63 protein-coding genes and 1 pseudogene (2 of these 64 only partly in view) are annotated in these 57494 nt (G+C 40.7%); 1 reads left to right on the top strand and 63 read right to left on the bottom strand.

Annotated elements, in window-relative coordinates; translation table 11 throughout:
* The 58 genes and pseudogenes from flhA to ACOT8F_RS01725 all read right to left on the bottom strand — a co-directional run.
* On the bottom strand, positions 1-1816 hold the 5' portion of the coding sequence (flhA, locus tag ACOT8F_RS02010) for a flagellar biosynthesis protein FlhA (protein WP_421649873.1). The gene continues 221 nt to the left of window position 1, outside the view; only the first 1816 of its 2037 coding nucleotides appear in the window; its start codon is at positions 1814-1816; its stop codon lies off the left edge, out of view.
* Between the two features lie 26 nt (positions 1817-1842).
* Positions 1843-2925, bottom strand: coding sequence for a flagellar biosynthesis protein FlhB (gene flhB / locus ACOT8F_RS02005; protein ID WP_421649872.1), 1083 nt, complete (start codon positions 2923-2925; stop codon positions 1843-1845).
* Complete coding sequence (gene fliR, locus ACOT8F_RS02000) at positions 2912-3700, bottom strand: flagellar biosynthetic protein FliR (RefSeq protein ID WP_421649871.1); 789 nt, start codon at positions 3698-3700, stop codon at positions 2912-2914. Before fliR ends, flhB begins: the two co-directional genes overlap by 14 nt.
* 3 nt (positions 3701-3703) lie before the next feature.
* Positions 3704-3973, bottom strand: a complete 270-nt coding sequence (fliQ, locus tag ACOT8F_RS01995; protein WP_421649870.1) for a flagellar biosynthesis protein FliQ — start codon at positions 3971-3973, stop codon at positions 3704-3706.
* 12 nt (positions 3974-3985) lie between these two features.
* Positions 3986-4651, bottom strand: coding sequence for a flagellar type III secretion system pore protein FliP (fliP, locus tag ACOT8F_RS01990; protein ID WP_421649869.1), 666 nt, complete (start codon positions 4649-4651; stop codon positions 3986-3988).
* Positions 4651-5316, bottom strand: coding sequence for a flagellar biosynthetic protein FliO (locus ACOT8F_RS01985; RefSeq protein ID WP_421649868.1), 666 nt, complete (start codon positions 5314-5316; stop codon positions 4651-4653). Before ACOT8F_RS01985 ends, fliP begins: the two co-directional genes overlap by 1 nt.
* A gap of 12 nt (positions 5317-5328) precedes the next feature.
* Positions 5329-5691 carry a response regulator gene (locus ACOT8F_RS01980; RefSeq protein ID WP_421649867.1) on the bottom strand — a complete coding sequence of 121 codons (363 nt, stop codon included), beginning with the start codon at positions 5689-5691 and terminating at the stop codon, positions 5329-5331.
* Positions 5692-5706: 15 nt separating this feature from the next.
* Positions 5707-6858 (bottom strand): annotated as a pseudogene (gene fliY / locus ACOT8F_RS01975) (flagellar motor switch phosphatase FliY).
* On the bottom strand, positions 6848-7846 hold the full coding sequence (gene fliM, locus ACOT8F_RS01970; protein WP_421649866.1) for a flagellar motor switch protein FliM: 999 nt from the start codon (positions 7844-7846) through the stop codon (positions 6848-6850). The pseudogene fliY and the gene fliM overlap by 11 nt, the downstream one beginning before the upstream one ends.
* 37 nt (positions 7847-7883) lie before the next feature.
* Positions 7884-8309, bottom strand: coding sequence for a flagellar basal body-associated protein FliL (gene fliL, locus ACOT8F_RS01965; protein WP_421649865.1), 426 nt, complete (start codon positions 8307-8309; stop codon positions 7884-7886).
* Positions 8302-8523, bottom strand: coding sequence for a flagellar FlbD family protein (locus tag ACOT8F_RS01960; protein WP_421649864.1), 222 nt, complete (start codon positions 8521-8523; stop codon positions 8302-8304). The genes fliL and ACOT8F_RS01960 overlap by 8 nt, the downstream gene beginning before the upstream one ends.
* A gap of 47 nt (positions 8524-8570) precedes the next feature.
* Entirely contained in the window at positions 8571-9458 is an 888-nt protein-coding gene (gene flgG, locus ACOT8F_RS01955) for a flagellar basal body rod protein FlgG (protein WP_421649863.1), read from the bottom strand.
* An 89-nt stretch (positions 9459-9547) separates the two neighbouring features.
* A complete protein-coding gene (locus ACOT8F_RS01950; RefSeq protein ID WP_421649862.1) occupies positions 9548-9910 on the bottom strand; it encodes a TIGR02530 family flagellar biosynthesis protein in 363 nt (120 codons plus the stop codon).
* A 14-nt stretch (positions 9911-9924) separates the two neighbouring features.
* Positions 9925-10380 (bottom strand): flagellar hook assembly protein FlgD, encoded by a 456-nt coding sequence (flgD, locus tag ACOT8F_RS01945; RefSeq protein WP_421649861.1) that lies wholly within the window; start codon positions 10378-10380, stop codon positions 9925-9927.
* Positions 10381-10382: 2 nt separating this feature from the next.
* Positions 10383-11702 (bottom strand): flagellar hook-length control protein FliK, encoded by a 1320-nt coding sequence (locus tag ACOT8F_RS01940; protein ID WP_421649860.1) that lies wholly within the window; start codon positions 11700-11702, stop codon positions 10383-10385.
* A gap of 14 nt (positions 11703-11716) precedes the next feature.
* Entirely contained in the window at positions 11717-12322 is a 606-nt protein-coding gene (locus tag ACOT8F_RS01935; protein WP_421649859.1) for a MotE family protein, read from the bottom strand.
* 10 nt (positions 12323-12332) lie between these two features.
* Positions 12333-12776 (bottom strand): flagellar export protein FliJ, encoded by a 444-nt coding sequence (fliJ, locus tag ACOT8F_RS01930; RefSeq protein WP_421649858.1) that lies wholly within the window; start codon positions 12774-12776, stop codon positions 12333-12335.
* On the bottom strand, positions 12776-14101 hold the full coding sequence (gene fliI, locus ACOT8F_RS01925; RefSeq protein WP_421649857.1) for a flagellar protein export ATPase FliI: 1326 nt from the start codon (positions 14099-14101) through the stop codon (positions 12776-12778). The genes fliJ and fliI overlap by 1 nt, the downstream gene beginning before the upstream one ends.
* 3 nt (positions 14102-14104) lie before the next feature.
* Positions 14105-14857: a flagellar assembly protein FliH gene (fliH, locus tag ACOT8F_RS01920; protein ID WP_421649856.1), complete on the bottom strand. Its 753-nt coding sequence runs from the start codon at positions 14855-14857 to the stop codon at positions 14105-14107.
* Positions 14850-15875 carry a flagellar motor switch protein FliG gene (fliG, locus tag ACOT8F_RS01915; protein ID WP_421649855.1) on the bottom strand — a complete coding sequence of 342 codons (1026 nt, stop codon included), beginning with the start codon at positions 15873-15875 and terminating at the stop codon, positions 14850-14852. Before fliG ends, fliH begins: the two co-directional genes overlap by 8 nt.
* Positions 15876-15881: 6 nt before the next feature.
* The gene (gene fliF / locus ACOT8F_RS01910; protein WP_421649854.1) at positions 15882-17474 is read right to left on the bottom strand and encodes a flagellar basal-body MS-ring/collar protein FliF; all 1593 of its coding nucleotides are present in this window, start codon (positions 17472-17474) and stop codon (positions 15882-15884) included.
* Between the two features lie 70 nt (positions 17475-17544).
* Positions 17545-17850, bottom strand: a complete 306-nt coding sequence (gene fliE, locus ACOT8F_RS01905; protein ID WP_421649853.1) for a flagellar hook-basal body complex protein FliE — start codon at positions 17848-17850, stop codon at positions 17545-17547.
* 10 nt (positions 17851-17860) lie between these two features.
* Complete coding sequence (gene flgC, locus ACOT8F_RS01900) at positions 17861-18307, bottom strand: flagellar basal body rod protein FlgC (RefSeq protein ID WP_421649852.1); 447 nt, start codon at positions 18305-18307, stop codon at positions 17861-17863.
* 1 nt (position 18308) lies between these two features.
* Complete coding sequence (flgB, locus tag ACOT8F_RS01895) at positions 18309-18701, bottom strand: flagellar basal body rod protein FlgB (RefSeq protein ID WP_421649851.1); 393 nt, start codon at positions 18699-18701, stop codon at positions 18309-18311.
* A gap of 227 nt (positions 18702-18928) precedes the next feature.
* Positions 18929-19708: a GTP-sensing pleiotropic transcriptional regulator CodY gene (gene codY, locus ACOT8F_RS01890; RefSeq protein ID WP_421649850.1), complete on the bottom strand. Its 780-nt coding sequence runs from the start codon at positions 19706-19708 to the stop codon at positions 18929-18931.
* Between the two features lie 30 nt (positions 19709-19738).
* Positions 19739-21133: an ATP-dependent protease ATPase subunit HslU gene (gene hslU, locus ACOT8F_RS01885; RefSeq protein WP_421649849.1), complete on the bottom strand. Its 1395-nt coding sequence runs from the start codon at positions 21131-21133 to the stop codon at positions 19739-19741.
* A gap of 17 nt (positions 21134-21150) precedes the next feature.
* Entirely contained in the window at positions 21151-21705 is a 555-nt protein-coding gene (gene hslV, locus ACOT8F_RS01880; protein ID WP_421649848.1) for an ATP-dependent protease subunit HslV, read from the bottom strand.
* A gap of 20 nt (positions 21706-21725) precedes the next feature.
* Entirely contained in the window at positions 21726-22628 is a 903-nt protein-coding gene (xerC, locus tag ACOT8F_RS01875; protein ID WP_421649847.1) for a tyrosine recombinase XerC, read from the bottom strand.
* 62 nt (positions 22629-22690) lie between these two features.
* A complete protein-coding gene (gene trmFO / locus ACOT8F_RS01870) occupies positions 22691-23998 on the bottom strand; it encodes an FADH(2)-oxidizing methylenetetrahydrofolate--tRNA-(uracil(54)-C(5))-methyltransferase TrmFO (protein ID WP_421649846.1) in 1308 nt (435 codons plus the stop codon).
* Between the two features lie 220 nt (positions 23999-24218).
* Positions 24219-26294, bottom strand: a complete 2076-nt coding sequence (topA, locus tag ACOT8F_RS01865) for a type I DNA topoisomerase (protein ID WP_421649845.1) — start codon at positions 26292-26294, stop codon at positions 24219-24221.
* A 286-nt stretch (positions 26295-26580) separates the two neighbouring features.
* Positions 26581-27516, bottom strand: coding sequence for a DNA-processing protein DprA (dprA, locus tag ACOT8F_RS01860; protein ID WP_421649844.1), 936 nt, complete (start codon positions 27514-27516; stop codon positions 26581-26583).
* Positions 27517-27665: 149 nt separating this feature from the next.
* The gene (sucD, locus tag ACOT8F_RS01855; RefSeq protein WP_421649843.1) at positions 27666-28568 is read right to left on the bottom strand and encodes a succinate--CoA ligase subunit alpha; all 903 of its coding nucleotides are present in this window, start codon (positions 28566-28568) and stop codon (positions 27666-27668) included.
* 18 nt (positions 28569-28586) lie between these two features.
* The gene (gene sucC, locus ACOT8F_RS01850; protein ID WP_421649842.1) at positions 28587-29747 is read right to left on the bottom strand and encodes an ADP-forming succinate--CoA ligase subunit beta; all 1161 of its coding nucleotides are present in this window, start codon (positions 29745-29747) and stop codon (positions 28587-28589) included.
* A gap of 239 nt (positions 29748-29986) precedes the next feature.
* Entirely contained in the window at positions 29987-30265 is a 279-nt protein-coding gene (locus ACOT8F_RS01845; RefSeq protein ID WP_421649841.1) for an EscU/YscU/HrcU family type III secretion system export apparatus switch protein, read from the bottom strand.
* Positions 30262-31857: a hypothetical protein gene (locus ACOT8F_RS01840; RefSeq protein ID WP_421649840.1), complete on the bottom strand. Its 1596-nt coding sequence runs from the start codon at positions 31855-31857 to the stop codon at positions 30262-30264. Before ACOT8F_RS01840 ends, ACOT8F_RS01845 begins: the two co-directional genes overlap by 4 nt.
* Before the next feature lie 6 nt (positions 31858-31863).
* Complete coding sequence (gene rnhB, locus ACOT8F_RS01835) at positions 31864-32655, bottom strand: ribonuclease HII (protein ID WP_421649839.1); 792 nt, start codon at positions 32653-32655, stop codon at positions 31864-31866.
* A 134-nt stretch (positions 32656-32789) separates the two neighbouring features.
* The gene (ylqF, locus tag ACOT8F_RS01830; protein ID WP_421649838.1) at positions 32790-33650 is read right to left on the bottom strand and encodes a ribosome biogenesis GTPase YlqF; all 861 of its coding nucleotides are present in this window, start codon (positions 33648-33650) and stop codon (positions 32790-32792) included.
* A 305-nt stretch (positions 33651-33955) separates the two neighbouring features.
* Positions 33956-34300: a 50S ribosomal protein L19 gene (rplS, locus tag ACOT8F_RS01825; protein ID WP_421650030.1), complete on the bottom strand. Its 345-nt coding sequence runs from the start codon at positions 34298-34300 to the stop codon at positions 33956-33958.
* Between the two features lie 144 nt (positions 34301-34444).
* A complete protein-coding gene (gene trmD, locus ACOT8F_RS01820) occupies positions 34445-35182 on the bottom strand; it encodes a tRNA (guanosine(37)-N1)-methyltransferase TrmD (RefSeq protein ID WP_421649837.1) in 738 nt (245 codons plus the stop codon).
* Positions 35179-35703, bottom strand: a complete 525-nt coding sequence (gene rimM, locus ACOT8F_RS01815; RefSeq protein ID WP_421649836.1) for a ribosome maturation factor RimM — start codon at positions 35701-35703, stop codon at positions 35179-35181. The genes trmD and rimM overlap by 4 nt, the downstream gene beginning before the upstream one ends.
* 10 nt (positions 35704-35713) lie before the next feature.
* The gene (locus ACOT8F_RS01810) at positions 35714-36094 is read right to left on the bottom strand and encodes a YlqD family protein (protein ID WP_421649835.1); all 381 of its coding nucleotides are present in this window, start codon (positions 36092-36094) and stop codon (positions 35714-35716) included.
* A 436-nt stretch (positions 36095-36530) separates the two neighbouring features.
* Positions 36531-36761, bottom strand: coding sequence for a KH domain-containing protein (locus ACOT8F_RS01805; protein WP_421650029.1), 231 nt, complete (start codon positions 36759-36761; stop codon positions 36531-36533).
* A 14-nt stretch (positions 36762-36775) separates the two neighbouring features.
* Positions 36776-37048 carry a 30S ribosomal protein S16 gene (rpsP, locus tag ACOT8F_RS01800; protein ID WP_421649834.1) on the bottom strand — a complete coding sequence of 91 codons (273 nt, stop codon included), beginning with the start codon at positions 37046-37048 and terminating at the stop codon, positions 36776-36778.
* Between the two features lie 91 nt (positions 37049-37139).
* A complete protein-coding gene (ffh, locus tag ACOT8F_RS01795) occupies positions 37140-38483 on the bottom strand; it encodes a signal recognition particle protein (protein ID WP_421649833.1) in 1344 nt (447 codons plus the stop codon).
* A 14-nt stretch (positions 38484-38497) separates the two neighbouring features.
* Complete coding sequence (locus ACOT8F_RS01790) at positions 38498-38830, bottom strand: putative DNA-binding protein (RefSeq protein WP_421649832.1); 333 nt, start codon at positions 38828-38830, stop codon at positions 38498-38500.
* A 147-nt stretch (positions 38831-38977) separates the two neighbouring features.
* Positions 38978-39961, bottom strand: coding sequence for a signal recognition particle-docking protein FtsY (ftsY, locus tag ACOT8F_RS01785; RefSeq protein ID WP_421649831.1), 984 nt, complete (start codon positions 39959-39961; stop codon positions 38978-38980).
* 18 nt (positions 39962-39979) lie between these two features.
* Positions 39980-43543, bottom strand: coding sequence for a chromosome segregation protein SMC (gene smc / locus ACOT8F_RS01780; protein WP_421649830.1), 3564 nt, complete (start codon positions 43541-43543; stop codon positions 39980-39982).
* 552 nt (positions 43544-44095) lie between these two features.
* Complete coding sequence (gene rnc / locus ACOT8F_RS01775; RefSeq protein WP_421649829.1) at positions 44096-44836, bottom strand: ribonuclease III; 741 nt, start codon at positions 44834-44836, stop codon at positions 44096-44098.
* Between the two features lie 99 nt (positions 44837-44935).
* Positions 44936-45169, bottom strand: a complete 234-nt coding sequence (locus ACOT8F_RS01770) for an acyl carrier protein (RefSeq protein WP_421649828.1) — start codon at positions 45167-45169, stop codon at positions 44936-44938.
* A gap of 82 nt (positions 45170-45251) precedes the next feature.
* A complete protein-coding gene (fabG, locus tag ACOT8F_RS01765) occupies positions 45252-45992 on the bottom strand; it encodes a 3-oxoacyl-[acyl-carrier-protein] reductase (RefSeq protein WP_421649827.1) in 741 nt (246 codons plus the stop codon).
* Positions 45993-45995: 3 nt separating this feature from the next.
* Positions 45996-46937 carry an ACP S-malonyltransferase gene (gene fabD / locus ACOT8F_RS01760; protein WP_421649826.1) on the bottom strand — a complete coding sequence of 314 codons (942 nt, stop codon included), beginning with the start codon at positions 46935-46937 and terminating at the stop codon, positions 45996-45998.
* Between the two features lie 16 nt (positions 46938-46953).
* Positions 46954-47958 carry a phosphate acyltransferase PlsX gene (gene plsX, locus ACOT8F_RS01755; RefSeq protein WP_421649825.1) on the bottom strand — a complete coding sequence of 335 codons (1005 nt, stop codon included), beginning with the start codon at positions 47956-47958 and terminating at the stop codon, positions 46954-46956.
* A 61-nt stretch (positions 47959-48019) separates the two neighbouring features.
* Positions 48020-48577: a transcription factor FapR gene (fapR, locus tag ACOT8F_RS01750; protein ID WP_421649824.1), complete on the bottom strand. Its 558-nt coding sequence runs from the start codon at positions 48575-48577 to the stop codon at positions 48020-48022.
* Between the two features lie 92 nt (positions 48578-48669).
* Complete coding sequence (recG, locus tag ACOT8F_RS01745; protein ID WP_421650028.1) at positions 48670-50718, bottom strand: ATP-dependent DNA helicase RecG; 2049 nt, start codon at positions 50716-50718, stop codon at positions 48670-48672.
* Positions 50708-51598 (bottom strand): L-serine ammonia-lyase, iron-sulfur-dependent, subunit alpha, encoded by an 891-nt coding sequence (sdaAA, locus tag ACOT8F_RS01740; RefSeq protein WP_421649823.1) that lies wholly within the window; start codon positions 51596-51598, stop codon positions 50708-50710. The genes recG and sdaAA overlap by 11 nt, the downstream gene beginning before the upstream one ends.
* A gap of 26 nt (positions 51599-51624) precedes the next feature.
* Entirely contained in the window at positions 51625-52287 is a 663-nt protein-coding gene (gene sdaAB / locus ACOT8F_RS01735; protein ID WP_421649822.1) for an L-serine ammonia-lyase, iron-sulfur-dependent subunit beta, read from the bottom strand.
* 223 nt (positions 52288-52510) lie between these two features.
* On the bottom strand, positions 52511-54175 hold the full coding sequence (locus ACOT8F_RS01730) for a DAK2 domain-containing protein (protein ID WP_421649821.1): 1665 nt from the start codon (positions 54173-54175) through the stop codon (positions 52511-52513).
* A 16-nt stretch (positions 54176-54191) separates the two neighbouring features.
* A complete protein-coding gene (locus tag ACOT8F_RS01725; protein WP_421649820.1) occupies positions 54192-54554 on the bottom strand; it encodes an Asp23/Gls24 family envelope stress response protein in 363 nt (120 codons plus the stop codon).
* A gap of 344 nt (positions 54555-54898) precedes the next feature.
* On the opposite strand from ACOT8F_RS01725, the gene rpmB reads away from it, so the two are divergent.
* A complete protein-coding gene (gene rpmB / locus ACOT8F_RS01720; RefSeq protein ID WP_224842369.1) occupies positions 54899-55087 on the top strand; it encodes a 50S ribosomal protein L28 in 189 nt (62 codons plus the stop codon).
* Between the two features lie 163 nt (positions 55088-55250).
* Here rpmB and spoVM read toward each other — a convergent pair whose 3' ends face one another.
* From spoVM to pknB, 5 genes are all read right to left on the bottom strand, one after another.
* Positions 55251-55331: a stage V sporulation protein SpoVM gene (gene spoVM, locus ACOT8F_RS01715; RefSeq protein WP_101565213.1), complete on the bottom strand. Its 81-nt coding sequence runs from the start codon at positions 55329-55331 to the stop codon at positions 55251-55253.
* Positions 55332-55424: 93 nt separating this feature from the next.
* Positions 55425-56084 carry a thiamine diphosphokinase gene (locus ACOT8F_RS01710; RefSeq protein ID WP_421649819.1) on the bottom strand — a complete coding sequence of 220 codons (660 nt, stop codon included), beginning with the start codon at positions 56082-56084 and terminating at the stop codon, positions 55425-55427.
* A gap of 102 nt (positions 56085-56186) precedes the next feature.
* Positions 56187-56357 (bottom strand): hypothetical protein, encoded by a 171-nt coding sequence (locus ACOT8F_RS01705; RefSeq protein ID WP_421649818.1) that lies wholly within the window; start codon positions 56355-56357, stop codon positions 56187-56189.
* Positions 56358-56578: 221 nt separating this feature from the next.
* On the bottom strand, positions 56579-57463 hold the full coding sequence (gene rsgA, locus ACOT8F_RS01700) for a ribosome small subunit-dependent GTPase A (RefSeq protein WP_421649817.1): 885 nt from the start codon (positions 57461-57463) through the stop codon (positions 56579-56581).
* Positions 57464-57483: 20 nt separating this feature from the next.
* Positions 57484-57494: the end of a Stk1 family PASTA domain-containing Ser/Thr kinase gene (gene pknB, locus ACOT8F_RS01695; RefSeq protein ID WP_421649816.1), read on the bottom strand. 1960 nt of this gene lie beyond the right edge of the window; 11 of the gene's 1971 nt are visible here — the last part of the coding sequence; the start codon falls outside the window, past its right edge; it ends in the stop codon at positions 57484-57486.

Below are 57494 nucleotides of genomic sequence, written 5' to 3'. Positions count from 1 at the left end.
GCGAAAGAAAGTTACCGTGCTCTGTCTGCTGCACACCTTCTGCGACAGCTTTTTCAACTCTTCCAGATAGAGTAATAACCTTCATCGTTTGCCCGCCTGATGAAAATTGGCTCGTAATTTGCTTCGCCAGTGACTGACGGACATACTCTGCCAGGATATCAGGGTCAGATGTCATTTTTCCATAATCGGCAAGCGTTTCAAAAATGATAGGCAGATTTCTTATCGAAACCTTCTCTTTCAAAAGCTTAGCCAGCACTTTTTGAATATCACCGATGGATAAAGGAGATGGTGTCACCTCTTCTATTAAAATCGGATAAGATTCTTTTAGATGATCAACCAGCTGCTTTGTTTCCTGTCTTCCGAGCAATTCATGAGCATTTGATTTAATCATTTCAGTAATCTGGGTGGATACGACAGAAGGCGGATCCACTACTGTGTACCCAAACAGTTCTGCCTGATCTTTCATATCTTCAGTGATCCACTTGGCAGGAAGTCCGAAAGACGGCTCAATTGTATCAATTCCTTCAATGGAATCATCTTCAACACCCGGAGCCATCGCTAAATAATGATCCAGCAGCAGTTCTCCTCTTGCTGCTTCATTCCCTTTAATTTTCAGCCTGTATTCATTTGGCTGAAGCTGAATGTTATCCCTTATCCGAACGACAGGAATAACAAGTCCGAGTTCTATAGCAAGCTGCCTGCGGATCATGACAATCCGATCAAGCAGATCCCCTCCCTGGTTCGTATCCGCAAGAGGAATTAATCCATAGCCAAATTCAAACTCAATTGGATCCATATTCAGAAGCTGCACAACGCTTTCTGGACTTTTCAGTTCTTCCGCCTCAATTTCATCCTCCTGCATCACTTCTGCCTGATTCTCTTTTATCCGGTTTCTGGACATGACATAGGCTCCTGCTGCAAGTGCTCCTCCAATGGGCGCTGTAATAAGAAGCCCAATTGGGGTAAATACGCCGAGCAAAAGCATAGTAGCGGCTGCTACATACATCATTTGAGGATAGGCAAAAAGCTGTGACGCAATGTCTTTTCCTAAATTCCCATCAGAAGCCGCTCTCGTTACTACAATACCTGTTGCTGTTGAAATCAGCAGGGCAGGTATTTGACTGACGATTCCGTCACCCACAGAAAGCATTGTGAAATGAGAAGCAGCTGTAGCTATATCCATTCCCTGCTGCAGCATTCCCACAATCAATCCGAATATCAAGTTAATGATAACGATAATAATACCTGCAATAGCGTCCCCTTTTACAAATTTGCTGGCCCCGTCCATTGCCCCGTAAAAGTCAGATTCCCTGGCAACCTTTTCCCGGCGATGCCTTGCTTCGTGCTCTGATATCATCCCGGCATTCAAATCAGCATCAATGCTCATTTGCTTGCCCGGCATCGCATCAAGAGTAAAGCGTGCAGCAACTTCGGATACACGCTCTGCACCTTTTGTTATAACAACAAACTGAATAATAATAAGGATTAAGAAAACGACAAATCCAACGAGGACATTCCCTCCGACTACAAATGTTCCGAACGTTTCAACAACTTTTCCCGCTTCTCCATTAGATAGAATGGAACGAGTTGTGGAAACATTCAAACCCAGGCGGAAAAGAGTGAGCAGCAAAAGAAGAGATGGAAAAATAGAAAACTCCAGAGGCTCCCGCATATTCATGGAAGTCAGAAGAACAAGAAGTGCCAATGAAATATTGGATATGATGAGTAAACTTAATAACCATGACGGAAAAGGGATAATCAGCATGGCTACTATCAAAATGACACTTAGCAGAACAGATAAATCTCTGGCTGACATGCGGATTCCTCACTTTCAATGAATTGCTAGATTTTCTTTTTAAGACGGTAAACATACGCTAAAATTTCAGCAACAGCTTTAAAGAATTCTTCTGGGACTGCTTTTCCAATCTCTACCTGATCGTAAAGAGCACGTGCAAGCGGCCTGTTTTCAACCATTGCCACTTCATTCGCCTTGGCTGTTTCTTTGATTTTTTGAGCGACAAAATCAACGCCTTTTGCCACCACATAGGGAGCATCCATTTTATCTTCATCATATTTTAAGGCGATGGCAAAGTGAGTAGGATTTGTAATAATGACATCTGCCTGCGGGACTTCCTGCATCATCCGCCGCATAGCCATTTCTCTTTGCCTTTGTTTAATTTTTGATTTAATCAGCGGGTCGCCCTCTGACTTTTTATATTCATCTTTAATATCCTGTTTAGACATTCTGATATTTTTTTCGAAATCAAATTTCTGATAAAAGTAATCAAGCAGAGCTAAAAAGAGGAGAGCAATTGAGGCACTGAGCCCCATTTGCAGAGTAAGCCCCCCTAAAAATCCTACTGATTGTTCAACAGTTAAATGCGGAAGCCTCAAAATGCCATCAAGCTTAGACCAGATCACCGCAAATGTGACGCCGCCGATAACCCCGATTTTAAGCAGAGATTTGCATAGTTCCACAAGCGCTCTGATGGAATAAATCCGTTTGAATCCTTGTAAAGAATTAATCTTATCAAGCTTAGGCTGAATCGATTCAGTTGAAAAAAGCACCCCAACCTGCAGAAAGTTACCGAGAACACCTGCAGCTACAGCAACGATTAATACCGGGACAAGCAGCATTCCCGCTTCATAGGATATTTTTACCATCAGCATTTGAAGATTGTTCTCCGTTAAATCCATGAGCATGTAGTTCTGAAATACAGCTCTCATCATTCCTTTAGTATGCTGTGCCATATAAGGCCCAAGCATCATCAGACAGAGAAAGACGGCAATCAGATTGATTGCTGTATTCACGTCTGCACTCTTGGCAACCTGCCCTTTTTTTCTAGCTTCCTGGCGCTTTTTAGGAGTTGCCTTTTCCGTTTTTTCTCCTGCGAAAAACTGAAGGTCTAACCTAACCTGCTCCACGGGTCCCACCTCCGAGCATTTCCATTAAAGTCTTCATCATCTGTGTCATCGTTTCAAAAAGTCCATTGATGAGCATAAACATTGCTCCCATTACGACGATAAGAATAATAAATCCTACTCCAAGTTTTAGAGGAAGCCCGATAACAAAAACATTCATTTGGGGTACAGTTCTTGCTACAATTCCTAAAGCAACATCCACTATAAACAAAGAACCGACAACAGGTATCGCCATTTGAAAGGCAATCAGGAACATAGAGCTGAATGATTTAAGCAGAAACAGGAGAATTTGATGCCTGTCAAACGGAAGAGATACCTGATCTGCCGGAATAAATTGAAAACTATAATAAACACCATCCAGCAGCATATGATGGGCATTAACGCTAAGCATAAATAAAAGGGCAAAAGTATATAAAAATTGACCCGTAAGAGGACTCTGAGCCCCTGTCATAGGATCAATTACATTTGCAATACCAAAACCAAGCTGAAAGTCTATGAAGCTGCCAGCAATTTGTATAGCAGACAGGATCATGTACGCAATAAATCCAATAAATAAGCCTGTCAGCATTTCTTTAATCAATATCCCAAAATACAAGCCATTGATTTCCAAAACTTTAGGATGAAGTGTTAAAAAAATAATCCAGGACAGAAAGAAGGAAAATCCGATCTTATGAAACACAGGTATATTTTTATATGAATACACAGGCAATATGAGAAAGAAAGAAGTAATTCTCACAAAGATTAATAAAAAGAAAGGATAATGGGTGATTATATTCATCTCTTACCCTACGAACCTATTTAAATTCCCTAAAATCTGAGCTGCATAAGAAATAAGGGTTGAAAGCATCCATGGACCAAAAAAGATCAGTCCAACCATTACTGCGACTATTTTTGGCACAAAAGCAAGAGTTTGTTCCTGAATTTGAGTGGTTGCCTGAAAAATGCTGACTATAAGACCAATAACAAGAGCCAGGATCAATAGAGGGCCGCATACCATCAAGGTTGTATAAACTGCTTTTTCAGCTATAGATATGACGAATTCTGAACTCATTATTTCCCCTCCTTAAAAGCTTTGCAGCAAAGATTTCACAACAAGATACCAGCCGTCGACCATAACAAACAGCAGAATTTTAAATGGCAATGAAATCATCACTGGCGGCAGCATCATCATCCCCATCGACATTAAAACACTTGCAACAACCATATCAATGACCAGAAATGGAATAAAAATCATAAAACCAATCTGAAAAGCGGTTTTTATTTCGCTAATGGCATAAGCAGGGACGAGTGCTGATAATGGAATTTTATCAACAGATTTCGGTTTATCGATCTTTGCATATCCGAGGAAAAGTTCCAGGTCTTTTTGTCTTGTATGCTTGCTCATAAACTCTTTAAAAGGTTTTTCTGCATTTGTGTATGCTTCGTTAATGCTTATTTTTTCATTGATAAGCGGTGTTAAAGCTTTCTGATTCACTTCGGTAAAGGTCGGATTCATGATAAAGAATGTCATAAACAGCGCTAGCCCCATCAGTACTTGATTGGGCGGCATTTGCTGGGTGCCTAAAGAAGTTCTTACAAAGGATAAGACAATAACAATCCGGGTAAAGCATGTCATTAAAATTAATATGCTTGGCGCCAGTGACAGGACTGTCAATACAAGCAATAATTGAACAGATGTGCTGACATTTTGAGGTGCACTGTTTCCAAACAACTGGACAAATTCGTTCATTATAGGCCTTTCCCCTTCTTTTTAAGAACCTCCGTTTTATCCTTCCGTTCCTGTTTCATTTGTTCAATCTGCTTTTTCAATGAAACAGCAAATGAAGAATGAGATGCTTGCTGTTCGGGTTTTTGAAGGCTTGTAAATCTTTTTAGAACATTTTTCATATCTGGAAGCTGACTTTCTTTTTCTCCGTGCATCTCCATGATTTTTGCAACTTCCTCTTGGTCGCTGATTTCTTTTATCAGCTGGATGTTTTCCCCAACACCTACGACAAGGATCCTTTCACCAACTTTAACAAGCTGAATGGAACGGTTTGTTCCTAGGCTTGTCCCGCCCATATTTTCCAAATAATGAACCGAATGAACCAGGCGGTTCTTTCGGTTAATCCATTTAAGAAGAAAGTAGATCAAGGCAACGACTAGAAGTGTAGCAAATATCATTTTCACAAAATCCATAAAAGTCAGGCTGGCAGATTGGCTGTTATCGCTTCCGCTATTATCAGTAACTTTCGTGTCTTTGCTATTTGTCCCAGCAGGCTTCCCGTTATCGTTCATCCATTCCTGTACACTTTTATCGCCTTCTTTCGCCGCAGCTCTTTCTGGGCTGCTTACAATTAAGAAACTTGTAATGATAGCGAAAAGAAGGCTTAATATTAGATATTTTCTAAACAATGTGAGCACCCTTTAGCTTAATGTTTTTTGAATCGCTTCAAGGACACGATCAGCCTGAAATGGTTTAACAATAAAATCTTTTGCGCCTGCTTGAATGGCATCGATTACCATAGCTTGCTGTCCCATTGCTGAACACATAATAACTTTTGAATTCGGGTTAAGTTTTTTGATTTCTTTCAATGCACTGATTCCATCCATTTCGGGCATTGTGATATCCATTGTGACAAGATCAGGCTGATGCTCTTTATATTTTTCAACAGCCTGCATGCCGTCTGCTGCTTCAGCCACTACATTATAGCCATTTTTTGTGAGGATATCTTTAATCATCATTCTCATAAATGCTGCATCATCAACGATAAGAATTTTGTGTGCCATTTGACTTCACTCCAGTTAATTTATTTTTGAAAGACGATCTCTTTGGCTGATAATGTCAGTGACCCTCACTCCAAAGTTTTCATCGATAACAACAACTTCACCTTTAGCAACTATTTTTTGATTAATTAAAATATCAACCGGTTCACCGGCCAGCTTATCCAGTTCTATGATCGACCCTGCTGAAAGCTCAAGGATTTCTTTAACAGATCGTCTGGTTCTTCCGAGTTCAACTGTTACTTGAAGAGGAATGTCCATCAGCATATCCAGATTATTGTTTTCTTGTGCGTAATAGGCTTGAGGTTCAAAGGAAGTAAACTCTGCTGGCTTTACTTCAAATGGCGTTTGTTTAGCAGGTTCAGTTCTCTTTTTTTCGGGTTGAACAGCTGGCATTGCTCTCACTGCCGGTTCTTAATACATGTTTCTTTCAGGCTCGTATGGAGCTTGTGTCTTCTCTTCTCGGACAGGTGCTTCAACTGCCGCAGCCTGTTCTTTCGGATTCATTAATTCATCAATTAATTCTTTGGCAAAATGAATAGGCAAAAGCTGCATGATATTAGAATCAATTAGGCTTCCTACCTTCAGCTGAAAAGAGACTTTGATTAATAAATCTTCTCTCTCAAGCGTTTCGGTTCCCTCTCCCTCTTTTAAATCAAGAAGTTCCAAACGGGGAGGAGATATATCTACTTTTTTATTAAAGACAGTTGACATGGAAGTCGCAGCTGAACCCATCATCTGATTCATGGCTTCCTGAACTGCACTCAGCTGAATTTCACCCATGCTTTCATCAGGGCTCGAACCATCTCCGCCTATCATTAAGTCTGCAATGATGGCTGCATCACTTTGCTGGATAACCAGCATATTGCTTCCGGTAAATCCTTCTGTATATGTCACTTCAATGGCAACATATGGCTGCGGAAATTCCTTAGTAAGGTCCTTTTTAGAAATAACGGCAACTTTAGGAGTTGTAATCTCTACTTTTTGATTCAGCAATGTTGATAGGGCTGTCGCTGAACTGCCAAAGGAAATGTTTCCTATTTCTCCAATCGCATCTTGCTCCATATCATCCAAATATTGCTGAATTTCCGTATCAGGTTTATGTGAATCATCACTTGTTCCTTTTAATAATGCATCTATTTCATCCTGTGATAACATTTCGTTACTCACCATCTTCATCACCCCTATAGTAGTGGTCAATGATTTGCACCGCTAATTTTTTATTGAGTTTACCAGGCTGTCCGATAAATTTAGCTTTTTCACCGATTTTGACCACCAGCGGATCCTTTATTGTTTGGTCCATTTGTATTACATCGCCTATTTGTAATTCCATAAATTCACTAAACGTAATTTCTGAGCTGCCGAGTTCTGCGAGCACTGGAATTTTTGCCAATTTAATTCGATCCTCCAGAGCCTGTATTTCTTCAGGGTTAGGCTCCTTGCGGTCTGATTGCATCCAGTAGTGGACCGATAATTTAGGCATAATCGGCTCCAGTACTACATGCGGTATACATAAATTGATCATCCCGCTTGTTTCTCCAACTTGTGTGTTAAGAGAAATAACAATGACGGTTTCGTTTGGTGAAACCATTTGAATAAATTGCGGATTTACTTCAAATTCACTCATCATCGGTTCTATTTCTTCAATGGAGCTCCATGCTTCCTGATAGCTGTCTAACGATTTTTCAAATAAGTTAGACATAATTTTTGTTTCAATTTCAGTTAAACTCTCTTTTTTGTTAACTCCTGTTCCAATACCTCCCATAACCCTGTCCATCATGGCATAAGCTATATTCGGATTTACTTCCATTACAACCCTTCCTTCAAGCGGCATTACTTCAAAAATGTTGAGTACCGTCATTTTAGGAATGGACCTGATAAACTCTTCATAAGGAAGCTGGTCAACTGAAGCAACTGAAATTTGAATATAGGTTCTTAGCTGAGCTGAAAAAAAGGTCGTAAGCAGCCTTGCGAAATTCTCATGTATTCTAGTAAGGCTTCGAATCTGGTCCTTCGAAAAGCGAAGGGCTCTTTTAAAATCATAAACTCTGACTTTTCGTTCTGTATCTTCCTTTTTTAATTCCTCTGCATCCATTTCACCTGTTGAAATGGCTGACAGCAGGGCATCTATTTCACTTTGGGATAATATTTCCCCCGACACTGTTCTCACCTCTCTAAACCATGTGACTGTTAGAAGGTTATTGCATGATAAAGGAAGTCACATAAACCTTTTCAACTTTGCCATCCTTCATCAATCCATTTGTTCGCTGTTTGATCAGCGCTTTTAAATGATCCATCCCTTTTTTGCCTTCCAGCTGTCCCACTTTCATATTGGAAAGCTCAGATATCACAAGATCATTAACCTGAAATAGTCTTTTGTCCAGCTCTTCTTTGCCTTTTTTCGAATTTGTCTGAAGCTTTAAGGCGATTCGGACAATATTCTCATTCTCGACATTCGTTGTAATTTCCGGGACATCAACTGACATTTGAATAACCTGGTCAATTGTCGGAGGCCCGCCTTCGTTTTGGTTAAAAACATTCATAAATACTAAAAGTGCAGTAATTCCAATTAATGTGACAGACGTTATGATAACCAGCATTACAGTAATCAGTTTTTTATTCATCTTTAAATGCCTCCAGATGCTGAGATGGTGCAAGAGGCTGGATTTTGCTGAAGAATTCTTCAACAAGGATCCGGACTTCTGACTCTTTTTCTCTCACTACATATTTATTTCCGTTGGTTAAGGTGATCGTAGTATCAGGAAAGGATTCTACTATTTCAATATAAAGGGCATTTAACAGAAACTGTTTTCCATTTAATCTTGTAACGTTAATCACTTTTTTAGTAAGGGGGAGGCATCATCAGCCTGCCCCCAGCCCCCATTCTATCGTTTTAAGTTTACTAGTTCCTGAAGAATTTCATCAGAGGTTGTAATGATTTTCGTGTTGGCCTGGAAACCGCGCTGAGCAACAATCATTTCAGTGAATTCTTCTGAGAGGTCTACGTTCGACATTTCCAGGGAGCCTGATTGAATTGAACCATTTCCTGACAGTCCTGCAACATCTAATATCGGAGTACCTGAATTTGATGTGTCTTTAAAAAGATTAGCTCCTGCTTTTTCAAGGCCTCCAGCATTAGGGAATTTCGCTAATTCAATTACACCGGCATACTTTAAAGTTCCTGTATTATCCACATAACTTACTGAGCCGTCTTGGCCTATACTCATGCTTTTAGCATCTGTAGGAATTTTAATCGGGCTTTTCGTACTTCCGGATACTCCAGATAAATTTCCTCCAGTATGTGTATAAGTTAAAGGAGTAGTTGAACCGGTCGGGTTTGCATAACCCACTAGATACAGTCCTTCAGAGTTTACAAGATATCCGTCTTTATCCATGTAGAAATTCCCCGCTCTAGTATAGGCAGTATTATTAAAGCTTGCATGGGATGCATCACTTTGGGCAACTTGGAAAAACCCATCTCCCGAGATTGCAAGGTCTAAAGTTCTGCCTGTTGTTTGCAAACTTCCGCCATTTTGAATCGTATCAATTGTGGCTAATTGTGAACCTAAACCAACCTGGCGAGGGTTTGTCCCGCCTTTTGTTCCTCCCGGTGCACTTGCTCCTGAGATTGACTGGCTGTAAAGATCCTGAAAAACAACTCTTCCCTTTTTAAAACCGTAAGTGTTAACATTCGCAATATTGTTGCCGATAACGTCAAGCTTTGTTTGGAAGTTTTTCATTCCGCCTATACCAGAGTACATTGAACGAAGCATGTTATTTTTCTCCTCCTGAGTTAAGTGGCTGCTTCTGTCATTCCACAGCCTAGGCTTCCTTTTAAGGTCCAGCCTTTTAATTTAACTTATTAATCAATAATAATTGTTCCGTTTATGTTAGTGAAAATCTGTGAAGTTGCCTCTTTTCGATCTAATGCCGTAATGACGGTATCATTTTTGGCACTGATGATCAGGGCAGCTTCATTTGAAAGGATCAGTGTTTCATCCATACCTTTTTGCTTAGCTTCAAGCACTTTATCTTTAATTAGCGCCCATTTATCATCATTAAAAGTAATGTTTCTGTCTTTCAGTCTTTTTTCTGCATGTTTGCTGATTTTAAGGCTGGATTCTTTCTCAAGAATCTGCTGAAAACTTGCTGCCGGCTTGCTTGTTTTTTTTGCAGCAGTAAGGGTTAATGGATGATGCTGGAGTTGGTGTATACGATAATCCATTTGCTCACTCCTTATTATCCATTCTGAGGATTTGTCATTTTGGTTATTTGATCGCTTGTGATCGTTCTTCCGTCGGCTAATTCAAATTCTGCATTGTTTCCTTTGCGTGTTATTGATTTAACAATGCTTGATGCTTCTTTATTTTCTGAAACACCATTGTCATTTGTTTCTGAATATGTGTAATTCACATCTTTACCAAGTAAATTGTTGTATTTGAGCAGTACATCACTCGTCTCTGCAGTAACAAGCTGCTGCATTGTGCTGTTCATGTTTGTCATTTGCTCAAGGGATGAAAAAGTCGCCATTTGGGCAATGTAATCTTTATCCTGCATCGGGTTTAATGGGTCTTGATTTTGCAGCTGTACCATCAAAATTTTGAGGAAATCATCTTTCCCTAAAATATCAGTCGGCTGACGCTGTGTTTTCTGCAAATTTGAGATATATAAGTTGGGATCTAAACTGTTCACCATACCTATACTTGCACCTCCACTTCTGATAATTCTTCAATCAGCGAATCTTCAAAGGAATGGGATTCTTTTCTCTCTTGTTCTTTGTTTGGCTGTCTTCCTTGTGGCATACTGCCCCCAGAACCGTCCTTCAAAAAATCCTGCTTTTGATTTCCTGTAAATGATTGAGAAACATCAATCTTATCGATTTGCATCTGCTGGGATGTAAAGCTTTGTTTTAGCTGATGAAGATTTGATTCAATTAAGTCCTTCACTGCACTGTTCATAGCAGTAATTTTGGCTGTAAGCTTTCCATCATGCTGGCTGATTTCTACTTGAATTTGACCAAGCCGTTCAGGGTAAAGTCTGATCATAAGCCGCTGAGTCCCATTAGAATTGGTTACAACGCTTTTAGAAAGCAGCTGCTGAAATTGCTTTAAAAATTCCTGCTCATCCACTTTCCCGGCAGAAGGCTGTGTTTTCACAAATAAATGAAATTGCTCAACCTTGGTTAATGCTTGCTGAGGTACGAAATCCCGCTGTATTTGTTCATTCTGACCAATTTTCTCTGAAGATGTTGGTATAGGCAAAATGAATTTTTGAGTAATAGGCTTTGGATTCTCCTGCTGCATCTTGTTTATCTGAATAGATGGCTGCAAGTTGGTTTTTGCAAATAAATAATTCTCTTTCTTTCCTTGAGGAGAATTTCTTTCCAATAAAGTTAAAATGGCATTATTTACTTGATGACTCTGGTCCGTTTTTTGGATATTATATAATATATTTTTTAGAAGCTGGCCTATTTCTTGCAAACTATGATTTTGAGTGCCTGCATGACTGACAGCAATGCTTATAACTTGTAATATATCCTGACTTATTTTAGGTGAAGCAAGAATTTCTGTTTTTATCGGGTTTTGCATCTTTTCTGTTTTGGCAGGGTTTTGCCCCGTTTCTGTTTTGACGGGATTTTGACTCGTTAGTGAAAATAAAAATTCGGCCAATTTAGTAAAAATAGCTGGATCCAGATGATCGGTCAGCTCCTTAATCTGCTCCAAATCTTCGGACAATGCTATTTCACTGCCGCCGGTGCCTGGATTTTTCAACTTCTTGAGATTATCCATCAGTTCAGTAAGAGCTTTTCCTGAAAGGTTTTGCAGCAAAGAAAATAATTTTGCCAGATCGGCTGCCAGCTGGTCCTGACCTGAGACTGCAGCATTTCCCCTTACAAGTCCTGCACCTTGAAAAAACAGAAGAGAGTTTGCAAACTGCTTATTATTTGAAATACTCTCCTTCCAGCCTTTTGGAGGAGTTTGAATGGATGGACTTATTTGATTGTCAACGCTGATCAAATTTTCACCTCCTTTCATTTTTGGCCTGCCATCAGCTTCGTATATTTAGCTGCATCCTGGGCTGACATTTTTTCAAGAATTCCAGCAATCTGATCATCATTCAATGCTGAAAGGATTTTTACAGCTTCCTTATCACCTAGAACTGGCAGAATTTCAGCTGTTTTTTTACTTGTCATCTTTGTATAAATGGAAGACATGTCTTTTTGCTGTGATTGCTGATCTTTTTTTGCAGCATCATCAAGCTGGTGCTGCAGTTCTAGAACCTGCTGGCTCAGCTGCTGAACTTTAAACTGTTTCAGTGCAGCATCATTTTCCAGCGCTTTTATATCTTGTTTTTGCATACTGATCGTCTTTTTCTGATCAGCAATCTCTATTTGTCTGCTGTCATTGCCATGGCTTTTTGCATCAGATGTCTCTTGCTTTTGTGCACCTGTCTTTTCTGCGCCGGTCATTGCAGAAATAAAAGGGACATTGTTTGAAATCTGTTTAAACGGGCCAGTAACATCAAAGCCTGCAATCGTTAAAATAATAATCGCCAGAACTGCTGTGAAAAAAACCGGAATAACTATAACGAACAAAAACCATTGAAGCTTGCCGTCTTCCTTTTTAGTGTTATCCACATGCGTCACCTTAATTTCCTTTATACATATAGCTTTGAATAGAAAGGTCATCCATAAATCGGTTCTCTGAAGCCTTCAGGTTTTCAGAATACGTTTGATAATGCTTTTCTTTCATTTTTTCGTACTTTTTAACTTCGACATTCTTTTCCATCAGAATGTACTGTTTCTCCTGCATTTGATTTCTGGACAGCATCACAAGTTTTTGAAAATGTTCAATCGTTTTATCCAGATTGATGACAAATTGCTGGATATGTCTCATTTCATTAACAGACATTCCGCCTGAAAGCTTTGTAAGAGCCTTTTCTTCTAAGAGTTCCTTTTTTTTAAGGCATTCATAGAGTTTTTCGGCAGCTTTTTCGAATTCGTTAACAGAATGATTGTAATCAGCCAAAGATTTTTCTTTTTCGTTCTCTTTTATTTCGAGTACTTTTTGAAATCGGTATGCGTAGCTCATTATATCTGACTTTCACCTTTTTCAATTAGATTTCTAAGGGCTGCATAACTCTTCTCCATTGAAGGCTTCTCATCGACCTGCTGTTTCAGATACTGGATGATTTTCGGATAGTAATCGATTGCTTCATCAATTTCTTTTGAAGCACCACGTTTATAAGCCCCTATATTGATCAGATCTTCTGAATTTAAATAGGTTGAGAGATAATTCCTGAGCTGTGCAGCATGATCCCGCTGTTCTTTCGAGACAATCTGGTTCATAACCCGGCTAATGCTCTTCAGTACATTAATGGCAGGAAACTGCCCCTTATTTGCCAAAGCCCGATCAAGAACGATATGTCCATCGAGAATCCCTCTTACTGTGTCAGCAATCGGCTCATTCATATCATCACCGTCAACAAGAACGGTATAAAAGGCGGTGATTGTTCCGTTCTCATTGGTTCCGGTCCGCTCAAGAAGCTTCGGAAGGATAGCGAAAACAGATGGTGTATATCCTTTTGTAGTAGGCGGCTCACCTATTGCAAGCCCTACCTCCCGCTGAGCCATTGCCACCCGCGTTACAGAATCCATCATAAACATGACATTGATCCCTTTATCGCGAAAATATTCAGCAATTGCAGTTGCCGTATAGGCTGCTTTGATTCTCATAAGTGCTGGCTGATCAGAGGTCGCTGCTACTACAACCGATCTTTTTAAACCATCTGGTCCCAGATCTTTTTCAATAAATTCTCTAACTTCCCGTCCTCTTTCACCCACTAGTGCAATGACGTTGAGATCTGCTTTCGTATTTCTTGCAATCATCCCCATCAGAGTGCTTTTACCGACACCGCTTCCTGCGAAAATCCCAACCCTTTGGCCTTTTCCGACTGTCAGCAGGCTGTCAATCACTCTGACCCCGACTTCCATCGGCTCATGAATTGGAGGCCTTTTTAATGGATTTGGCGGTGACTGATCAGAAGGTACATAGGTAAGTCCCTTTGGCAAGCTTGACTCATCAAGCGGATTCCCAAGAGCATCAAGTACTTTCCCTGCCATTCCTGCACCTGCTTTAACACGAAGCGGCTCAGATGTAGCTTCTACAATGCTTCCCGGCGCAATTTCAGAAAGATGTGAAAATGGCATTAAAAGAACGTTCTCATCTCTAAAACCAACCACTTCTGCCGGTATTCTTGTTTGCTTTGAGACGCCTGTCAGAATATAGCACAAATCACCGATCGAGCTTTCAGGTCCTCTTGATTCAATCATCAGGCCGACAACTTTTTTGACTTTACCGAACCGCTTATATGGATCGAGACGTTCAACCTGGTTTAAAAGATCAGCAGCATTCATGACTTATTCATCCTCTCCAAGCATTTCTATCAGCTGTTTTTTAAGCTGTTGAAGCTGTGTATCAATACTTGCATCAATTCTGCCAAAGGAGGTTTCAACAAAGCAGCCGCCTGATATCAATTCTTCATCAGCATAAATATATAAATCACTGTTAGAGGTGAGAAGCTGCTTCAATTCGTCTTTTTGTTGAAGAAGCATACTTAATTGTTCAGGATGAACAAAAAGTTTTATTTCTTTGTATTCTTTTACTTCTTTAATTAACTGTTTAACAAGTACTGTGAAGCTCTCTTTGTTTGAAGCCAATTCTTGTGAAATAATCTTCTCGGCAAGCTTGACTGCAAGATCGACGATCAAACCTTGTGAAGAATCTATTTTTTCAAGATAGTCAAGTTTCGAAAGAGCAGTTGTCTGCCTTGCCTCTTCAAGTTGTGAATGATATTGAAGAAGTCCTTCACGCCTGCCTTGCTCCATACCTTCAGCATAGCCTTCTTGAAATGCCTGTTCTGATAAAGCCTGCATTTCATTTAACCAGTTTTCCTGATCTTGAGCGACGGCATCAGCAAATGCAGCCTGCTGATTTTTCGCTTCTTGTAAGATGGATTCCGCTTCAGTTCTTGCCTTCTCTATTAAACTTGCTGCATAAAATTTAGATTCTTCATCTTCAGGGGGCTCAGGAGTTTTCACCGGAAAGACTTCAATCGGCTTTTTTTCTCCCATTTCTAATGCTGTATTTCTGGACTTGATAATATTAGACAATAATATCATCTCCTCCGCCGCGGGCTATGACGATTTCACCTGCTTCTTCCAGTCTTCGTATTACTGCTACAATACGGGATTGAGATTCTTCAACATCCCTGAGTCTCACAGGTCCCATATATTCCATTTCCTCTTTAAACGTTTCTACCATACGCTGGGACATATTTTTGAAAACGATTTGTTTCACTTCTTCGCTAGCAACCTTGAGAGAATACATCAGGTCATCATTTTCTACTTCTCTGATTACGCGCTGAATAGCACGGTTATCAAGTGTCACAATGTCTTCAAAGACAAACATGCGCTTTTTAATTTCTTCTGCTAATTCAGGATCCTGAATTTCAAGAGCATCCAGAATTGTTTTTTCCGTACTCCGGTCTACACCATTAAGCACTTCAACGACTGCTTCAATCCCGCCTGTCTGGGTATAATCCTGCGTAAGGGTAGATGTGAGCTTCCGTTCCAGAATTTGTTCCACTTCATTGATAATTTCAGGTGAAGTCCGATCCATCATGGCAATCCTTCTGGCTATATCAGCTTGTACTTCCTGAGGAAGCTCTGAAAGAATTTGCCCTGCCTGTACAGCATCCAAGTAAGAAAGAATCAATGCAATTGTTTGAGGATGCTCATTTTGAATAAAATTAAGAATTTGAGAAGGATCCGCTTTTCTCGCAAAATCAAACGGCCTAACTTGCAATGTTGACGTCAGCCTGTTAATAATATTAGCGGCTCTTTCTTCTCCTAGAGCTTTTTCCAAAACTTGCTTGGCGTAAGATATGCCTCCCTGTGAAATGTAATCCTGGGCAATCGCTATATCATGAAATTCTTCAATAATTTCCTCTTTTTTTACAGAATCTACTGATCTGACACCTGAAATTTCCAATGTCAGCCTCTCAATTTCTTCCTCTGAGAGGTGTTTATATACAGAAGCTGAAACGTCCGGGCCCATCGAGATTAATAGAATGGCGGCTTTTTGTTTCCCCGTCAATTTTGTGCTTGTATCTTTTTTCGCCAATACCATTTCCTCCTAATCTTCCGACAGCCAAGTCCGAAGCAATTTGGCAAAATCCTCCGGCTTTTCTTTTGCCATTTTTTCCAGCTGCTTTCTTCTCAAAGTCCCTTCTGTCTCAGTATCTTTATCAAGATCCGGAACAGTCAGCGGAATTTCCTGAACAATCTCTTCTTCGTAATACTCGCTGTTATCTTTATTTCTTCTGCGAAGGAGAAGGATTAATAGAAGAATGATGATAACGACCAGCACTCCGCCTGCAATATAAACCCATAATGGGACACCCTGTGTCTGGGTTGTATTGAGTACTGTTTTGCCAGAGAACGGCTGCACTGAAACGACAATTTTATTTGCAAGATCTGTATTTGTCAGCGGCTGTGCGATCTCTTTTTTATCGATAGATGTTCTTACAATAGTAGAAAGAATTTGTTTTATATCATTTACCCTTCCTTGCGGCAGGGACGAAGCCGAATTTGCATTAGGCGGTTCTACCATAACCTGAATTCCCAAATCTCTTATTTTATAAGGACTTTCAACAATCTGCTTTTTGATTCGGTTAACTTCATAGTTTAATCTTTCCTCAGTCTTATCGTAATTTCCGTCCCCTGAAGCGGAAGAAGACTGATAACCTGGAACATCGCTAGCGCCAGAGCCGTTAACACCGCCTGCTTTTGCGCCTTTTCCGGTGTAGGTTTCATTGATTCGTTCAGCGCTGACAGTAATGCCGGCCATATTCTTCTTATCAACCGGTTCAACCAGATTTTCTTCTCTCTTTTCCTGAGTGAAATCCAGATCAGCCGTTACGGACACAACCACTTTATCCTGTCCCATCATTGTACCGAGCATGCGCTGAACCTGCATTTGAAGATCGCGTTCAATTTTTGTTTTAACATCCTGCTGTGTCGAAAAATCTGATACAAGCGGAGAAGATCCTCCATTTTTATAATCATAATACTGAAAATTCTGATCCATAATGACGATATTATCAGTAGATAAGTTTGGTACACTTTTTGAAACCAAGTGATATAATCCATTCACTTTATTTTGATCAAGCTGATATCCAGGTTTCATTTGCACAACAATCGAAGCGGAACCAGGCTCTGCCTGTTCCCCTACAAAAACGGTATCTTGCGGGATGTTAATCATCACTTTGGCATCCTGTACTCCATCGATACCCTTAATTAAATTAGTCAATTCTGTTTGGGTTGCTTTCAGCTTCAAAACATTAAATTCCTGGTCTGTCATACCAAATCCGGCGTTTTTGCTGAAATAGGAATAATCAATGGACCCTGTATTAGGTATCCCTTGTGCAGCGAGATCTACTTTAAGAGAGTCAGCCATTTCCTGCGGAACATCAATCGTTGTGCCATTGTCTGACAGAGCTGACTTCACTCCCCTCGCATCAAGCGTTTGCTTAATTTGGCCTGCTTCTGCAGGAGAAAGGTTATTGTACAGCGGAACCATATTTGGTGTATTCAGAAAGATTGCCAGCACAGTCACAAGTATAATAAAAAGGAGAGGACCGAATATCAGCAGCCCTTTTTGGCCTTTAGACCTGCTTCTCCAAAACTGAATGGCCCTGTCTCTTACTTCAATAAGTCTTTGTTTCATTCTTTCTTATCCCCCGGTCTAAATAACGATGCGCTCAAGTATGGCTTAAAATGTGCAGCATAGCACTGCATTACATTTGCATGCGCATAATTTCTTGATAAGCTTCAACAGCTTTGTTTCTCAGTTCTACTGCAGACATAAGAGAAACATTTGCTTTTTCTGCCGTTATCATAACATCCTGAAGTTCCACATTTTTTCCTTGAGCAAGGGCTTCCGTCATATTGCCGGATTGAATTTGAGCGTCATTTACATCCATTATTGCCTCTTTAAGCATTTCTCCAAATCCTGATTTGCCTTGCTGCTGAACAGCTCCGGAACTTTGTCCCTGTAGAGCAGCCGGTGTTTGTATTTGAAAAGGCGATATTCCGTTAATCAATTGCCTCACCTTACTTTCCGATTTCTAGAGCTTTCATGAGCATTCCTTTGGAAGCATTAAATACTGTTACATTGGCTTCATATGATCTTGTACTGCTGATAAGATCCACCATCTCTTTTAGCGGATCAACATTTGGCATTGCAGCATAGCCTTGCTGATTAGCATCTGGATTTTCAGGATCATATACCATTTTAAATGGCGTTTGATCTTCTACAATACCAGTTGCTTTAACGCCGCCCATTCCTTCTCCATTGTTCATCGCTTTATCAAGAAAAGAGGAAAAATTCCCATCCAAAGGCTGTGTTTCAACCATTTTCCTTCGATAAGGCTGCCACTTCCCATTGACATATTCCGCTCTTGTCGTATCTGCATTAGCCATATTGGAAGAAACGACATCCATTCGCAAACGCTGTGTGGTCAAAGCTGAAGCAGTTGTATCCAATCCGCCGAAGATCATCTTATTTCCCTCCTCTGATGACAGTTTTCAGTGATTGAAACTGTCCATTCAGCCGATCGATTAATGCATTATAGTAAATTTGATTTTTAGCCATTTCAGACATCTCTGAATCAATATCAACATTGTTTCCATTTTGCTGATAAGAAGAGTTTGTATTAGAAAAAACAAAAGGCTCTCCAGTTCCTCCGGTAAACTCAAAATGCTTTGAATCCGTTCTGTTTGCTTGCAGTTTATCTACTTCACTTGATAGTGCTTCCCTGAAATTCACTTCCTGTGCTTTGAAGTTCGGGGTATCCACATTGGCAATATTGTTAGAAATCACTTTTTGTTTTAAAGAGGAATAATCAACCGCTTTTTCCAGAGATTGCATTGTGCTGTTTGCAAAAATGTTCATCCTTGACCCCCACTAAAGTTCTATGCAAAACGAATCTTATTAGTGTCGAATTATGTTAAATCTCATCTATAATTGTAAAAAATAATAGGCTCAAAGTCTATGAAGTAAGTGTAAAAAAAAGTCGTATTATTTATCTATTTTTTATCCGTGACATATTACCTATTATAAAATTCACCCATAATTTTATAAATAATAAAAAAAGCACTTCCAAAGGAAGTGCTTTTTTGTTAGTTTGATTTTAATTTATCAAGTTCTACTAAGAATTTATTGTTTAATACCTTGATATATGTGCCTTTCATACCAAGAGATCTTGATTCAATGACTCCGGCACTCTCAAGCTTACGAAGAGCATTAACGATAACAGACCGGGTAATTCCTACCCTGTCAGCAATTTTACTTGCAACAAGCAGGCCTTCGTTCCCGTTTAATTCTTCGAAAATATGCTCAATGGCTTCAAGTTCACTATATGAAAGCGAGCTGATTGCCATCTGCACTACCGCTTTGCTTCTTGCTTCAACTTCAATTTCTTCTGCTTTTTCTCGCAGTATTTCCATTCCGACAACTGTTGCACCGTATTCAGCAAGGATTAGATCATCATCTTCAAACTGTTCTTCCAAACGGCCAAGAATCAATGTGCCAAGACGTTCTCCTCCTCCAATAATCGGTACAATGGTTGTAAGGCTGTTTGTGAACAACTCGCGGTTTTCTACCGGGAAAGCTGTATATTCACTTTCTACATCCAAGTTGGATGACGTTTCAAGAATGTTAAACAAGTTCTGAGTATACTCTTCAGGGAATTGTCTGTCTTCCAGCATTTTTTTCATCCGCTCATTTTCAATTTGCTGGTTGATCGCAAACCCAAGCAATTTTCCTCTTCTTGAGACGACAAAGATATTTGCTTCAATAACATCCCTCAGCGTTTCAGCCATCTCTTTAAAGTTAACCGGTTTTCCTGCTGCTTTTTGAAGCATTGCATTAATTTTTCGTGTTTTTTCTAATAAAGCCATTGTGTGTTTCCTCCTATAACTAATCAGTTCTTATAGTATAAATTGACTTAAGTCCTTGTTGGTAGCAATTTTGCCAAGTTTATCATCAACATATTGCGGTGTAATGGTTATTTTATCCATCGTAATGTCAGGTGCCTCGAATGATAAATCTTCTAATAGACGTTCAAGAATAGTATGTAATCTTCTGGCTCCAATGTTATCTGTATCCTGGTTCACCTGAAAAGCTACCTCTGCTATCCTGCGAATAGCATCGTCAGAAAATTCGAGATTTATACCTTCTGTTTCAAGGAGGGCCTGATATTGTTTTAAAAGCGCATTATCGGGTTCAACTAAAATCCTGACAAAATCCTCAGTGCTTAGTTTTGTAAGCTCAACGCGAATCGGAAATCTTCCCTGCAATTCCGGAATTAAATCAGACGGTTTTGCCATATGAAATGCACCAGCTGCGATAAATAGCACATGGTCTGTTCTGACACTGCCGTACTTTGTAACAACAGTGGAACCTTCTACGATCGGGAGGATATCTCTTTGTACTCCTTCTCTTGAAACATCGGCGCTGCCGCCGCTATTCTTTTTAGCCACTTTGTCTATTTCGTCTACAAAGATAATGCCGGTCTGCTCAGCGCGGAAAACAGCCTCCTGCGTTACATCTTCCATATCAATCAGCTTTTGGGCTTCTTCATTTGTTAGCACTTTTCTTGCTTCTCTTACAGTAAGCTTTCGTTTTTTCTTCTTTTTAGGCATTAATCCGCCTAGCGCATCCTGCATGTTCATGCCCATCTGTTCCATACCCGAGCCTTGTAGCATATCAAACATGGATGGCTGCTGCTCTTCCACTTCCACTGTTACGTAATGATCTTCCAGTTCTCCAAGTGCAAGCTTTTGAGCAATGCGTTTTCGGTCTTCCTCTATAGATGGTTCTTCTTCTTTAGGTTCATCCTGTTCCTGATTTTGGGCTCCGCCAAAAAGCATTTCAAGAGGATTTTTATAGCTTTGAGTCTTCTTTCTGCCTGGTACAAGCAATTCAACAAGGCGTCTGTTGGCATTTTCCTCTGCAGTGCCTTTTACCTCATTCATTTTTTCCTCTTTCACCAGTCTTACAGAGGTTTCTGCTAAATCACGCACCATTGATTCTACATCACGGCCTACATAGCCCATTTCAGTGAACTTTGTTGCTTCCACTTTTACGAAAGGAGCGCCTGCAAGTTTAGCCATTCTTCTGGCGATTTCCGTTTTACCGACACCTGTAGGGCCAATCATTAAAATATTTTTGGGTACAACTTCATCTTTTAATGATCCCTCAAGAAGCGTTCTGCGATAACGGTTTCTTAAAGCAACTGCAACAGCCTTTTTGGCATCAGTCTGACCTACTATATATTGATCAAGCCGCTCAACTATTTGGCGCGGAGTTAATTGAGTATTCATATGGCACCTTCCTTTCTTTACAGCTCTTCAACAATAATATTTGAATTGGTATATACACAGATCTCTCCAGCTATCTCCAGAGCTGCTCTGGCAATTTCCTTAGCGGAAAGCTGCTCACCGCTGTATTTTTTAAGGGCTCTGCCGGCTGACAAGGCATAATTGCCTCCGGAACCAATAGCAAGAATCCCATCATCCGGCTCAATAACTTCTCCTGTACCGGAAACGAGCAGCAAATGCTCTTTATTCATCACAATCAGCATGGCTTCAAGCCTTCTCAGCACTTTGTCACTGCGCCATTCCTTAGCAAGTTCAACTGCTGCACGCTGAAGGTTGCCATTGTATTCCTCAAGCCTTCCTTCAAACATTTCAAAAAGAGTAAATGCATCAGCTACCGAACCAGCAAAGCCAGCTACAACCTTGCCATTGAAAATTTTTCTTACTTTTTTAGCTGTATGCTTCATAACAACAGCATTTCCGAAAGTTACCTGGCCGTCTCCAGCCATCGCAAAGCCATCTTTATGCTGGATGGCAAATATCGTAGTAGCATGAAATTGAGCTTGTGTCTCGGACATATATTTTCTCTCCTTCTAATTTATGCTCGAGGATGGTGGGACATATAGGTTTTTCTAAGCTGCTCCTTTGACACGTGTGTATAAACCTGCGTCGAGGATAGGTGTTCATGTCCCAGCAGCTCCTGTACACTTCTCAGATCAGCACCTTCGTTCAGAAGATGTGTAGCAAATGTATGGCGAAACATGTGAGGATGAAGCTTTAGGGTAAGAGACGACTGTTTGATTAGCTCATTTAAGATATGTCTAATGCCTCTTGCTGTAAGAGGGCCTCCCCTATGGTTTACAAAAACAGCACCATGTTCAAGGGATGAACGCTCCATTAATCTTTTTCTTCCATCACCTAAATATACTTCCAAAGCATCCTGTGCATAACTGCCAAAAGGAACATAACGCTGCTTTGAGCCTTTGCCTGTTAAAAGTAGCGTGCCCATATACAGATCAACATCAGAAAGCTTCAGACCGCAGCATTCACTTACCCTCATGCCTGTTGCATAAAGCATTTCAAGAAGCGCCTGATTTCTTTGGCCCAAAGGCGTTTCCACATTTGCCTGCTCAAAAAGGGTACTGATATCCTCCGGAAATAAAAACTTAGGAATTCGATATTCCTTTTTTGGAAGCGAAACAAGTGCAAAAGGATTTTCGTTTAAAAGTTTTTCCCTGTTAAGGAATTTGTAGAAACTTCTTATAGAAGAAATTTTCCTTGAAATTGTTTTTCTGGCAAAATGTTTTTTATGTAATTTCGTTAAGTACAATCGAGTATCCTGATACGTTACATTCTCAAACCCCTGTATTCCTTCTTCCATTAAAAAAGCTGCTAAATCCTCAATGTCAGCAACATAATTCACAATAGTATATTGTGAGTAATTTTTTTCAATTTGTAAATAATCTACGAACAAATTTAAATAATTCTTAACATTTTCCATTTCAACACCTCACAAGGGCTACTAAATGGTATCACACCTTCAGCAGCCCTTGCAAATTATTTCTATAGTTTTTTCGAAATTTTTTGAATTGTTTCCAACGCTCTATTAGCGTATGCTTCATAACGTTCCTTTTTGCTTTTAATCCGTTCTGGAAGCTCTGCAAAGATACCGAAATTGGCATTCATAGGCTGGAAGTTATCTGGATTGGCTGATGTGATATATCGCGCCATGCTTCCCATCGCTGTTTCTGCTGGAAGAGTTACCAGTTCCTTGCCAAGCAAGTAATGTGCTGCGTTGATCCCTGCAAGCAGACCGGAAGCAGCTGATTCAACATATCCTTCAACACCAGTCATTTGTCCAGCGAAAAATAGATCCTTGCGTTCTTTGTATTGATAAGTTGGAAAAAGGAGCCTTGGTGAGTTTACAAATGTATTCCGGTGCATAACCCCGTACCGGACGATTTCAGCATTTTCAAGTCCAGGGATCAATTTAATCACTTCTTTTTGAGCTCCCCATTTTAAATGAGTTTGAAAACCTACAATATTATAAAGCGTTCCTGCGGCATCATCTTGTCTTAATTGAACAACTGCAAAAGGACGTTTCCCTGTTTTAGGATCTTCAAGTCCAACTGGCTTCATTGGTCCAAACAGCATCGTTTTTCTGCCGCGCTGTCCCATAACCTCAATTGGCATGCAGCCTTCAAAATAAACTTCTTTTTCAAATTCCTTAAGAGGAACTGTTTCAGCAGTTATAAGGGCATCGTAGAACATGTTGAATTCCTCTTCTGTCATAGGACAATTTAAGTAAGCGGCTTCTCCTTTGTCATATCTCGATTTCAAATAAACCTTGTTCATATCAATACTTTCTTTTTCGAGTATAGGTGCAGCTGCATCATAAAAATAGAGGTAATCCTCACCCGTTAAAGCCTGCAGTTTTTCTGACAGGGCTTTGGAAGTAAGAGGTCCCGTCGCAATGATCGTCGGTCCTTCCGGAAAATCAGAAACTTCTTCATTAAATACCGTAACATTCGGATGATTTTTCACTCTGTCCGTCACTTTAGCTGCAAATTCGTGCCTGTCTACTGCAAGTGCTCCACCTGCTGGAACGGAGCAATCATCTGCAGAGCGGATAATGACAGAATCAAGAGTTCTCATTTCTTCCTTTAATACACCTACCGCATTCGTAAGCCCGTTTGCCCTCAATGAATTCGAACATACGAGTTCAGCAAACTTATCCGTATGGTGTGCAGGTGTTTGCTTAACAGGCCTCATCTCATAAAGGTTTACTTTAATATTTCTTTTCGAAAGCTGCCAAGCTGCTTCGCTCCCTGCAAGGCCTGCACCCACTACGTTCACTGTTAGTTCTGTCATTTGCATTTCCTCCCGTTTTACTTTTGGCTTAATAAATTGGAATTTTTAAAGTTGATCTTCAATTTTAACGGTTTTTAATACGCTGATCATTTGTCTTCGCTCCATTTATTCTTAACCGCTTTTAATAGATCCCTTTTTTGAAGCTTTAGTAAGATAAATAAGAACAACGATTAAGAATAGAGCCTCAATAAAAAAGGGTGAGCAAATTCGCCCACCGTTATTACTTTTGCTGTTCTTCCTTGTATTCACAATTGACACATTGGATCTGATTGCCCTTTTTCAGCTTTTTCTCTACTAGCATAGAGTCACAGCGAGGGCAGCTCCTTGCAATCGGTTTATCCCAAGACAGAAAATCACATTCCGGAAAACGGTCACAGCCATAAAAAACGCGTCGTTTTTTCGTTTTTCTTTCAACAACGTTGCCCTCATGGCATTTCGGGCATTTGACGCCGATTTCCTTCGTAATTGGCTTCGTATTGCGGCAATCTGGAAAATTGGAACAAGCCATAAATTTTCCGAAGCGCCCCATTTTGATGACCATGGGATTTCCGCATTCTTCACAGTCAACCCCCGCAGGCTCATCTTTGATTTCGATTTCTTGCATTTCTTCCTCTGCTTTTGAAAGGCGGACTGCAAAGTCTTTATAAAAATCATCAATGATATTTACCCATTGGATTTTCCCGTCTTCCACTTCATCAAGGCTGTTTTCCATTTTTGCTGTAAATTCAACATCGATAATTTCAGGGAAAAACTCAACGATCAATTCAAGAACAATTTCACCAAGCTCGGTCGGAATGAAACGTTTATTATCAAGAGCGACATAGCCTCTTTTTTGAATGGTATCAAGAGTTGGAGCATAAGTAGACGGTCTGCCTATTCCAAGTTCTTCAAGCGTCTTAACAAGTCTTGCCTCAGTGTATCGCGGAGGCGGCTGTGTAAAGTGCTGGGCAGGCTCGATATCTTTTGAGAAAACTTCATCGCCTTCCTGTAAATCAGGAAGCATTTTATCTTTTTCTTCCTTTTGATCATCCGTTCCTTCGACGTAAACTTTCATAAATCCTGAAAACTTTACTTTAGAACCAGTTGCTCTGAACGTAACCCCGCTGTTATCGAGATCAACACTCATTGTATCAAGAATGGCAGGAGCCATTTGGCTAGCAACAAAACGTTCCCAAATTAATTTATATAATCTGAGCTGGTCTCTGCTCAAATGTTCTTTCATTGAAGCTGGTTCACGAAGAGTTGATGTTGGGCGAATCGCTTCATGGGCATCCTGGGTATTTGTATTTTTCTTTACGGTTTTCTTTGTCGGAGACACGAATTCTTTACCGTATTTTTCTTCGATCCAAGAGGACGCTTCACTTTGAGCTGTTTCTGAAATTCTGGTTGAATCTGTTCTCATATAAGTGATTAAACCAACCGTTCCATCTTTGGCTAAATCAATTCCTTCATATAATTGCTGAGCGATCATCATCGTTTTCTTCGCTCTGAAGTTCAATTTTCTAGCTGCTTCCTGCTGAAGAGTGGAAGTTGTGAAAGGAAGGGCAGCATTGCGCTTTCTTTCTTTTTTTGTTACTGATGTCACATGAAAGGAATTGCCGCTGATTTGTTTTTGAATGCCTTTAACGTCTTCTTCTGTTTTCAATTCCATCTTCTTGCCGTTCAAGCCGTAAAAAGCGCCTTCAAATTGATCTTTTCCTTTTAAAAACTGGCCTTCAATTGTCCAATATTCTTCAGGAACAAATTCTTTAATTTCTTTTTCCCTGTCAATAATCAGTCTGACTGCCACAGATTGAACACGGCCTGCACTTAAGCCCTTTTTTACCTTTTTCCAAAGAATCGGGCTGATTTTGTATCCGACTAGGCGATCGAGAATACGCCTTGCCTGCTGTGCATCAACTAAATCCATATTTATTGTTCTCGGATGCTTGAATGATTCCTTGATGGCATCCTTCGTAATTTCATTAAAAACAACTCTGCAATCTGAGGTTACATCAAGTTCCAGGCTATGAGCCAAATGCCAGGCTATTGCTTCCCCTTCGCGATCCGGGTCAGCTGCGAGAAATACTTTTTTGGCTTTTTTTGCAGCTGATTTCAATTCTTTCATTACCGAGCCTTTGCCTCTGATGGTAATGTATTTCGGTTCAAAATTTCTTTCAACATCTACGCCTATTTGGCTTTTAGGAAGATCACGCACATGGCCCATTGATGCTTTTACTTTATATTTTTTTCCAAGGTACCGTTCAATGGTTTTTGCCTTAGCTGGTGATTCCACTATGACTAAGTAGTCTGACATTTATAATGTCCCCCTTAAGAGGTGATCTCTCTCTTTTCTATCTGTTTATCATTAAATGAGGATCTATTCATTAAATTTTTATTTCCCTTATAAAAGATGATCTCAGAATAAAACTTTTTGAAAAAGCCTGATAAAAAGAACATCGGTTATATATATATATAAAACCTGAAATAAGTCAGGCCTCATAAATGTAAGCATTTTATTTTTCAGTTGTTAAATCTCCACTATTATTAAATATTCATCTATCATTTGTCAAACGGTAATTTATCTATCTTTCCTAAATTGCTTATTTTCTGAGCATTTCCTTCATTGAAGGAAGAGTCTGAAATGAAGCAAATTCATCTTCAACATCCCTTGCACTCATGACTAATTTAGCGCCATCCTGAATCAGTTTGTTGGTGCCCCCTGCATTTTCAAGATGAATAGGGCCTGGTACAGCAAAAACTTCCCTGCCTTCTTCCATAGCCATTTGAGCGGTTATTAAGGAACCGCTTCGCATTTTTGCCTGAATGACGATCGTACCGGCTGAAAGACCCGCTATAATACGATTTCTCTCAGGGAAATGCCATTTTTGAGGTTTCATAGCTGGTTTATATTCAGTCAGCAAAAGATGATTTTTCATAATGTTTGCTGCCAGTTCCTTATTAGAAGCAGGATACAAATAATCAAACCCGCTTCCTATGACGGAAATTGTTTTGCCTGAAGAGTCCATTGCGGCCTGATGCGCCCAAGTGTCTATTCCTTTGGCAAGCCCGCTGACAACAAGCCAGCCTGATGAAACTAGCTCTGGAACAATTTTTTGAATGGCGAGTTTCCCTTCTCGAGTGGGTGTTCGGGTACCTACAATACTAATTTTTTTGGGAAAAGTCAAAAATTCTATATTTCCAATACCATACAAAATTACAGGGCAGTTGTAGATTTCTCTCAGCAGATCAGGATATTCAGGATCAGCAATAGTTATAAAAAATATACCCTTTTCAAGGTATTCTGCAAGAATTGGCATGGGGTTGAAGTTGTAAAAATCCTGGAGAAAAAAAGCAAGGTTTCTTTTTTCTATGATTTTGTAATTCAGAAGGTCCTTTTCACTTAATGAAAAGAATTGAGAGAGGGTTGGACTTATTTGAAGAAGACGGTGAATGCCCTTATTGGTTATACCTCTGCAGTTTGTTAGCCTGAATAGATAGTCTCTTGCCTCTGGAGTTATCTGAATCGATCCCTTCATTATTATTTATGATTTTTTAAAGGTATTTGCACTAATAGTACCTTTCTTTTTTTTGGTACCGTTTCTTTCTTTACTCTAGTTTGAAATTACTTATCAAAGCTTAAAAACAAATAGAAAGGAACGGGATATTCCCCGTTCCCTCTATTATATTAATGCGTTCTGCATTTATCGTAGATTCCTTGTTCCTTCAACACTGAAATTAGTGTTTCACCCATTACAGAAGGAGTTTCAGCTACTTTAATGCCGCATTCGTTCATTGTTTTGATTTTTTCATCCGCTGTGCCTTTACCGCCTGAAATAATGGCGCCTGCATGGCCCATGCGTTTACCCGGAGGAGCTGTTTGCCCTCCGATAAAGCCTACGACAGGCTTAGTCATATTTTCACGAACCCAGTGAGCTGCTTCTTCTTCAGCAGTTCCGCCTATTTCGCCAATCATAATAACACCATATGTTTCAGGATCTTCATTAAATGCTTTCAAAACATCAATGAAATTAGTCCCATTTACAGGGTCTCCGCCAATCCCCACTGCTGATGATTGTCCAACGCCAGCTTGAGAGAGCTGGTGAACCGCTTCATATGTAAGGGTTCCGGAACGGGATACTACACCCACGTGGCCTTTCGTATGGATATAACCAGGCATGATGCCAATTTTACATTCGTCAGGAGTAATAACACCTGGACAGTTCGGTCCTACTAATCTAGTCTTTTTGCCTTCCATATAGCGCTTCACTTTTACCATATCAAGCACTGGAATATGCTCTGTAATACAAATGACGAGATCAAGATCAGCATCAACTGCTTCAATAATCGCATCAGCAGCGAAAGGAGCAGGAACGTAAATTACGGATGCTGTTGCCCCAGTGGAAGCTACTGCTTCCTGCATTGTATTAAATACAGGAACGCCCTCGACCTCTGAACCGCCTTTACCCGGAGTCGTTCCCCCGACAATTTTAGTGCCGTATTCAAGCATTTGCTTTGTGTGGAATAAAGCGGTAGAACCTGTAATACCCTGAACAAGAACTTTTGTATCCTTATTAATAAAAACGCTCATTTGTGTCCCCTGCCTTTCTTACTTCACTAAAGAAACGATTTTTTCAGCACCGTCTGCCATTGATTCAGCTGATGTGATGTTCAAACCGGATTCGTTAAGAATTTTTTTGCCTAAGTCCACATTCGTTCCTTCAAGACGAACGACAAGCGGAATTTCAAGACCTACTTGTTTCGTTGCTTCTACAACACCTGAAGCGATAATATCGCACTTCATAATTCCGCCGAAGATATTAACGAATATGCCTTTTACATTTTGATCAGAAAGAATGATTTTAAATGCTTCTGTTACTTTTTCTGCTGTGGCGCCGCCCCCAACATCAAGGAAGTTTGCGGGATCTCCGCCATAGTACTTGATAATGTCCATTGTAGCCATTGCAAGTCCTGCACCATTAACCATGCAGCCGATATTTCCATCAAGAGAAATATAGCTCAAGTCATACTTAGAAGCTTCAATTTCTTTTGCATCTTCTTCTTCAAGATCACGATATTCCAGTACGTCTTTTTGACGGTACAAAGCGTTTGCATCAAAGTTAAGCTTAGCATCCAAAGCCATTACTTTAGAATCCCCTGTAACAACCAGCGGATTGATTTCAGCAATCGAGCAGTCTTTTTCAATAAAAGCAGTATAAAGGCTCATCATGAATTTTGCTGCTTGTCCGACTAATTCGCGCGGAATGTTAATGTTAAATGCTACTCTTCTTGCTTGGAACGGCTGAAGTCCGATAGCTGGATCAATCGTTTCACGGAAGATTTTTTCAGGTGTTTTTTCAGCTACTTCTTCAATTTCAGTGCCGCCTTCTTCAGATGCCATTAAAACGACTTTGGAAGTTGCGCGGTCTAATACTAGTCCAATATAGTATTCTTTTTTGATATCGCAGCCTTCTTCGATCAGCAAACGTTTTACTTCCTTGCCTTCTGGACCTGTTTGGTGTGTGACAAGTGTTTTCCCTAAGATTTCTTCAGCATATATACGCACCTCGTCAAGGCTTTTCGCTACTTTTACCCCACCAGCCTTGCCTCGGCCCCCAGCATGAATCTGGGCTTTGACTACTGTTACGCTTGTTCCGAGTTCCTTTGCTGCCTCAACAGCTTCATCTACTGTAAAAGCCACTTTACCGTTTGGTACAGCAACCCCGTATTTTCTGAGGAGTTCTTTCCCCTGGTACTCATGGATATTCATTTCCCATCCTCCTAACCTATGTATCGGAAAATTAGACTGCGCTTTCATTTTATATAATAGTTGATTCATTGTCTAGCATTCCGCTAAAAATAGTAAAATGCTTCTAAGTATTCACACATTTCAGCCTGAAATATTTTTTTGAGAATATAAAATCTAAAAGATTTAAGTTAAAATTGAAATTTATTTTTCAAAATGCTTTGATAGGGAAAATGAGAGGCTCTGAATCATTTTATTTACCATTACCCTTTTTCTTGAAGCTCTTCTGACATTCGGTCCATTTTGTATAAAAATGCAAAAATTTCCGCTACAGCACCATAAAGTTCTTCCGGAATTTCCTGCTGTATATCAAGCTTTTGAAGAAGTTGAACAAGATTCGGATCCTCCTGAACAGGAATATGATTCTCTGCTGCCTTTTCTATTATTTTTTCTGCGGCAGATCCTGATCCTTTTGCAAGAATGACAGGAGCATTGTCCTTTTCTGTGTTATATCTGAGCGCAACTGCCTTTTTAATGTTCATATTTTCAGGTCAACTCCTTGATAAGCCCGTTCTGCCGGCACTCCGAATTTATGGCCGGTTCCATCTCCTGAATACAATTTATCTTCAAATGATTTTACTTTAAAAATTGATAGATTTAATCCTATTTCTTGCAGCTGATTTTTAAGTTCACCTGAAAATTTTGAGGCAAGCTGCTTGAGGTGCTGTGAATTATTATGCACTGTAATGGATGCAACCCTGTCCTGTATTTGAACATCTACCATCATTTCTTTTAAGCTGGTAAGATCGAGATATAATAGAATTCGGCAGAAATCAGGATCAATTTGACCATTCGCCTTTTTTCTGAGCTTCCACTGAATGGATAAGTCGCTTTTCATCCATTCTGAATGGATAGGAATCTGCATCCATTGTGTTTGAAGAGGACCATGCTCCTGCTGAAGAAAGGTTACTCCGTTTAAGCGGTGAATAAGCTGTTCAGCCTTTTCCTTTATTTCAGGAATTTCAGTTTCTTTCGATGCTGCGATCAGCAATGGTTTAAGGGTATGAAACTCTTTTTCCAAGTCTCCCTGCTGATCTGATTTTAAAGAGAGGAATACATGAAATTCATCTTTCATTCCAAGTTTGTCTGCAATAAAGGCAAGTAGCTGTTTTACATGGCTTCCTTCTTCAAGCCCGCCTGAAGAGTTTTCAGCAAGCTTGAGGAGCCATGCGGTTTCGATTTCAGTCAATCCAGCTCTCTCTCGTATAACAGGCTTCCCTTCTTGTTTAAAAACAACGGGAAATACAGTTGAAAGTTCCTGATGTTCTTTAGGCTGTCCTTGCTGCAAAATAGTGCCGGCAGCATCAAATTTATTTTGAGCAGCTTGCATTTTTTGAAGAATGACATTTGCAATCTCTTTTTCCTCAGAATCAGTCCCTTTTGCTGCAGCATCTATAACACTGTAGAGCTTCGCTTGTGCAATCTCGTCAGGTTTTTTCAGTATTGATTCAATTACTTTTGAAAGGTTGGAGGCAGCCTCTCCTGGCAGGTCTTCTTTTGTAAGAGCTCGGCCCAATTCCTGAAGCCGCAATATCATTGGTTTATCGTCCATCGCCTCTAGTATTGAGCGGAAGACTCCCTCAGATGCAGGGTATCCCTGCTGTAAGGAGAACTGAATGGACTGGTATGCTTTATCTTTCTGAGCAGGAGAGACTCCCTGTAGCCAATGAAGGGCGCTCACAAGCTGTTTTTCTTGAATAGGTATATTATTCCTCACTAATGATTCAGCCAATTTTAGAGCGCCAGGGCTTTTCTGAAGACGTGCTGCTGTCAATATCTCTCCTGCCATCCCTTTAGCTGTTGCATTCGGCTCGGGGATTTCTTCAACCATTTTTAAAAGAATCATGTCATCTCCTGATTTATGATCTATAGCAAGCACGTAATTTTGCAAGGTCTTAAGAGGAGCTTCAAGTTTTGCAACTAACTGCAGCTGTCCAATTTGGAGCAATGCTTTTTGATCAGGGAAAAGCTGCAGGATTTTTCCAATCAGAAGCTGGCCCTCTTTAAATCCATGACGGGTGCTTGTTTCTCTCACACCGGACATCATAGTTTGAAATGCTGTAATGCCGTTCATTTGCTGTTATTCACCATCCTCCATGAGCAGATGTTCCTTTACAGGAGAGAAGCTTTTTCTATGATAAGGGGTAATTCCATATTTCTTTATTGCTTCTATATGTTCTTTCGTGCCATAGCCCATATGCTTTTCAAATCCGTACATTGGAAATTCTCTTGCAATCTCTTCCATTAATCGATCTCTAGTCACCTTTGCAATGACAGATCCTGCAGCGATAGAAATGCTCCTTGAATCTCCTTTAATAAGAGACTGTTCCTTGATATTGATTGAGAGTTCCATTGCATCTATGAGCAGCATGTCAGGTGTTTCAGATAAGCCCTGAACCGCTTGAATCATTGCTTTTTTGGCAGCCTGATAGATATTGATTTCGTCAATTTCCTTCTCTTTCACAATTCCTACACTAAAAGCAAGCGCCTCTTCCACAATCGTTTCAAAATAAAGGTCTCTTTTTGTCTTCGTAAGCTGCTTGGAATCCGTTAATCCTAGCAGAAAAAAGTCTTCTTTCAATATGACAGCCGCCGCAACTACTGGTCCTGCAATCGGCCCCCTGCCAGCTTCATCTATTCCTGCGATCAGGATATGCCCATTTTTTCTGGCTTCTCTTTCAAAAGAAGACATCCTATTAAATTGCATTTCCAGCTGTTTATTTCGTTCATAATTTCTGATCCATCCTTTAACAAGCTGCTGAACGGCCTTTCTATCATCTTCAAGGCTTCTTTTGACAAGAGGGTCATCAAGAGAAGTTACTTCCTGAAGCATTCTGCTTATCTCTTTCACCGTTTCTCTTGTTTTTTTCATATTCCTCTACCTTCTTTATCGTCAGGATCGCGGTCAAAATGTAATCCATCTTTATGTACATCTTTTATCAAATGGTCATTTATCCTCAAAGCAAATGAAAAAGCGAGACCCGCTAAAACAGCAAGTCCCGCTTTTCATTCTTCACTAGTTTTCTCCGGTCTTTCAAGAGACAAAGGCCCGAGTTTCACGGAACGTATTTCTCTCAGCACCAATTCTGCTGTTTTGTCATAGTCGATATAGCCTCCAGATACCATGCAGCCTCTCTTTTTTCCAATTTCATCAAATAGAGGGACAATATCTTCAGGAATCTCTTCTAGATTATACCGCTCCATAAGCCTATCAGGATAATGCTCCTTTAAAAAACGGAGAGCAAAGACAGCAACATCCTGCAGGTTTAAAATGGTATCTTTAATGGCACCTGTTGCTGCAAGCTTCAACCCGACAAGCTCGTCTTCAAATTTAGGCCACAAAATCCCAGGAGTATCGAGAAGCTCCATTTCTTTCCCTACTTTAACCCACTGCTGTGCTTTTGTTACCCCCGGCCTGTCTCCCGTTTGGGTGATATTTTTTTTCGCAAGCCTGTTAATAAGTGTTGATTTTCCTACATTTGGAATACCGATGATCAGCGCTCTTACAGCTCTAGGACGAATCCCTTTAGAAGCCATTTTGTCGAACTTTTCCTTAAGGGCTGTTTTACAGGCAGGAAGAATATCTTTAATGCCTGTTCCTGATTGCGAATCAATCGGCAGAGCAGTAATGCCGCGGTCTTTAAAATACGCCATCCATTCTTTTGTAATACCCCGGTCTGCCATATCTGCCTTATTAAGGAGAACGATTCTAGGCTTGCTTGATACAATCTCGTCGATCATTGGGTTTCTCGAGGATATTGGAATACGGGCATCCACAAGCTCCAGAACAATATCAATCAGTTTAATTTTTTCAGTAACCTGTCTTCTCGCTTTTGCCATATGGCCAGGGAACCATTGTATTGTCAACAGGAGTCACCTGCTTTCTGTGTAATAACCATATCGAATATTTTCATGATTCTTTTTATAAGGCTCTTTTCTTAAGGCTCTTTTCTTAAACTTTGTTGTTTTTTCATCCATTTAAGTGATTATAGAGCAAGGATGCACTTGCGAATTTTAAGAAAAGATGCCACGAAGCAAGACAAAATGCGTGATAAAGGCATTTGCTAATAGCGGCAATCTATGCGAAAACAGCCTTTTGTAAAATTTCAGCTTCATTCCGAAAAAGAGCCTATAAAAAAGAGCTTGTTAAGATAACAAGCTCTTTTCTGCTTTTATCGGATTTCTTTAATACGTGCTTTTTTACCACGTAGCTCGCGCAAGTAATAAAGCTTCGCACGGCGTACTTTACCGCGGCGGATTACTTCCAGCTTCGCAATTTTTGGTGTATGCACAGGGAATGCACGCTCAACTCCAACGCCGTAAGAAACTTTACGGACTGTGAATGTTTCGCTGATTCCACCACCACGACGCTTAATCACAACACCTTCGTATACCTGAACACGTTCACGAGTACCCTCAACAACTTTAACGTGAAGACGGACAGTATCACCAGGACGGAAAGAAGGAAGATCGCTTCTTAGCTGTTCTTTTGTGATATCTTCGATTAATTTTTGCATCGTTTTCAACTCCTTCCAACAGATGCTCATTACATATTTTTTATGCAGCGGAACATCGTTTTAAACGGACTGCAAATTGGGCAAAACCACTAACCTGCAAGCCACAAGAGACATCATACCATAACCGGTTGGCTACTGCAATAGCTACTCTTCTTCTTTTTTAATTTCGTCAAGCCATTTTACTTGATCCTTGTTCAGTTCATAATGATCTAAGAGATCTGGACGCCTTGCATACGTTCTTCTGAGTGACTCTTTCATTCTCCACTCATCGATCAGCTTATGATTGCCGGATAGAAGGGTTTCAGGCACTCCCATTCCTCTGAAATTAGCAGGACGTGTGTAGTGGGGATGTTCAAGGAGACCTGAACTGAAAGAATCCTGAACAGGAGAGTCTTCGTTCCCCAGCACACCAGGCAAGAGTCTGACAACGCTGTCCGCAATTACCATGGAAGCAAGTTCACCGCCTGTAAGGACAAAATCTCCAATGGAAATCTCATCTGTTACAAGGTGTTCACGAATCCGCTCATCATACCCTTCGTAATGGCCGCTGATAAAGACCAGGTGCTCTGCCTGTGCAAGTTCCTCAGCCTTTTTTTGGGAGTATCTCTCACCTTGAGGACATACAAGGATTATTTTTGGTTTGCACGCTGCATTTTTCTCGATATCTTCTACAGCATCAAAGACCGGCTGAGGTTTTAAAACCATACCCGCTCCCCCGCCATAGGGATAATCATCCACAGTCTGATGCTTTCCTTCCGCATATTCCCGAAAATTTATTACCCGGAAATCAACCGCATTCTTCTCCTGGGCCTTTTTCAAAATGGAGGATCCCAGCACCCCGCTGAACATTTCTGGAAATAACGTGAGAAAATCTATTTTCATTCCTCTAATAGTCCTTCCATCGGAGAAATCACAATCTTCTTCGCTTTGATATCAACCTCATTTACAATTTGTTCAATGTAGGGAATCAAAACGTCTTTTTTTCTGCTTCTTTGAACAACCCAAACATCATTAGCACCAGGAGTTAAAATTTCTTTTACTGTTCCAATCTCTTCTCCCTCTGCTGTTTCTACCTTGCACCCAATAATCTCGTGGAAATAAAATTCATCTTCCTCTAAGTTTCCAAGCTGAGAATCAGGTATTTTAACAACTGATCCTTTAAGCGGTTCCACTTGATTGATATTCGTAAATCCTTCAAAGGTAAGGAGATCAAACGATTTATGGGATCTGTGAGAAGCAATGGTCACTTCCATCGGTTCAGAAGATTTTTCTTTGAAAATATACAGCTTGTTTCCTTTTTTATACCGTTCTTCAGCAAAGTCAGTAATCGAGACGACTCTTACCTCACCTTTTACACCATGAGTGTTCACAATTTTTCCTACGTTGAACCATTTTTCTGCCATTCATTTCACCTCAGCGTATTTCAGTAACAAAACCATCCGTTACAATAATTGTTCTTTCCTCAAGAAAGTCGCTCCAATCATCGCCAACATTGACCTCCAGCAGAGCTTGAACCTCTTTCTCTTTTAATTCGCTGCCAAGCGGCAAAGTATGTACCTGTTCTATTTGAAAGCCTAGTATCTTAAGCTTATCTTTTCGTTTTTCAATTTCTTTTTTATACTGCTGCCGCATTTCATTGCTGATATTGGTTTTCTCGAGCTTCTTTAATTGAAAAGTAAGCTGATCACATTCTCTTTTTGCCTGTTCCATTTTTTCTGAGAAGCTATCGAGAAGCGTTTGTTTGCTTTTTTCGGTCAAAACTTGTTTAACAGTGACATGCTGTATTATTTTCAAAGGCCCGCCACCCTTTCCTTTTCCAAAGCCTTTTTGAACTATGTGCTGCATTTTTTATAAGAATGAAAATTCTATCCATTGCAGAGGCATATTTTACTTAGGCTCTTTTCTTAAACGCAGTTGTTTTTTCATGCATTTAAATGAATATTAAGCAAGAATACCTTTGTGAATTTTAAGAAAAGATGCCTCGAAGCTAATCTTTATACCTGTTCTAAGACCATACGAATAGCAACAATCTTTGCAAAAACAGACTTTACTTAAAAACAGCTATTGCCATTTTAACATGTTTTCTTTCAAAAGCACTTCTACTTTCCAGAAAATTACCTGCAAATAACAGCAGTTCTTTCCATCGTATCCAAGAAAAAGAGATGATATTCTTTCAAACGGGTTTTTAGCCTATGAAAAAAAGGGGAGGTTTCCCCCGCCCTTTTTCAAGTTAATCGTTTATTTCAAGCAATATTCGCTTTGGTGACTGTGTTCCTGCTGCATACACAACAGTTCTGATTGCTTTCGCAACCCTTCCCTGTTTGCCGATTACTTTCCCGATATCGTTCTCGTGAACAGACAGCTGATAAGCAATCTGGTGATCACGATCTTCTGCTGTTACGCGCACTTTGTCAGGATGATCAACAAGGGCTTTTACAATCGTCTCGATTAACTTCTGAATGTTTTCCATTGTTCTTACTTCGTGTTTTTCGCAACGTGGAATTTTTCCATGATTCCTTCGTTAGAGAAAAGGTTACGTACTGTGTCAGATGGTTTAGCGCCGTTTTGAAGCCATTTAAGAGCAAGCTCTTCGTCGATCTTAACTTCAGCAGGCTGTGCTACTGGATTGTAAGTACCAACTGTTTCAATGAAACGCCCGTCACGTGGAGAACGGGAATCTGCAACAACAATACGATAGAAAGGAGATTTTTTAGCTCCCATACGTTTTAAGCGAATTTTAACTGCCATTTAAAGCACCTCCGAAAATAGTTCACAAGATAGTATATTATCAATGTTATATGTGTTTGTAAAGTGTTTTTTCTTAACAGAGCAAAAAGTCTTACATAAACGGGAATTTCATAGCCCCTTTTTTCTTGCCCTTAGACATGTTTGTCATCTGCTTCATCATTTTTTTCATGTCTTCAAACTGCTTGAGCAGCCGGTTTACTTCAGGCACAGTTGTACCGCTGCCTTTGGCAATCCTTTTTCTTCTATTAGCGTTAATGATTTCAGGACTTTCTTTCTCAGCCTTTGTCATAGAACGAATGATGGCTTCTACATGACTGATCTGCTTCTCATCAACCTGTACATTTTTCAGACCCTTCATTTTTCCGGCACCAGGAAACATGCCCAGAAGTTCGTCCAAAGGACCCATGCTTCGAACTTGTCCAAGCTGCTCTAAAAAATCGTCAAAAGTGAAATTCATCGTCCGCATTTTTTGTTCAAGTTCTTTCGCCTTGTCTTCATCTACATTGGCCTGGGCCTTCTCAATTAGAGTAAGCACGTCACCCATGCCAAGGATCCTTGAGGCCATCCTTTCGGGATGAAAAGGCTCCAATGCATCAAGCTTTTCCCCAAGGCCGACAAATTTAACAGGCGTATTGGTAACTGCCCGGATAGAAAGGGCTGCACCGCCGCGGGTATCGCCATCAAGTTTAGTCAGTACTGCCCCTGTAAGACCAAGCTGTTCATTAAAGCTTTGAGCCACATTAACAGCATCCTGACCTGTCATTGAATCTACAACGAGGAAAATTTCATCAGGGTTTGTAAGCTCTTTTATCTGCTTTAATTCATCCATCAGCTGTTCATCAATATGAAGCCGTCCTGCCGTATCAATCAGAACATAGTCATGATGTTCTTCTTTGGCATGTTCAATTGCCTGTTTCGCGATCTCTACAGGGCTGACCTTATCCCCAAGTGAAAACACAGGCATGCTCAATTGTTTGCCAAGTGTCTCCAGCTGCTGAATAGCTGCCGGCCGGTAAATATCTGCTGCCACAAGCAGAGGTTTGCGGTTATGTTTTTTTCTAAGCAGGTTGGCAAGTTTCCCAGTCGTTGTTGTTTTACCCGCACCTTGAAGACCCACCATCATAATGACAGTTGGAGGTCTTTTGGAAACTGCGATCTGGCTTTGTTCACCGCCCATAAGCTCAGTCAGTTCTTCTTTTACAACTTTAATGACCTGTTGTCCTGGGGTAAGGCTCTTCATAACCTCTTGGCCTACTGCCCGTTCGCTGACACGTTTCACAAAATCCTTCACAACTTTGAAGTTAACATCAGCCTCAAGAAGCGCAAGGCGAACGTCCCGCATCATTTCTTTTACATCAGCTTCGTTTACTTTACCCTTGCCGCGAATTTTGGAAATAGTATTCTGCAGTCGGTCGGCCAATCCTTCAAATGCCATACACAATCGCCTCCCTAATCCAATTGCTCAAGCGCTTCAAGCAAAGTCAGCAGCTGGTCTTTTTGATCAGTTGTATCTGCCTGTGCCTTAAGCTTTTCTATTAGAACTGTGCGCTCCTGAAATTTCTGAAGTAATAGAAGCTTCTGCTCATATTGTTCCAGCATCGCCTCTGTCCGTTTGATGTTATCATAGACAGCCTGTCGGCTAATGTTGTATTCTTCAGCAATTTCACCGAGGGAATAGTCATCTAAATAATAGAAAGACATATAGCTCTTTTGCTTCGGGGTTAACAACGACTGATAAAAATCAAACAGATAGTTCATTCTCGTTGTTTTTTCAAGAATCACGGCATTCTCCCCTTTGTTAAGTGAATTGCCTTTACAAGTTCATAGTGTACCCGTTGAAAAATATAATGTCAAGTTTTTTTCTTAACATAGCCTGAAGGTCTAATTTATCATTCAAATGCTGCTCATAAAAGACCGAAAAATGACTGTTTATGCTTCTTCAACCAGGTCCGCAAACAGTCCATACACATATTGTTCAGCATCAAACGCCTGCAAATCATCCATTTTTTCACCCAGTCCCACAAGCTTAACCGGGAGCTTCAGCTCATTTCTGATTGCAAGGACAATTCCTCCTTTAGCTGTACCGTCAAGCTTAGTAAGCACAATGCCGGTAACATTTGTGACATTTGAAAATTGCTTGGCCTGGCTCATGGCATTCTGTCCTGTTGTGGCATCTAGGACAAGAAGGACTTCTTGAGGAGCACCGGGCACTTCACGCTCGATTACCCTTTTGACTTTTTCAAGCTCTTTCATCAGATTAACCTTATTCTGCAGCCTTCCTGCCGTGTCGCAAAGGAGGACATCCACACCTCTAGCCTTGGCAGACTGTACAGCATCAAACATCACAGCAGCAGGATCTGAACCTGCGGAATGCTTAATAACATCTGCGCCTGCCCTTTCTCCCCATACCTCAAGCTGTTCGATAGCCCCTGCTCTGAATGTGTCTCCCGCTGCAAGCAGAACCTTTTTTCCTTCACTGTTCAGCTTATGAGCAAGCTTACCAATAGTTGTTGTTTTTCCTACCCCGTTAACGCCGACAAACAAAATAACATTTAAACGGTTCTCTTCCAGATCAAGCTTTGATGAATCCTCGTGTCCAGCCTCATAAATTTCAACCAGCTTTTCGCTGATGACATCTCTGACCTCAATTGGATCCTGAATGTTTTTCCGTTTCACTTCATTTTTCAGTTCATCAATTAGCTGCATAACTGTGTCAAAACCAACATCTGCACCAATGAGCACTTCCTCGAGCTCTTCGAAAAAATCTTCATCGACCTTTCTGTACCTTGAAACAAGATCATTAACCCTTTCAGAAAAATTCGTTCTTGTTTTCGTTAAGCCATCTCTGAACTTAGAAGACACAGAATCTGTCTGTTTCGTGATACTTTCTTTTAACTTTTTAAAAAAGCTCATTCGGCTCTTCCTTTCTGTTTATGCGTTAATGATTTCCTTTGTTTCTTCAAGTCTCACAGAAACAAGTTTCGAAACACCTGATTCCTGCATGGTTACGCCATACAAAACATCCGCCTCTTCCATTGTTCCTTTTCTGTGTGTAATGACAATAAACTGGGTTTCTTTGCTGAATTGCTTTAAATACTGGGCAAAACGGTGAACGTTTGCTTCATCCAGTGCTGCTTCCACTTCATCAAGAATACAAAAAGGAACAGGTCTTACTTTCAGAATTGAAAACAAAAGGGCGATAGCTGTCAGCGCTCTTTCTCCTCCAGATAGAAGTCCAAGGTTTTGAAGCTTTTTTCCCGGAGGCTGGGCGACAATATCTACTCCGGTATTCAAAAGATCTTCGGGATGTGTCAGTCTGAGCTCAGCCCGGCCGCCTCCAAATAGTGCCTGGAATACCGATTCAAAATGAGAACGGATTTGATTAAACGAAGTAATGAATCTGCGTTTCATTTCTTCATCCATTTCATCAATCACCTGATAAAGGGTATTTTTCGCCTCAAGCAGATCATTCTGCTGCTCTGTAAGAAAATGAAACCTCTCGGAAACCCTCTCATATTCATCAATCGCACCAAGATTTACGGTGCCAAGTTCTTCTATAGCAAGCTTAATCAGCTTTACTTTTTTCCTTGCTTCATCAGATGGTATGGCAAGTTCAAATTTTTCTTTTGCCCCTTCAAATGAAAGCAAGTATTCCTCTCTTAAATGATTCAGCCTGTTATCGAGCTCTACGTCGAGCCTGTTGAGCTTCACTTCTTCATCCTTAAGCCAGTCTGCCCTCTGTTTATGAATCCGTTTCATTTCTTTTAGATTCTGCTCTAGCTCTTCAAGAGATTCATGGCACTCCAGTCGCTGTTTGCGCCTTTCTGAAATCAGCTCAATTGTTTTTTGCTTATCCTGCTGCTTTTGCAAGGATGCTGCTTCCAGCTGTTCTTCACCGGAGGAATTGCTTGTTACTTCATTCACCAGGAAGGAAAGATCCTCTTTTGTTTCTTTCAGCTTGTATGTGTTATCTTCGAGTTCTTTCTTCATTCTTTCCATTTTTTCAGTTTGATTTTCAAGAGATTGCTGCTTGCTTGCCAGAACCACTTTATTTTCCGTAATAGCCTGCTGCAGCTCATCTTTTGAACTTTGCTGGGTTGTTTTAAGCTCTGCTTTGCTTTTAATCTGCTCATCAAGCATTTGAAGCGCTCCCTTTGTCTCTTCAATAACAAAAAGAAGCTCATTCTTTCTTTTATCCATTTGCGCTGTTTCTTCTTCAAAAGCTGATTTCTCTGAATCGTAGATAGCCAGATGGTTATTAACGGTTTTTTCGTTCCAATCCAATTCCTTCCGTTCATTTCTGGCTGCATTTTCTTCAGTGCGCAGCTTTTCTCCATTCTGGCGCATTTCTTCCAGCTGCTTTTCCTGACTTGTTACAGTTTCCTTCAGTTTTTTAACATTCTTTTCAAGCTCTGCCGTTTTTTGCTCTATTTCTGTAAGCTGATGCTGCGCTGTTTCAAGCTCCCTGTTTCGTCCGATAAGGGAATTGTTTTTTTGTTTCGTTGCTCCGCCGGTCATCGAGCCACCAGCATTGACTACGTCCCCTTCAAGGGTAACAAGGCGGCAGCGGTAGTTTAATATCCGTGCAAGCTCATTTGCACCCTTTAAATCTTTCGTCACCAAAACGGTACCTAATAGATTACTGATGACATTCCCATATTTTGCATCAAACCTTGCAAGATCAGCCGCTATTCCAACGAACGCCTCGTGGTTTTCTATTAATTTCAAGTCAGAATTTGACAGTTTTCTATTTTTTATTACGGTAAGAGGAAGAAATGTTGCACGGCCGAATGAATTCTTTTTTAAGAATCCAATCGCATTTCTGGCAGAGAGTTCATCTTCCACCACAATATGCTGAGCTGCAGCACCTAATGAAATTTCTATGGCTGTCTCGTATTTTTTATCTGTAGAGAGCAGCTCTGCAATGGCACCGTGAATGCCTTCTATTTTGTTCCTGGCTTTTAATATCTCCTTTACACCCTGGAAGAAGCCAGCATAATCTCCCTGCATGGCCTCAAGCATTTCTTTTCTTGCCTTAGCCTGCTGCAGATACTGGTACGCCTGATAGAGAGCTGACTCTCTTTTGCGGTATAAATTCTGATTGTTTTCAAGTTTAGCCTGAAGCTCTCTGAAAGCTGCTATATATTGTGATAGTTGCTGTTCTATTAAGGAATGCTTTGCATTAAGCTTCATTTTTTGTTCTTCGAGACGCTTTCTTTCTAAAAGATACTTATTGTTCGAGTCTTCCATTCTGCCGTTTCGCTTCGACTGCTGAAGCAGCTGATCATTAATATAGCTTATCTCATTTTTAGCTGCCGTCTGGCTGTTCAAAAGCTCAAAATATTCGCTTTTAAGCCTCTCAATTTCCTCTTCAAGGTTGCTTTCATGCCCCTCTAAAGCAGTCTGATTTTCTTTCAGCTGTTTTTTAAGGCTCTTTACAACTTGGTTTAATTCAAAAAGCTGCTTTTCAAGCTCTGCTTTTTCCTTTTTCTGCAGCTCTATTTTTTGAGTCAGTTCTATAATCAGCTTTTCCAGCTGTTCTCTGTTTTGCTGGGCATTTTTCTTTCGCTCTTTTAATACCTCTTTTCGGCCTTCAAGCTTTTCCAGCTCTTCGCTTGCTAGAAGCAGGACCTGCTGCAGATCATCAACGGACTCATCGAGCGCACTGAGCCTGTTTCTCGTTTCATCGATTTTTGTTTCTCTTTCATGCAATCCTTCAGCAAGTTCAAGCTCTTTCTCTTTTCCTTTTTCTACGCTTTCAGAAAGCGTCTTCCACTTCTTATGAAGTTCTTCTATTTCATAAACCGTAAGGGCTACTTCAATTTGCTCAAGCTCTTCCTTTTTCTCAAGATAATCCTTTGCGATGGAAGCTTGAATTTGGAGCGGTTCCACTTGTCCCTCCAGTTCATGGATGATATCCTGTACCCGATTTAAATTATCCTGAGTTTCCGTTAGCTTGGATTCTGCTTTTTTCTTGCGGTTTTTGTATTTTAAAACTCCTGCCGCTTCTTCAAAGATGCTCCTTCTCTCTTCAGGCTTGCTGCTCAGAATTTCTTCCACTTTTCCTTGGCTGATAATAGAGAACGCTTCCTTGCCAAGCCCTGAATCAAGAAACAAATCTATGATATCCTTTAATCGGCAGGATTGATTGTTAATTAAAAATTCACTGTCACCTGATCGGTAGACTCTGCGGGTTACACTGACTTCATGATAGTCAATCGGCAGGAAATGATCTTCGTTATCTAAAGTCAATGTTACTTCAGCTATATTAAGCCCTTTTCTGGAGTCACTTCCTGCAAAAATAATATCTTCCATTTTAGCCCCGCGCAGGGATTTTGCAGACTGTTCTCCCAGTACCCACCTGACAGCATCGGTAATATTGCTTTTCCCGCTGCCATTCGGCCCTACTACTGCAGTAACTCCTTTAACAAAATCAACACTCACCCGCTCTGCGAATGATTTAAACCCTAAGATGTCAAGACGTTTGAGGAACATCGTGATCCTCCTAACTTTCTATAAATTCGTACATATTTTATCACATTTTTATGTATAGCCGGCTTTCTTTCACAAACTGTTTCCCGGCTTCTTGCAAAGCCTAATAATCAACAAAAGTCACTGTCTGTTATAGCCGACATATTATCTGAATCATTTAGGCTCTTTCCTAAAACTTTCTTGCTTTTTCACCAAGATGATTTCAGAACAAGGATACATCTTGGATCTTTAAGAAAGGCTCTGTTAAATTTGTCTGTTGATTGCAGCTGGCAGGCGTACGCTTTCCGCGGGCGGTTCGGAAGCCTCCTCACAGCAAGGCTCCTGCATAGGTCTCCCTTCACTCGCACTCCCGAGGAAGTCTCCAGTATCCGTTCCAATCAACAGGTGCTCAAAACACAACTCCATTCATTAACATAGCCTTAAGAAAAAGGCTACCCTGGAAATAACTTCTTGAAAAAAGCAGTACGACGCTAAGGGTGCATTGTTTTCATTTTGTAAAAAAAAGCTGATTCCAGGGCTTGTCCGCACCTTAGGAAATCAGCTTTCTACAATGGACTATTTGGGCTGAAGCTCTGTTAATGCTTCTTGTGCTGCATGCTGCTCTGCCTCTTTTTTCGATCGTCCCATGCCGGTTCCAAGCACGCTTCCATGCAAGGAAACAGTGGCTACAAATTCTCTTGAGTGCGCAGGACCTTTCTCCTGAAGAATCTTATATTCCAGAGGTCCTCTGCCATCCCTTTGAACAAGCTCCTGCAGCTGGCTTTTAAAATCCATCACATGAGAAAAAGCACCTCCAATGATTTTTGGAAAAACAGCTTTTTCCAAAAAGGAGACTACAGGCTGAAGACCTTGATCAAGATACAAGGCACCGATGAAAGCTTCAAAGACGTCAGCCAAAAGTGCAGGTCTTGCACGGCCGCCCGTCATTTCTTCACCTTTTCCCAATAAAATATAATTCCCGAAGGCAAGTTCATTGGCAAAAGAGACCAATGACGGCTCGCACACAATCGCTGCCCGCAGCTTTGTGAGATCCCCTTCGCTCATTGTCGGGTATTTCGCATACAAATATTGGGATACGGTCAATTCTAGGACTGCGTCTCCTAAAAATTCAAGCCTTTCGTTATCCTCATAAGGCTTTTTCCGATGCTCATTCACATAGGATGAATGTGTAAATGCTTGATGAAGCAGTTTTTCATTGTTAAATATAATGTCCATCTGCTTCTGAAACTGCTTAAATTCCTCTGCTTTTTTCATAAAAGCTCTTCTCTCTTTAAAATTGTTTGTATGCTTTTGCATAACAACCTCCATCATCTGCACAGCACAAGCTAGTCTCTATTTATATGGTGTTTATAAAGGGATAAAGCCCCGCAGAAAATACGGGACTTCAAATGGCCATTATTGTTGGCTTTGTATGTAGTTAACAGCGTCACCGACTGTTGCGATCTTTTCTGCATCTTCATCAGAAATTTCCATATCGAATTCGTCTTCAAGTTCCATAACAAGTTCAACTACATCAAGGGAATCTGCGCCAAGATCATCTTTAAATGATGCCTCAGGTTTCACTTGAGATTCTTCTACTCCAAGACGATCAATAACGATCTTAGTCACACGTTCTAGTACGTCTGCCATAGCAATTCACCTCCCCTCAGAGTATTATAGATGATCTTACATAAAAAAACCAGTTCTCGTTTAAAGATTTTACATAAGCTTTTTACATGACCATGCCGCCGTCTACATGAAAAGTCTGGCCTGTCATATAGCGGCTTTTTTCTGAAGCAAGAAATGTGACAAGATGAGCCACATCAGTTGGCTCTCCGAGTTTCGCAAGCGGGATTTGCTTCAGCATATCTTCTTTCATGGAATCTTCCAGTTTATCCGTCATGTCTGTTGTAATGAAACCCGGTGCTACAGCATTTACTGTAATGTTTCTTGAGGCAAGCTCTTTTGCAGTTGATTTTGTTAAACCGATCACCCCGGCTTTAGCTGCAACATAATTGGCCTGCCCAGGATTTCCGCTCACTCCGACAATTGACGCTATATTAATAATTCTCCCAGTGCGCTGCTTCATCATCTGCCTTGTAACAGCTTTAGTGCAGAGAAAAACACCTTTAAGATTGGTATTTACTACATCATCCCATTCTTCTTCCTTCATGCGCATTAACAAATTATCACGGGTGATGCCGGCGTTGTTGACAAGAATATCAATCCTGCCATACCGATCCAATACTTCTTTTATCATTTTGGTGACAGAACCTGAATCTGAAACATCTGCCTGCAGGGCAAACGCTTCTCCTCCTGCAGCTGTGATTTCCTCCACTACGGCTTTTGCTTTTCCTTCGCTTCCAGCATAGTTAACAGCTACTTTCGCTCCGTTTGCAGCTAGATCAAGCGCTATAGCACGGCCTATTCCTCTTGAAGCTCCTGTGACTAAGGCAATTTTTTCTTCCAGCATTGTTTACTCCCCCTTAAGTTCTGTTACTGCAGCAGTAACGGATTCCATATCTGATACAGCAATCGTTTTGGAGCTCCGGTCAATTTTTTTCACTAGACCTGAGAGAACTTTGCCTGGCCCGATTTCAACGAAGACAGTTACACCTTCATCAAGCAGGGTTCTGATTGACTCTTCCCATCTTACCGGGGAATACAGCTGTTCAATCAGCTTATTCTTAATGTCATCCGCATCTTGAACCGGTTTTCCGGATACATTGCTGATAACAGGGACAGAAGCATCACTTACTTTGCATCCATCCAGCACATTGCCGAGCTTTTCAGCGGCGGGTTTCATGAGCTCTGAGTGGAAAGGGCCGCTTACATTAAGCTGAATTGCTCTTTTTGCACCTTTTTCTTTTGCGAGTGCTGAAGCCAGTTCAACGCCCTTTGCTGTACCTGAAATGACAATCTGACCTGGGCAATTTAAGTTGGCAAGCTGAACTGAATTTCCTTGATCCGTAATTTCTTTTGTCACTTCCTCAAGAGCTGATGCTTCCATCCCCATGATGGCAGCCATTGCACCGACACCAGCAGGAACGGCTTCTTCCATAAATTCTCCGCGTTTTCTGACAGCATAAACGCCATCTTCAAAAGACAGAACATTTGCTGCTACTAATGCCGAATACTCTCCAAGACTGTGTCCAGCTACATAGTCTGGTTTGATCCCTGAAGCTTCAAGAGTCCTAAGGAGTGCGATACTGACAGTTAGAAGCGCTGGCTGAGCATTATAAGTTAAAGTCAGTTCTTCTTGAGGCCCGTTAAACATTAGTGATTTCAGGTCAATATTCAGCGTTTCATTCGCCTTATCCATAATTTCCTTGGAAGCTGCAGAGTTTTCGTATACATCACTGCCCATTCCAACTGTTTGAGATCCCTGGCCGGGAAAAAGAAAAGCTATTTTTTCCATTTTTCTATTCTCCCATCTATATTTGATCTTTTTGTTCTTTCTGCTGTTCTATCGTTTTAAGAATGGTTTCTGGTACATTTTTCTGTACCATTTCCCTTGTTTGGCGAATCGCATTAAAAATAGCATTTGCATCAGAAGATCCGTGCGCTTTTACTACTGGAGCTTTTAATCCGAACAAACCAGCTCCGCCATATTCAGAATAATCCATCTGCTGTTTTATTTCTTTCAGCTGAGGCTTTAACACGGCAGCGGCAAGCTTGGATTTCAGACTGCTTGTTAATGCAGATTTCAGCATGCCAAAAACAGATAAGGCTGTTCCTTCTATTGTCTTTAAGGCAATATTACCGCTGAAGCCGTCTGTTACAACAACATCTGCCACTCCCTCAAGCAAATCTCTTGCTTCCACGTTTCCTGCAAAATTCAGCCCGGAGTTTTTCAGAAGTTCAAACGCCTGTTTTGCAAGCTCGTTCCCTTTTTTCTCTTCCGTTCCAATATTTAAGAGGCCAATTCGCGGAGAATCTATGCTTCTTACTTTTTCTGCATAAACGGACCCCATAATGCCATACTGAAGCAAGTGCTCAGGTTTTGCATCTACATTCGCTCCCACATCAAGAAGAAGGAATCCTTTTCCATCCATTGTGGGAAGTGTAGGGGACAAAGCAGGGCGTTCTATTCCTTCAATCCGCCCGACAATCAAGAGACCTGCTGTCATAAGGGCGCCCGTATTGCCTGCTGAAATGCAGGCTTCTGCCCGTCCGTCCTTCACTTCATTAGCCATGATCACCATGGAGGCATCTTTTTTTCTGCGGACTGCCCGAACAGGCTCATCTGTTGCTTCAATTACTGTATCTGTATGTATGATGCTAATGCGTTTATTTTTTGTTAAATAGCTTCTGATTTCTTCTTCTTTGCCAATTAAGGATATCTCGAGGTCAGAAAAAGCTTCCACTGCCTTCATTGTACCTTCGACTATGGATTTCGGGGCGTGATCTCCGCCCATTGCATCTATTGCGATATTCATGAACAGTCTCATCCTTTTTCATTCGTAGGTTACGTTCTATTTAATGTGAAGAAAACTGAATTTATGAGCGGTACATTTCAAACTCACCGGAAAAAACAAGTTCATTTCCAACATAGCTTTTTACTTCTACAATTGTTCGTCCTTTTTCGCGGTCCACACTCTTTACTTTTGCTTTTGCTACAACCCGCTCTGATTCCTTTACCTGACTTGCAAAAACAATGTTTGCCTTGGCAGTAAGTGCAAGCTGATCATCTATAACCGCTACTGCAAGAGAGTTTGCCTGAGCAAATAAATGATGCCCTCTGGCAATCTGGTTTCTGCTGAAGACATGCTCTTTTTTAATTTCTAAAATGGAAATGGCCGAATGATCAAGTTCCAGATCAATAATATCCCCAATAACTTCTTCTAATGGCAGTGACCGCACTTCATCTTCAAGAGAAGCCTCTGCCACATGTTTAATGCGTTCTCTCAGTTCAGGAATCGATAATTCAAGGCGATCCAGCCGGATGGTCTGGATACTGACCTGGAATTTTTCCGCTAATTCTTCATCCGTAATAAAAGGAGTTGCCAATATTGTATCTTTCAGCAAAGCCTGCCGGTCTTTTTTATTTCTCTTCATGTGCAGCTCACACCTACCGAACTCTTAAGACTAGGTACTAAAAGTAGTATATATTCTTAAGTGTGGTAATGCAAGGAACAATCTTCATTCTGTTAATCAAGTTTTTCACCAACCAGCACACCTGTTTTCTCCAGATAGTTTCTTAAAGGCCCGTATTGCTCTTCTTCCCAAAAAGCACGTGAATGAACGAGCTTTGCTGCATCATTCCTTGCTGTTTCAAGAGCTCTGTAATCATGAACCATATCCGCCACTTTAAATTCCGGCAGCCCGCTTTGTTTTCTGCCAAAAAAATCTCCTGGTCCTCTCAGTTCCAAATCTTTTTCCGAAACAGCAAAGCCGTCGTTCGTTTCTGTCATTATTTTCATTCGTTCTTTTCCTGTTTCGGACTTCGGATCGGCCATAAGGATACAGTAAGACTGATCACTTCCCCTGCCGACACGTCCCCTCAGCTGATGAAGCTGGGATAATCCAAAGCGGTCTGCATCGTATATAACCATCAATGTAGCATTGGGCACGTTAACTCCTACCTCAACAACTGTTGTTGAAACAAGAACCTGAACCGTATTTTCACTAAATTCTCTCATGACATGATCTTTTTCTTCGCTTGATAGTCTGCCGTGCATGAGTCCCACTTGCATTTTTCCCTGGAAATGATGATGGAGAATGGCATGGACATCAAGCGCATTCTGCACATCCAGCTTATCCGATTCTTCTATTAGAGGGCAAATTACATAAGCCTGCCGTCCAAGCCTGACTTCTTTTTCAATAAATTGAAGGATGCGATCGAGCATCTCATGCTTTACCCAATAGGTTTCAATTTTTTTTCTCCCTGCAGGCAGTTCGTCTATAACAGATACATCCATTTCACCAAATACAGTTATCGCCAGAGTTCTTGGGATTGGTGTTGCTGTCATAAAGAGAACATCCGGATTTTCTCCTTTTTCTCTTAAGACTCTTCTTTGCTCAACACCAAATCGGTGCTGTTCATCTGTAATAACAAGACCAAGCCTTGAAAAATTAACATCATCCTGAATAAGGGCATGTGTTCCAACTAAAATGTGAATCTCTCCATCTTTAAGTCGGGCAATTAGCTCTCTTCTTCTCTTCCCTTTTACAGAACCAGTTAAAAGAGCAACATTTACTCCTGAACCTTCAAATAAATTAGTAAGGGATTCCGCATGCTGTTCAGCCAATATTTCTGTAGGCACCATTAAAGCTGCCTGATAGCCGGAAAGAATAGCAGCATACATAGAGATGGATGCCACGACCGTCTTTCCGGATCCAACATCTCCCTGAAGAAGCCTGTTCATTCGAAATGGCGATTTCATATCTTCCATAATCTCACGAACGACTCTAACTTGGGCATTTGTAAGGGGAAATGGAAGACTTTCCATAAAACCCACTAAACGATTTTCCTGAAAGGCGTGCTCTATTCCCTTTGACTGCTCTCTTTGTATTTTCCGTAATGCCTGCATTTTCAGCTGAAATAGAAGAAATTCTTCATAAACAAATCGTCTTCTCGCCTTTTTTAATTCTGCATGATCAAGCGGGAGGTGAATTGTCCGCAGCGCTTCTCTCCTTGAAACCAGCTTGTATTCTTCCAATATTCTTTCAGGAAGATTGTCCTTGATCTCATCCAAGTAGCCTTTAAGCGCCAAGTTCACAAATTTTCTCATGTTTTTAACAGTCATATTCCCTTTAACAGAATAAACAGGTTCCAGGTCCTGATTTGATTTGTGAGGACCAAACGTCACTTCCTGTACACTGACTGTCTGCCTGTGTTTGTCCCATTTTCCAGAAACGGTAATAATATCATTTATATTCAGCTGTTTTTTATAAAAAGGACGATTAAAAAAAACAGCTGAAATCAAATAATTCCCAACTAATAGCCTTACTGTTAAACGGGATCGATTTTTTCCAAAATAGGCAAGAGAAGGTTCACTATGAACCTTCCCTTCTACAGTGACTCTCTCGTCATGCTTTACTTCTGCAAGATCTCTTAACTTGAAATCATCATAGCGGTACGGAAAATATTCCAGAAGATCGCCTACAGTCCGTATCCCCATATCTCTTAAAAGGGCAGCTGATTCCTCACCAATTCCTTTAATGGCATCAACGCTATCTAATAATCTACTCACCACTGTTATTAAGCGATACCCCAAAGATCTTTGCTTCCAGTTCACGAGCTGTTGGAGTAGCCGCCAGACCTCCTTGTGCAGTTTCTCTTAAAGAAGAAGGCATAGACTGCCCTATTTTGAACATGGCATCAATAACTTCGTCACAAGGGATTCGGCTTGTGATTCCAGCTAGCGCCATATCTGCAGCAACCATTGCATTTGCTGCTCCCATAGCGTTTCTTTTTACACATGGCACTTCTACAAGTCCTGCAACCGGATCACAGACGAGACCAAGCATGTTTTTCAATGTTATGGCCATTGCTTCAGCGGATTGACTTGGAGTACCCCCTGCCATTTCAACAATAGCCCCTGCAGCCATTCCGCTGGCGGAACCGACTTCAGCCTGGCACCCTCCAGCAGCTCCTGAGATAGACGCGTTATTTGCTACAACAAAGCCTAAAGCCCCTGCTGTAAACAAAAACTCAATCATTTCTTCTCTTGAAGGATTCAGCTTTTTTTGAACCGCAAATAATGTTCCAGGAACGACCCCGGCTGATCCTGCTGTAGGAGTGGCACAAATGGTTCCCATCGCAGCATTTACTTCATTGGTTGCGACCGCTTTGCTTACTGCATCTAAAACCGTTTCTCCAGAAAGAAAATTGCCCTTCTTAATATATTCCTGCATCAGCACTGCATCTCCGCCCGTCAGGCCAGAAAGAGAGTGAACACCCTTGAGGCCTTTCTCGATAGCTTCTTCCATAACAGTGAGATTTTGATCCATCACAGAAATGACTTCTTCTCTCGTTTTCCCTCTAACCTTCATCTCTTGGCGAATCATGACTTCGGAAATTTTTATATTTTGGCTTTCGGCCAATTCAACAAGCTCAGCTACATTACGAAACATGGCACGAGCCTCCTTTTTCCCATACTTTAATCGGCTATTTTTGTAACCTGCAATATATTTGGCAGCGTTTTCAGTTCTTCAATGACCGGTGTTTCAATGTTCTGGTCTACCTCAATTGTCATTAAAGCAAGTTTGCCAACTTCTTTTCTTGATACTTCCATATGTCCAATATTTATTTCATGTTTGGCCAAAACGTTCGCAACAGCTGCAATAGACCCGAATCGATCATTATGCATAATCAGAATGGCTGGATGGCTGCCGGAAAGCTTCAGTTCAAACCCATTCAGTTCCGTTATTTCAATTTTACCGCCGCCGATTGAAATTCCGACAAGCTCCAATTGCCCTTGATCATCTCCAATAATAACGCGTGCTGTGTTAGGATGATCTGTCAGCGCGTCCTCTTCAAGGAACGTAACTTTCATTCCTTTTTCGTCTGCAAGCTTTAGGGAGATTTTAATCTGCTCATCAAATGTATCAAAATCAAGCAAGCCGCCAACAATGGCCACATCTGTGCCGTGGCCTTTATACGTTTTTGCAAAGGAGCCGTAAAAAGAGATTGTTGCCCACTTTGGTTCTCTTCCAAAAAGGCTTCTTGCCACACGGCCGATTCTCGCAGCTCCTGCTGTATGAGAACTTGATGGGCCAATCATGACAGGCCCGATAATATCAAAAACACTTCTGTATTTCATGACTTTGTCCTCTCCCCCTTAACTGCCTTACTGTCCAGTTCTCCTCGTTGTGCTTTTACTCATAGGAGACTCTATATAATAACTTCTGAAATGTTGAAAACAAACGATTTAGAAGCTATTATAAAACAGTTTATCGTAACTCATTTTAACAGATTTTCCTTCCATTTGAGAAATGACAGAATAAAAAGAAATAGAAGGGAGAATTCCCTTCTATTTATGTATCTTATTCTATTGAAAAAATATACGAGTAAAGGGGTTGTTCTCCTTGATGAACTTCAATCTCAATATCGGGAAATTTTTCTTCGACAAAGCTGATGAGATTGCTGGATTCTTCCTCAGATGCATCCTCTCCGCAAAGAACGGTCAAAATATCATCGTCCTCTGAAATCATCTCTGCAAGAAGTCTTTTAGCAGCTTCCAGCTGCTTTTTGTCCTTCACAACGATTTTTCCTTCAGAGATGCCCATGAAGTCATTTTTGGAAATCTCGAGCCCGTCAATTTGAGTATCTCTCACAGCATATGTTACTTGCCCTGATTTCACATTTTTAAGAGCTTCGTTCATTGTTTTCTCTATTTTCTCTGCAGAATCTTCTGAGTTGAAGGCAAGAAGGGCGGCCATTCCCTGAGGTACTGTTTTTGAAGGAACAACAATGACATTTTCTTCAACAACTGATGCTGCCTGTCTGGCTGCCATAACGATATTAGAGTTATTTGGCAGAATAATGATATTTTCAGCGTTCACTTTCTGAATGGAAGAAACAATGTCCTCAGTGCTCGGATTCATTGTTTGTCCGCCTTCTATCACAGCATCAGCTCCAATGCTCCGGAACAGCTCTCCTATTCCTTTTCCCATTGTAACAGTAATAATGCCAAACTTTTGCTTTTCTTTTTTCTTTTCTTGGGTACTTGCAGGCTTTCGTGATTCTCCTACAATACTTGTATGCTGCTGACGCATATTTTCAATTTTCATATTGATTAAACTGCCATATTTCTGGCCGTATGATAGAACGTCTCCAGGGTATTCGGCATGAATATGCACCTTCACAAGGTCTTCGTCTGAAACAACGAGTAAAGAATCCCCGTGTTTACTAAGTTCCTGCCTGAACTTCTCTTCTGAAAAAGGCTTCTTCCCTTCTTCAAATCTCACCATAAATTCAGTACAATAGCCGAATTCAATATCTTCTGTATTTATATGGCTTTGCGCACTCTTATGATGTTCGGCGCTCACAAGGTCCGTCATAGAAGGGATTGAAGGAGTTCCTGAAACTTTTTCTCCCTTTAATTCAGCAAGAAAACCTTCATATACGAATACAAGACCCTGGCCGCCGCTGTCAACTACTCCCACTTCCTTTAAAACAGGAAGCAGATCAGGGGTCCTAGCAAGCGAAGCTTTTGCTTCTTCAACAACAGCTGACATCAGCTTTACAAGGTCATCTTCATCCTTTGCTGCGGAAACAGCTTTTTTCGCTGCATCTTTGGCAACGGTCAGAATTGTCCCTTCTACGGGCTTCATTACTGCCTTATATGCTGTATCAACACCTGCCTGAAGCGCATTTGCAAAATCCTGGCTGCTGATTGAATCTTTCGCTTCCACTGATTTTGCAAAGCCTCTGAACAACTGGGAAAGAATGACTCCAGAGTTGCCTCTGGCACCCATTAAAAGCCCTCTGGATAAAGCTATACCGACCTTTCCGATGTGAGCCTGAACATTATTTTGCACTTCTCTTGCGCCAGATGTCATTGAAAGGTTCATATTCGTTCCGGTATCACCATCTGGAACCGGAAAAACGTTTAATGCGTCAACTACCTTTGCATTAGTAGATAATAAACTTGCTCCTTGAGTGACCATTTCTGCAAAGCGCTTTCCATCCAATGTTGTAATAGACAATAGAATTTCCTCCTAACTACGGGTTCGCTACACGAACTCCCTGCACAAAAATATTAACGGAGTCGACAGATAATCCAACTGTATGATCAAGTATGTATTTCACTTTGTTTTGGACATTGTTTGCTACTTCTGATATCTTTGTTCCGTAGCTGACAATAATAAACATATCGATATGAATACGATCTTCCTCCTGCCGCACGATAATACCCCTGCTGAAATTTTCTTTTCTAAGAATATCTGTAATGCCATCTTTAATCTGATTTTTGGAAGCCATTCCAACAATGCCATAACAGTCAATTGCAGCTCCGCCCGCAACTGTGGCAATGACATCGTTTGATATATCAATTTGACCGTACTTTGTTGATAATTCAATGGACATGCTGGTTCCCCCTTATTTACTAAAACTAAAGAAACTATAGCAATTGTACTATATGGACAGTTAATTTAAAAGCCATACCGGACTTAGGCAGTTTGCTTATTCCTATTATTATAGAACACGAAGGAATTATCCCTGTCAAGGTAAAATTCTTGAAAGCATAGAAAAGAATTGTTGCAATACCCTGTCAGTTATGATAAATTATTAAAGTATCTCACACGAACAGTGAATGTTAGTATGAAAAAATAGGCAGAGAATAGCACACATTTTAAATAAACAGCACCGTTTTTTAGAAATTGTGAAGCTTGACTCGAGACCAAGGTTTTGCATGGTTAGGAGGGAATACAATGGCACGTAAATGTGTAATCACTGGTAAAAAAAGCCGTTCTGGAAATGCACGTTCTCACGCAATGAACGCTACTAAACGTACTTGGGGAGCTAACCTTCAAAAGGTTCGCATCCTTGTGAACGGTAAACCAAAACGCGTATATGTTTCCGCTCGCGCTTTGAAATCCGGTAAAGTTGAACGCGTATAATACCTTTAGCATAACAATATGCTATTTTAAAAAAACACCCTGCAAATAGCACGGTGTTTTTTTCATGGCAAAGCATAATTGAATAAGAAATGCTGGAGTAATAAGAAACAGGAAAAAGGGGCACTACCCGAAAGCCAAGATAGGCTTCAGGGCCGTACCCCCTTTAATCCTTTTTAAATGAGCCAAGCATAGCCCGAATGATGCCACCAAGGAATTTAGGCAGTTTAATCGTATAAAACTTCATATTTCCCCCTCCTCAACCCTTCAATCATTAAACTCGGAATGGCTTTTTCCGCTTCAATAACTGTGTCAGCGCCTCCGAAGTATTGTGGCTTTCTTAAAGAAGCGGAGAATCATCACGGCTTCTTATCATCATTAATATGCCACTCTCAAATGAAAAAGTACCTTTTGAAAGAATAAGTTCATTGCTGACACATAGTGTTGAGCCAAAAGGAATATGGCGATTATGCAATGGATATTTGAATCCTTCAAGCGTCAGTTTAGCAACGTCACTTGAAAAAGGAATGAAGGAAAGGTAAGGGAATTGCTCCTTTTTTTCTGCTGTATAGCTGCCCGGCTGAAAGAGTTCCATTTCATTATGTATATCAATTAACGTCAGGGGGATGCCTGTTTGAAATTGTCTCATCAGCAAAAAGATGTTGGCATATAAATGATCCAATCTGCCGCCAGTTGCACCAAACAAAAGGATTTTATCAGGTTTTTGATCGATAGCCCAATCCAGTGCCAGGTCAGTATCTGTTTTGTCTTTTTCCGACGGGTAAATGGATAAGTCTTTCACGGTTGACTCAAGCCATTCTCTTTCCTGTGAACTGATAGAATCAAAATCACCTATAGCCTGTTCGATCTCCAAGTCTTTTTCGGCAAGATAAACAACTCCTCTATCGACTCCTGCCCACAGTGTATTTTCCTCGCGGTAGGCATTTAAATCAGGAAGCAGATTTTTCGGCCCTCCCGCAACAATACAGATTGTTTTCATTTCATTCCCTCATTTTCTTATTACTCTATGCATACCCATTTGAAAATTGTTCTTTTAAACCGTTATGCTGCCTACCTGAAAAACCAAGGAGAATCTCCTTGGTCAGTAAGATGAATCATCGTAATCATATCGAAAGCCATCTATTTGGGCATTCTCGTTTCTGAACCTATTTAAAAGATTGGTGTATTGTTCAATCTCATCCCCATCCGAGCTGTAGGCAATCGCTGAAATGATAGCCTGCTCTATGACAGCTTTTTCTTTTTCAGAATACATATGAACCCCTCCAATACTAACTAGCATTAGACATTTGGGCAAAAAATATGTTTCAGGATTTATGAACATCCATTTTCTTTACTGTTGGCTCTGTAAACTTTGGCTGTTGATTTCAGCAAGCAGGCACTCCCTTGATCCGCTTTTCTAAGCAGGAGTTTCGCGTATCCGTTCCAATCAACATGGTGCCAAAATCAACCTTCAGCTTTAACAGAGCTTTACTATTAATACCTTGGTTTTCTGTCTTTAATTTCAGCAAGAAAACTCAAATAGTGCTCATAACGGTATTTTGGAATGCTGCCCTTTTGAACAGCGTCTTTTACAGCACATTTTGGTTCTGAAACGTGTGTGCAGCCTCTGAATTTACAGTCTTGCGACAGCTCCTTCATCTCAGGAAAGCAATAGGTGAGTTCCTCTGCTTCAATTTCCGTAAAATCAAGTGAACTGAATCCAGGAGTATCAGCAACAAGTCCATCGCCCGCAGGAATAAGCTCAACATGCCTTGTCGTATGCTTGCCTCTCCCTAAGTGGCTGGAAATAACGCTTGTTTTCAATTCAAGTTCAGGCATTAAAGCGTTCAAAAGCGAGGATTTTCCCACTCCTGACTGTCCTGCAAACACAGATATCTTGTTGTCTAAGAGAGGTGTTAAGCTTTCAATTCCATTCTTGGTCGCTGTGGAAGTCAGCAAAACCTCATAGCCCATGGTTTCGTAATCCCTCGCAAATTGCAGAATCTCAAGCCGGAGAGCGTCGTTTGGAATCAAGTCCATTTTACTGATGCAGATGACAGGCTTAATATCATTTGCTTCAATTAATACTAAAAATCGGTCAAGCAGCAGTGTGCTGAATGCAGGTTCCACTGCAGAAAACACAAGAATCGCCTGATCAACATTAGAGATAGGAGGCCGCACCAGCTCATTTTTCCGTTCGAGCACATCTAGTATATAGCCTTCTTTATGATTCTCTGCCTGATAGATTACCTCATCCCCTACAAGGGGGGTTACTTTATTTTTCCTGAAGACGCCGCGTCCCCTGCACTGTATTAATTCTGAGTTGTCGAGTACATAATAGAAACCGCTTAGAGCTTTAATAATTTTGCCTTGTGGCATACATGCCCTCCTTTAAAATTCTATTCGGGAT

The sequence above is a fragment of the Chryseobacillus diguaensis genome (assembly GCF_049220665.1).
Taxonomy (GTDB): domain Bacteria; phylum Bacillota; class Bacilli; order Bacillales; family Bacillaceae; genus Metabacillus_B.
Note: the sequence above shows the minus strand (reverse complement) of the source record. Positions and strands in the feature narration are given on the sequence as shown.

Coding starts and splice junctions, on each gene's coding strand:
- rsgA (WP_421649817.1), bottom strand. CDS start 57,463: ATGCCACAAGGCAAAATTATTAAAGCTCTAAGCGGTTTCTATTATGTA.
- ACOT8F_RS01710 (WP_421649819.1), bottom strand. CDS start 56,084: ATGAAAACAATCTGTATTGTTGCGGGAGGGCCGAAAAATCTGCTTCCT.
- ACOT8F_RS01840 (WP_421649840.1), bottom strand. CDS start 31,857: ATGAACGGCATTACAGCATTTCAAACTATGATGTCCGGTGTGAGAGAA.
- rpsP (WP_421649834.1), bottom strand. CDS start 37,048: ATGGCAGTTAAAATTCGCTTAAAACGTATGGGAGCTAAAAAATCTCCT.
- smc (WP_421649830.1), bottom strand. CDS start 43,543: ATGTTCCTCAAACGTCTTGACATCTTAGGGTTTAAATCATTCGCAGAG.
- flgD (WP_421649861.1), bottom strand. CDS start 10,380: ATGGTGAACAGTTTAGATCCCAACTTATATATCTCAAATTTGCAGAAA.
- rplS (WP_421650030.1), bottom strand. CDS start 34,300: ATGCAAAAATTAATCGAAGATATCACAAAAGAACAGCTAAGAAGCGAT.
- fliF (WP_421649854.1), bottom strand. CDS start 17,474: ATGAAACAAAGACTTATTGAAGTAAGAGACAGGGCCATTCAGTTTTGG.
- fliP (WP_421649869.1), bottom strand. CDS start 4,651: ATGAACGAATTTGTCCAGTTGTTTGGAAACAGTGCACCTCAAAATGTC.
- fliL (WP_421649865.1), bottom strand. CDS start 8,309: ATGAATAAAAAACTGATTACTGTAATGCTGGTTATCATAACGTCTGTC.
- ftsY (WP_421649831.1), bottom strand. CDS start 39,961: ATGAGCTTTTTTAAAAAGTTAAAAGAAAGTATCACGAAACAGACAGAT.
- ACOT8F_RS01980 (WP_421649867.1), bottom strand. CDS start 5,691: ATGGCACACAAAATTCTTATCGTTGATGATGCAGCATTTATGAGAATG.
- trmD (WP_421649837.1), bottom strand. CDS start 35,182: ATGAAAATAGATTTTCTCACGTTATTTCCAGAAATGTTCAGCGGGGTG.
- dprA (WP_421649844.1), bottom strand. CDS start 27,516: ATGAAGGGATCGATTCAGATAACTCCAGAGGCAAGAGACTATCTATTC.
- fliG (WP_421649855.1), bottom strand. CDS start 15,875: ATGGTATTGGCGAAAAAAGATACAAGCACAAAATTGACGGGGAAACAA.
- flgG (WP_421649863.1), bottom strand. CDS start 9,458: ATGCTTCGTTCAATGTACTCTGGTATAGGCGGAATGAAAAACTTCCAA.
- flgB (WP_421649851.1), bottom strand. CDS start 18,701: ATGAACATTTTTGCAAACAGCACAATGCAATCTCTGGAAAAAGCGGTT.
- sucC (WP_421649842.1), bottom strand. CDS start 29,747: ATGAATATCCATGAGTACCAGGGGAAAGAACTCCTCAGAAAATACGGG.
- fliR (WP_421649871.1), bottom strand. CDS start 3,700: ATGAATATAATCACCCATTATCCTTTCTTTTTATTAATCTTTGTGAGA.
- flgC (WP_421649852.1), bottom strand. CDS start 18,307: ATGATCTTCGGCGGATTGGATACAACTGCTTCAGCTTTGACCACACAG.
- trmFO (WP_421649846.1), bottom strand. CDS start 23,998: ATGACAGAACTAACAGTGAACGTAGTGGGTGCAGGCCTTGCAGGGAGC.
- fabG (WP_421649827.1), bottom strand. CDS start 45,992: ATGCTGGAAGAAAAAATTGCCTTAGTCACAGGAGCTTCAAGAGGAATA.
- fliI (WP_421649857.1), bottom strand. CDS start 14,101: ATGAATGCTGCTGATCTTTTAAACCAGGTTGAACGTCTCGATCCATAT.
- sdaAB (WP_421649822.1), bottom strand. CDS start 52,287: ATGAAATACAGAAGTGTTTTTGATATTATCGGGCCTGTCATGATTGGC.
- hslU (WP_421649849.1), bottom strand. CDS start 21,133: ATGAATACTCAATTAACTCCGCGCCAAATAGTTGAGCGGCTTGATCAA.
- rnhB (WP_421649839.1), bottom strand. CDS start 32,655: ATGAAAAAAACAAGAGAAACGGTGAAAGAGATAAGCAGAATGCTTCAG.
- ACOT8F_RS01705 (WP_421649818.1), bottom strand. CDS start 56,357: ATGTATTCTGAAAAAGAAAAAGCTGTCATAGAGCAGGCTATCATTTCA.
- ACOT8F_RS01950 (WP_421649862.1), bottom strand. CDS start 9,910: ATGGATTATCGTATACACCAACTCCAGCATCATCCATTAACCCTTACT.
- fliQ (WP_421649870.1), bottom strand. CDS start 3,973: ATGAGTTCAGAATTCGTCATATCTATAGCTGAAAAAGCAGTTTATACA.
- fliJ (WP_421649858.1), bottom strand. CDS start 12,776: ATGAGCTACGCATACCGATTTCAAAAAGTACTCGAAATAAAAGAGAAC.
- codY (WP_421649850.1), bottom strand. CDS start 19,708: ATGGCTTTATTAGAAAAAACACGAAAAATTAATGCAATGCTTCAAAAA.
- rimM (WP_421649836.1), bottom strand. CDS start 35,703: ATGGCAGAAAAATGGTTCAACGTAGGAAAAATTGTGAACACTCATGGT.
- ACOT8F_RS01770 (WP_421649828.1), bottom strand. CDS start 45,169: ATGGCAGACGTACTAGAACGTGTGACTAAGATCGTTATTGATCGTCTT.
- ffh (WP_421649833.1), bottom strand. CDS start 38,483: ATGGCATTTGAAGGATTGGCCGACCGACTGCAGAATACTATTTCCAAA.
- sucD (WP_421649843.1), bottom strand. CDS start 28,568: ATGAGCGTTTTTATTAATAAGGATACAAAAGTTCTTGTTCAGGGTATT.
- xerC (WP_421649847.1), bottom strand. CDS start 22,628: ATGGAAAATGTTAAGAATTATTTAAATTTGTTCGTAGATTATTTACAA.
- ACOT8F_RS01725 (WP_421649820.1), bottom strand. CDS start 54,554: ATGTCCATTGAATTATCAACAAAGTACGGTCAAATTGATATATCAAAC.
- hslV (WP_421649848.1), bottom strand. CDS start 21,705: ATGTCCGAGACACAAGCTCAATTTCATGCTACTACGATATTTGCCATC.
- sdaAA (WP_421649823.1), bottom strand. CDS start 51,598: ATGTTTCGTAATGTAGCTGAGCTTGTTGAATTGGCCGAAAGCCAAAAT.
- rpmB (WP_224842369.1), top strand. CDS start 54,899: ATGGCACGTAAATGTGTAATCACTGGTAAAAAAAGCCGTTCTGGAAAT.
- rnc (WP_421649829.1), bottom strand. CDS start 44,836: ATGCAAAAGCATACAAACAATTTTAAAGAGAGAAGAGCTTTTATGAAA.
- plsX (WP_421649825.1), bottom strand. CDS start 47,958: ATGAATATCGCAATAGATGCAATGGGCGGAGATCACGCCCCGAAATCC.
- ACOT8F_RS01845 (WP_421649841.1), bottom strand. CDS start 30,265: ATGAACATTAAAAAGGCAGTTGCGCTCAGATATAACACAGAAAAGGAC.
- spoVM (WP_101565213.1), bottom strand. CDS start 55,331: ATGAAGTTTTATACGATTAAACTGCCTAAATTCCTTGGTGGCATCATT.
- fapR (WP_421649824.1), bottom strand. CDS start 48,577: ATGAAGAGAAATAAAAAAGACCGGCAGGCTTTGCTGAAAGATACAATA.
- fabD (WP_421649826.1), bottom strand. CDS start 46,937: ATGGAAAAAATAGCTTTTCTTTTTCCCGGCCAGGGATCTCAAACAGTT.
- topA (WP_421649845.1), bottom strand. CDS start 26,294: ATGTCAGACTACTTAGTCATAGTGGAATCACCAGCTAAGGCAAAAACC.